The sequence below is a fragment of the Paenibacillus marchantiae genome, assembly GCF_028771845.1.
GTDB lineage: Bacteria > Bacillota > Bacilli > Paenibacillales > Paenibacillaceae > Paenibacillus > Paenibacillus marchantiae.
Genome location: NZ_CP118270.1, coordinates 5,823,812 through 5,881,482, shown reverse-complemented (window position 1 = coordinate 5,881,482; position 57,671 = coordinate 5,823,812). Strand labels below are relative to the sequence as shown.

At 47.5% G+C, this 57,671-nt stretch carries 47 protein-coding genes and 1 pseudogene (2 of these 48 running past the window's edge); 34 read left to right on the top strand and 14 right to left on the bottom strand.

The genetic code is table 11. The features are described 5' to 3' along the window. From PTQ21_RS26480 to glsA, 3 genes are all read left to right on the top strand, one after another. Positions 1-994 carry the 3' portion of an L-lactate MFS transporter gene (locus tag PTQ21_RS26480; RefSeq protein WP_179132088.1) on the top strand. Its footprint begins 296 nt before the window's first position, so only the last 994 of its 1,290 coding nucleotides appear in the window; its start codon lies beyond the left edge, outside the window; the stop codon is at positions 992-994. A 207-nt stretch (positions 995-1,201) separates the two neighbouring features. Further along, positions 1,202-1,684 (top strand): GNAT family N-acetyltransferase, encoded by a 483-nt coding sequence (locus PTQ21_RS26475; RefSeq protein WP_063565615.1) that lies wholly within the window; start codon positions 1,202-1,204, stop codon positions 1,682-1,684. A gap of 114 nt (positions 1,685-1,798) precedes the next feature. Further along, complete coding sequence (gene glsA / locus PTQ21_RS26470; RefSeq protein WP_063565616.1) at positions 1,799-2,740, top strand: glutaminase A; 942 nt, start codon at positions 1,799-1,801, stop codon at positions 2,738-2,740. 347 nt (positions 2,741-3,087) lie between these two features. Here the strand turns inward: glsA and PTQ21_RS26465 are convergent, their stop codons facing one another. Both PTQ21_RS26465 and PTQ21_RS26460 read right to left on the bottom strand, forming a co-directional pair. Next, positions 3,088-3,429 carry a YolD-like family protein gene (locus PTQ21_RS26465; protein ID WP_064636634.1) on the bottom strand — a complete coding sequence of 114 codons (342 nt, stop codon included), beginning with the start codon at positions 3,427-3,429 and terminating at the stop codon, positions 3,088-3,090. Next, positions 3,426-4,670 carry a DNA polymerase IV gene (locus PTQ21_RS26460; protein WP_063565618.1) on the bottom strand — a complete coding sequence of 415 codons (1,245 nt, stop codon included), beginning with the start codon at positions 4,668-4,670 and terminating at the stop codon, positions 3,426-3,428. The genes PTQ21_RS26465 and PTQ21_RS26460 overlap by 4 nt, the downstream gene beginning before the upstream one ends. A gap of 861 nt (positions 4,671-5,531) precedes the next feature. Between PTQ21_RS26460 and PTQ21_RS26455 the strand changes: the two genes are divergently transcribed. The 6 genes from PTQ21_RS26455 to PTQ21_RS26430 all read left to right on the top strand — a co-directional run bounded on the left by PTQ21_RS26455 (position 5,532) and on the right by PTQ21_RS26430 (position 13,721). Continuing rightward, positions 5,532-7,757 carry a hypothetical protein gene (locus PTQ21_RS26455; protein ID WP_274567708.1) on the top strand — a complete coding sequence of 742 codons (2,226 nt, stop codon included), beginning with the start codon at positions 5,532-5,534 and terminating at the stop codon, positions 7,755-7,757. A gap of 26 nt (positions 7,758-7,783) precedes the next feature. Further along, positions 7,784-8,995: a HEAT repeat domain-containing protein gene (locus tag PTQ21_RS26450; RefSeq protein ID WP_063565620.1), complete on the top strand. Its 1,212-nt coding sequence runs from the start codon at positions 7,784-7,786 to the stop codon at positions 8,993-8,995. Between the two features lie 22 nt (positions 8,996-9,017). Continuing rightward, on the top strand, positions 9,018-10,415 hold the full coding sequence (locus tag PTQ21_RS26445) for a glycosyltransferase family 2 protein (protein ID WP_170867934.1): 1,398 nt from the start codon (positions 9,018-9,020) through the stop codon (positions 10,413-10,415). A gap of 68 nt (positions 10,416-10,483) precedes the next feature. Then, positions 10,484-11,287 carry a response regulator gene (locus tag PTQ21_RS26440; protein ID WP_274567707.1) on the top strand — a complete coding sequence of 268 codons (804 nt, stop codon included), beginning with the start codon at positions 10,484-10,486 and terminating at the stop codon, positions 11,285-11,287. A gap of 137 nt (positions 11,288-11,424) precedes the next feature. Then, positions 11,425-12,792 (top strand): nucleotide sugar dehydrogenase, encoded by a 1,368-nt coding sequence (locus tag PTQ21_RS26435; protein WP_063565622.1) that lies wholly within the window; start codon positions 11,425-11,427, stop codon positions 12,790-12,792. A 29-nt stretch (positions 12,793-12,821) separates the two neighbouring features. Beyond that, positions 12,822-13,721, top strand: a complete 900-nt coding sequence (locus PTQ21_RS26430) for a hypothetical protein (protein ID WP_240321456.1) — start codon at positions 12,822-12,824, stop codon at positions 13,719-13,721. Positions 13,722-13,848: 127 nt separating this feature from the next. Here the strand turns inward: PTQ21_RS26430 and PTQ21_RS26425 are convergent, their stop codons facing one another. Continuing rightward, positions 13,849-14,721: a helix-turn-helix transcriptional regulator gene (locus PTQ21_RS26425; protein WP_063565624.1), complete on the bottom strand. Its 873-nt coding sequence runs from the start codon at positions 14,719-14,721 to the stop codon at positions 13,849-13,851. 515 nt (positions 14,722-15,236) lie between these two features. On the opposite strand from PTQ21_RS26425, the gene PTQ21_RS26420 reads away from it, so the two are divergent. The 10 genes from PTQ21_RS26420 to PTQ21_RS26375 all read left to right on the top strand — a co-directional run bounded on the left by PTQ21_RS26420 (position 15,237) and on the right by PTQ21_RS26375 (position 26,589). Then, on the top strand, positions 15,237-16,418 hold the full coding sequence (locus PTQ21_RS26420) for an LLM class flavin-dependent oxidoreductase (protein WP_274570573.1): 1,182 nt from the start codon (positions 15,237-15,239) through the stop codon (positions 16,416-16,418). 212 nt (positions 16,419-16,630) lie between these two features. After that, entirely contained in the window at positions 16,631-17,905 is a 1,275-nt protein-coding gene (locus tag PTQ21_RS26415; RefSeq protein WP_090951579.1) for an ABC transporter substrate-binding protein, read from the top strand. A 3-nt stretch (positions 17,906-17,908) separates the two neighbouring features. Continuing rightward, positions 17,909-18,781, top strand: a complete 873-nt coding sequence (locus PTQ21_RS26410) for a carbohydrate ABC transporter permease (protein ID WP_175480658.1) — start codon at positions 17,909-17,911, stop codon at positions 18,779-18,781. Positions 18,782-18,830: 49 nt separating this feature from the next. Then, on the top strand, positions 18,831-19,646 hold the full coding sequence (locus PTQ21_RS26405) for a carbohydrate ABC transporter permease (protein WP_274567704.1): 816 nt from the start codon (positions 18,831-18,833) through the stop codon (positions 19,644-19,646). A gap of 114 nt (positions 19,647-19,760) precedes the next feature. Further along, on the top strand, positions 19,761-20,978 hold the full coding sequence (locus PTQ21_RS26400; RefSeq protein ID WP_063565627.1) for an MFS transporter: 1,218 nt from the start codon (positions 19,761-19,763) through the stop codon (positions 20,976-20,978). A gap of 278 nt (positions 20,979-21,256) precedes the next feature. Then, entirely contained in the window at positions 21,257-22,318 is a 1,062-nt protein-coding gene (locus PTQ21_RS26395) for a cell wall hydrolase (RefSeq protein ID WP_256338052.1), read from the top strand. A gap of 441 nt (positions 22,319-22,759) precedes the next feature. Next, positions 22,760-23,638 (top strand): prohibitin family protein, encoded by an 879-nt coding sequence (locus tag PTQ21_RS26390; protein ID WP_083584859.1) that lies wholly within the window; start codon positions 22,760-22,762, stop codon positions 23,636-23,638. Positions 23,639-23,855: 217 nt separating this feature from the next. After that, complete coding sequence (gene yaaA / locus PTQ21_RS26385; RefSeq protein WP_274567703.1) at positions 23,856-24,608, top strand: peroxide stress protein YaaA; 753 nt, start codon at positions 23,856-23,858, stop codon at positions 24,606-24,608. Between the two features lie 251 nt (positions 24,609-24,859). Then, positions 24,860-25,945, top strand: coding sequence for a DUF1648 domain-containing protein (locus tag PTQ21_RS26380; RefSeq protein WP_274567702.1), 1,086 nt, complete (start codon positions 24,860-24,862; stop codon positions 25,943-25,945). Between the two features lie 389 nt (positions 25,946-26,334). Then, entirely contained in the window at positions 26,335-26,589 is a 255-nt protein-coding gene (locus PTQ21_RS26375; RefSeq protein ID WP_274567701.1) for a DUF6809 family protein, read from the top strand. A gap of 245 nt (positions 26,590-26,834) precedes the next feature. Here the strand turns inward: PTQ21_RS26375 and PTQ21_RS26370 are convergent, their stop codons facing one another. Both PTQ21_RS26370 and PTQ21_RS26365 read right to left on the bottom strand, forming a co-directional pair. Next, complete coding sequence (locus PTQ21_RS26370; protein ID WP_274567700.1) at positions 26,835-28,190, bottom strand: right-handed parallel beta-helix repeat-containing protein; 1,356 nt, start codon at positions 28,188-28,190, stop codon at positions 26,835-26,837. 561 nt (positions 28,191-28,751) lie between these two features. Beyond that, positions 28,752-30,251 (bottom strand): annotated as a pseudogene (locus PTQ21_RS26365) (catalase); the annotation flags it as partial. Positions 30,252-30,417: 166 nt separating this feature from the next. Between PTQ21_RS26365 and PTQ21_RS26360 the strand changes: the two are divergent. Further along, on the top strand, positions 30,418-32,400 hold the full coding sequence (locus PTQ21_RS26360) for an ATP-dependent DNA helicase (RefSeq protein ID WP_063565647.1): 1,983 nt from the start codon (positions 30,418-30,420) through the stop codon (positions 32,398-32,400). A 135-nt stretch (positions 32,401-32,535) separates the two neighbouring features. Here the strand turns inward: PTQ21_RS26360 and cysK are convergent, their stop codons facing one another. The 4 genes from cysK to PTQ21_RS26340 form a co-directional block, all read right to left on the bottom strand. Beyond that, positions 32,536-33,495, bottom strand: coding sequence for a cysteine synthase A (cysK, locus tag PTQ21_RS26355; RefSeq protein WP_274567697.1), 960 nt, complete (start codon positions 33,493-33,495; stop codon positions 32,536-32,538). A 282-nt stretch (positions 33,496-33,777) separates the two neighbouring features. Continuing rightward, positions 33,778-34,164, bottom strand: coding sequence for a YhjD family protein (locus PTQ21_RS26350; RefSeq protein WP_064636668.1), 387 nt, complete (start codon positions 34,162-34,164; stop codon positions 33,778-33,780). A 393-nt stretch (positions 34,165-34,557) separates the two neighbouring features. After that, a complete protein-coding gene (locus PTQ21_RS26345; protein ID WP_063565650.1) occupies positions 34,558-34,791 on the bottom strand; it encodes a hypothetical protein in 234 nt (77 codons plus the stop codon). After that, positions 34,788-35,825 carry a nucleotide-binding protein gene (locus PTQ21_RS26340; RefSeq protein ID WP_083584853.1) on the bottom strand — a complete coding sequence of 346 codons (1,038 nt, stop codon included), beginning with the start codon at positions 35,823-35,825 and terminating at the stop codon, positions 34,788-34,790. The genes PTQ21_RS26345 and PTQ21_RS26340 overlap by 4 nt, the downstream gene beginning before the upstream one ends. Before the next feature lie 915 nt (positions 35,826-36,740). On the opposite strand from PTQ21_RS26340, the gene PTQ21_RS26335 reads away from it, so the two are divergent. Next, complete coding sequence (locus tag PTQ21_RS26335; RefSeq protein WP_063565653.1) at positions 36,741-37,463, top strand: YitT family protein; 723 nt, start codon at positions 36,741-36,743, stop codon at positions 37,461-37,463. Positions 37,464-37,654: 191 nt separating this feature from the next. Here the strand turns inward: PTQ21_RS26335 and PTQ21_RS26330 are convergent, their stop codons facing one another. Beyond that, positions 37,655-38,128, bottom strand: a complete 474-nt coding sequence (locus PTQ21_RS26330) for a DUF2188 domain-containing protein (protein WP_063565654.1) — start codon at positions 38,126-38,128, stop codon at positions 37,655-37,657. A gap of 223 nt (positions 38,129-38,351) precedes the next feature. Between PTQ21_RS26330 and PTQ21_RS26325 the strand changes: the two genes are divergently transcribed. Next, positions 38,352-39,152 carry a lipid II flippase Amj family protein gene (locus PTQ21_RS26325; protein ID WP_274567696.1) on the top strand — a complete coding sequence of 267 codons (801 nt, stop codon included), beginning with the start codon at positions 38,352-38,354 and terminating at the stop codon, positions 39,150-39,152. 327 nt (positions 39,153-39,479) lie between these two features. Here the strand turns inward: PTQ21_RS26325 and msrA are convergent, their stop codons facing one another. Together msrA and PTQ21_RS26315 are read right to left on the bottom strand one after the other, a co-directional pair. Next, complete coding sequence (gene msrA / locus PTQ21_RS26320) at positions 39,480-40,442, bottom strand: peptide-methionine (S)-S-oxide reductase MsrA (protein WP_063565656.1); 963 nt, start codon at positions 40,440-40,442, stop codon at positions 39,480-39,482. 128 nt (positions 40,443-40,570) lie between these two features. Next, positions 40,571-41,182, bottom strand: coding sequence for a TVP38/TMEM64 family protein (locus PTQ21_RS26315; RefSeq protein ID WP_064636678.1), 612 nt, complete (start codon positions 41,180-41,182; stop codon positions 40,571-40,573). A gap of 200 nt (positions 41,183-41,382) precedes the next feature. Here PTQ21_RS26315 and PTQ21_RS26310 point away from each other — a divergent pair, with 200 nt between their 5' ends. Both PTQ21_RS26310 and PTQ21_RS26305 read left to right on the top strand, forming a co-directional pair. Beyond that, positions 41,383-42,321, top strand: a complete 939-nt coding sequence (locus PTQ21_RS26310; RefSeq protein WP_274567695.1) for a Gfo/Idh/MocA family protein — start codon at positions 41,383-41,385, stop codon at positions 42,319-42,321. 83 nt (positions 42,322-42,404) lie between these two features. Next, entirely contained in the window at positions 42,405-42,719 is a 315-nt protein-coding gene (locus PTQ21_RS26305) for a hypothetical protein (protein ID WP_079694132.1), read from the top strand. Between the two features lie 41 nt (positions 42,720-42,760). Here PTQ21_RS26305 and PTQ21_RS26300 read toward each other — a convergent pair whose 3' ends face one another. Then, on the bottom strand, positions 42,761-43,579 hold the full coding sequence (locus PTQ21_RS26300; RefSeq protein WP_063565659.1) for an AraC family transcriptional regulator: 819 nt from the start codon (positions 43,577-43,579) through the stop codon (positions 42,761-42,763). Positions 43,580-43,768: 189 nt separating this feature from the next. Between PTQ21_RS26300 and PTQ21_RS26295 the strand changes: the two genes are divergently transcribed. The 8 genes from PTQ21_RS26295 to PTQ21_RS26260 all read left to right on the top strand — a co-directional run bounded on the left by PTQ21_RS26295 (position 43,769) and on the right by PTQ21_RS26260 (position 51,079). Next, positions 43,769-44,881 (top strand): Gfo/Idh/MocA family protein, encoded by a 1,113-nt coding sequence (locus PTQ21_RS26295; RefSeq protein WP_063565660.1) that lies wholly within the window; start codon positions 43,769-43,771, stop codon positions 44,879-44,881. A gap of 27 nt (positions 44,882-44,908) precedes the next feature. Next, positions 44,909-45,673 carry a sugar phosphate isomerase/epimerase family protein gene (locus tag PTQ21_RS26290; protein ID WP_274567694.1) on the top strand — a complete coding sequence of 255 codons (765 nt, stop codon included), beginning with the start codon at positions 44,909-44,911 and terminating at the stop codon, positions 45,671-45,673. Beyond that, a complete protein-coding gene (locus PTQ21_RS26285) occupies positions 45,666-46,748 on the top strand; it encodes a Gfo/Idh/MocA family protein (RefSeq protein WP_274567693.1) in 1,083 nt (360 codons plus the stop codon). The genes PTQ21_RS26290 and PTQ21_RS26285 overlap by 8 nt, the downstream gene beginning before the upstream one ends. A 180-nt stretch (positions 46,749-46,928) precedes the next feature. Continuing rightward, the gene (locus tag PTQ21_RS26280; protein ID WP_024631039.1) at positions 46,929-47,897 is read left to right on the top strand and encodes a sugar phosphate isomerase/epimerase family protein; all 969 of its coding nucleotides are present in this window, start codon (positions 46,929-46,931) and stop codon (positions 47,895-47,897) included. A 24-nt stretch (positions 47,898-47,921) separates the two neighbouring features. Then, the gene (locus tag PTQ21_RS26275) at positions 47,922-48,650 is read left to right on the top strand and encodes a ThuA domain-containing protein (protein WP_063565663.1); all 729 of its coding nucleotides are present in this window, start codon (positions 47,922-47,924) and stop codon (positions 48,648-48,650) included. 322 nt (positions 48,651-48,972) lie between these two features. Further along, a complete protein-coding gene (locus PTQ21_RS26270; protein WP_148661829.1) occupies positions 48,973-49,269 on the top strand; it encodes a winged helix-turn-helix transcriptional regulator in 297 nt (98 codons plus the stop codon). A 167-nt stretch (positions 49,270-49,436) separates the two neighbouring features. Then, entirely contained in the window at positions 49,437-50,168 is a 732-nt protein-coding gene (locus tag PTQ21_RS26265; protein WP_063565664.1) for a hypothetical protein, read from the top strand. Positions 50,169-50,365: 197 nt separating this feature from the next. Further along, complete coding sequence (locus PTQ21_RS26260; protein ID WP_274567692.1) at positions 50,366-51,079, top strand: hypothetical protein; 714 nt, start codon at positions 50,366-50,368, stop codon at positions 51,077-51,079. 82 nt (positions 51,080-51,161) lie between these two features. On the opposite strand, the gene PTQ21_RS26255 is transcribed toward PTQ21_RS26260, so the two are convergent. Continuing rightward, the gene (locus tag PTQ21_RS26255; RefSeq protein WP_063565666.1) at positions 51,162-51,878 is read right to left on the bottom strand and encodes a Crp/Fnr family transcriptional regulator; all 717 of its coding nucleotides are present in this window, start codon (positions 51,876-51,878) and stop codon (positions 51,162-51,164) included. Positions 51,879-52,308: 430 nt separating this feature from the next. Between PTQ21_RS26255 and adhE the strand changes: the two genes are divergently transcribed. Together adhE and pflB are read left to right on the top strand one after the other, a co-directional pair. Next, positions 52,309-54,921 carry a bifunctional acetaldehyde-CoA/alcohol dehydrogenase gene (gene adhE, locus PTQ21_RS26250; protein WP_063565667.1) on the top strand — a complete coding sequence of 871 codons (2,613 nt, stop codon included), beginning with the start codon at positions 52,309-52,311 and terminating at the stop codon, positions 54,919-54,921. Positions 54,922-55,498: 577 nt separating this feature from the next. Then, positions 55,499-57,671, top strand: the 5' portion of a protein-coding gene (pflB, locus tag PTQ21_RS26245) for a formate C-acetyltransferase (RefSeq protein WP_079694129.1). Its footprint extends 86 nt past the window's final position; only the first 2,173 of its 2,259 coding nucleotides appear in the window; it begins with the start codon at positions 55,499-55,501; the stop codon falls past the right edge of the window.

Sequence of the window (57,671 nt, the reverse complement as noted above, 5' to 3'; positions counted from 1 at the left end):
ACTCGTGCTCAGTTCTCAAGTGAGTTCGTTGACACTGCTCTATATCCTGGCCGGATTTGTGGTTGGATTCGCGGATGGTACGGCGTACATTACTTCCCTGTCCAACCTGATCAAGTGGTTCCCTGAGCGAAAAGGTCTGATCTCAGGTATTTCGGTCGGGGCCTTTGGTACAGGCAGTCTGTTGTTCAAATACGTGAACTCGGCATTAATTGGTGCTGTTGGTCCTGCTCAAGCTTTTATGTACTGGGGCATTATTGTGTTGGTATTGATCGTGGGCGGCTCGTTCCTGATCCGTGAAGCGGTTGTTCGTGAACAAGCTCCAGCAAGTAGCACGGACGGTGCGAAGCAACCAGAAACACGTCATGATTATACGGTCAAAGAAATGCTGCGCACGAAAGAAGCGTATATGCTGTTCGTTATTTTCTTCACGGCCTGTATGAGTGGACTGTATCTGATCGGTATTGTGAAAGACATCGGTGTGCAGTTGGCAGGTCTTAATGTGGCTACGGCGGCCAATGCGGTGGCGATGGTTGCGATCTTTAACACCGCTGGACGTATCATTCTGGGGGCGCTGTCGGATAAAGTAGGACGAATGAAAGTTATTGCCGGAGCACTGTTGGTTACGGCTGTTGCCGTAATGACGCTGAGCCTGGTACCACTGAGCTTTGGCATCTTCTTCGCCTGTGTAGCCGCTATCGCATTCTGTTTCGGTGGCAATATCACGGTCTTCCCGGCGATTGTGGCAGATTACTTTGGACTGAAAAATCAGAGCAAAAACTACGGCGTCATCTATCAGGGATTTGGATTTGGTGCCTTGGCTGGATCGTTTATCAGCGCCATGCTGGGCGGGTTCCATCTTACCTTTATTGTGATCGCTGTACTGTGTGCCGTCTCGCTCTTGCTGGCGTTGATGATTACGCCTCCGGGTCAAGGACGTCGTACACGTCAACGTGAACAGCAGATGAATCTTAACCCTTCATCCCGGGCAAGCTGATCGTAGTGGGGACGAAGTTCTATTTTATAAAAAGCAAGCTGGGCGGTCTCCTACGGAGGCCGCTTTTTTGGTACCTGCTGGACCCGATAGGAATGAGAATTCTGTACATGAAGTGGTTGTGTGCAATGCATACTTGGCTTCTGGTATACTCTAGGTGAAATAAAAAGAGCAAGTCCTTGTTAGCCATTTGGAGGAGGTATATTCGTCATGAATTTCTTGAAATATGCACCATCTGATTTTGCTGATTATTATGCTCTTGTGTCCAATATTGAAGTCATGCAACAGATTACCGAACGTGCTCTGCCTGAGCATGAAGCTACTGCGGAATTTGAATCCATGCTGAATTATAATCTCGGCAACAATTGTGGCTATTATCGAATATCTGGTGAAGATGGGGTAGGAATGGCCTACGCCAAACTGATCCCGGATGAATCCGATCCGTCCCGGGCGGAAATGGGTTACATGATTCTGCCGGAGCATTGGGGGAGAGGACACGGGACTTCCATCGCAGCTCGGCTGATTATTCAGGCACAGGCGGCGGGAATTGGTGTACTTTATGCGGTTATCGATCCGTCCAATGCGGCATCACGTCGAATATTGCTCAGACAGAACTTTGTATCCACATGGGTTGGAGATTATCATGGGTTACCCGGCGAGATTCTGGAGCTGAATCTTCAGGTGAAGCGGTAAGGGATCAGGCTTGCGGGTAATACATACTATATCGGGCATTTTGCATCACTTCGATGGGAACTCGTCATTCGGAGGCATGCGAAATGCTCATACAGAGATTTGGAGGAGATGGAGATGAGCAATGCTGCAATGGAACGTCTGAACCAGTTGTTGCCGGAATGGCTGGAGACCAGCCGTCTGCACACCGGACAGGGGAAAGTAGCCTCTTATATTCCCGAGTTATTCAAGGCCTCACAGGACGAACTGGGTATACATATCATGAACGCCGAAGGCAATCATGTGTCAGCCGGCGATTGTGGTGTCCCGTTTACGATGCAAAGTATCTCCAAGGTATTTACACTCATTCTGGCCCTGATGGATCATGGGGAGGAAGCGGTCTTTTTTAATGTAGGAAAAGAACCTACCGGCGATGATTATGATTCCATGATCAAGCTTGAACTGGTCGAACCGGGCATTCCGTTTAATCCATTGATCAATGCGGGCGCGATCACGGTATCGTCCCTCATTGCCGGGGATTGTAAAGAGGAGAAGTCACGGCGCATTTTGGAATTTTTCCGCAAGCTCGCGAATAATGATCGGCTGGACTATAACGAGGCGGTATATCGGTCCGAATCGGAGACAGGCCATCTGAACCGCTCGCTTGGTTATTTTCTGAAGCACAATGGTGTGCTCAAGGATGACGTCGAAGATGTGCTTGCCGTCTATTTCCGCCATTGCTCCATCGAGGTGACTTGTGCAGACCTGGCCCGTATGTCACTGGTGCTTGCTTATGACGGGACAGATCCGATCACCGGGATTGAGCTTATTCCTCGTCGTTATGTGCAGATCGCCAAAACGTTCATGACTACCTGCGGTATGTATAATGCATCAGGCGAATTCGCGATTCAGGTCGGGTTGCCTGCCAAGAGTGGAGTGTCGGGTGGAATTCTGACTCTGGTTCCAGGCCAGTTTGGCATCGGTCTTGTAGGTCCGGCTCTGAATCGGAAAGGAAACAGCATTGCAGGCGTGCATCTGCTTGAGCGTCTTTCCAGAGAATTTGACTGGAGTTTGTTCTAACGAAGTCATCCCCTTACCCTCCTGAGTAGCCGATGAATCACCAATTCGTCCTTTTGCTTCTTTGGAACGAAATAGTCCGATAGGAATGTGGCTTGTTGGTTGCTTCAGTCTTGGTTCAGATCCCGTAGGAAAAGGGTCCTGCATAGCAATGGCCATGCTGCATCTATTCCGGTACACCCGCAACGCTGGGGTGAATTCGGGATGCTCCCTATATATCAAGTTCATTCGCCTCGGGAGCGAAATATGGTGAACCCAAAAAAAGCTTCACTCCTTAAGATATGGTTCATATTGACGAGTCAAACACCCAGAAAAGTAAGGCTGTCTGACGTCTGGGTCTTTGGCGCGCATCATTCATTCGCGAGTACCACATCCGTAATAAGATTCATCTGAATGTCCCGAGTCCCACTCTCCATCAGCAGCTTAAGGGTACGGGCAGGGGAGTCCAATCGGAGCACCTGTCCGGTAAAGCGGATATCATCATGTTCATGGAACAGGGTGATGGTGACTGTATCCCCGAGCAGCATGGAGTTACTAAGCAAACGTGACATTTCTTCCGCTGCCTGGGCATCCAGAGATGGACGGGTACGGGGAGCAAGTTGTTCCTGATGAATGATGTAGGCTTCCCGGTGTTCGGGAAGCATCATGCGCGACGACTCAAAAATCCCGTTTTGCTGTAATTTTTTACTCATTTATAGTGACCTCCAATTTTATGAGAACGGTCCTGTGCCTGTGCGGAGGAGCAGAGCGAGGAGGCTCGCATAATCGCGGTTTCTCCAAACTTGCGCTTGATGTCATCCGTGGCACGTTCCAGTTCTCTTTTGCGTTCACGGTCATCGAACCAGGACAGCTGTACTTCGGAATCGGGCACGAGTCCGGTCAATGACACGCTGATGCGGCGAATGGGTAATCCGTCCCAATGGCGCAGAAACAAAGCTGCTGCCGCATCGTATACTTCATCGGTGATGTTGGTAGGTTCATTGACCTTCATCTGGCGGGAGAAGCCGGTTGGACGATCGTAATCCTGCCCCCGACATCCTACAGAGACGACATTGCCCATGAGCGATTTGTCCCGGGAACGCCGGCTGACCAGCTCCGCCAGTTCGAGCAGCACCACTTTGATGTCTTCCCACGATTCATAGTCCCGAGGCAATGTCATCTGATGTCCAATGCCCTGCTGCTGGTGAGCATATGTCCCGGGTTTTACCGGAGAATCATCGATCCCGCGGGCAATACGCCACAGTACCTCACCATTTACACCCCAACGCTCTCTCAGCCGGGACAATGGAGTCTGCGCTAGATCCCCAATCGTATGAATCCCCATCTTATAGAGATGCTGCCCCATCCGGGAACCGACCATAAACATGTCTCGAACAGGCTTTTTCCACAATGTTGTCTGCACGTCCTTGCGGGGCAATGTATAGATGCCTCCGGGGACTTTTTTGGCATACAGGTCACAGGCCATCTTGCTGACAACCTTGGTGTCGCTGATGCCGACGCGGATATAGACGCCAGTCTCTTCCATTACCCTGTCCTGAATACTGCGGGCAATCGTTTCGGGACTGCCGAACAGATCTAAACTTCCGGTGACATCCAGAAACTGTTCGTCAATGCTATACGGTTCAACCAGATCGGTATAGGACTGAAGGATACGGGTAATGTGTAGGGAAACACGAATATATTCGGCCATCCGGGGACGAATGACGACAACATCGGGGCATTTGGCAAGAGCCTCACCCAGCCGTTCTGCTGTAGTAATCCCATAGGACTTAGCGAGTGGGCAGGCTGCCAGAATAATGCCTGAACGGCGTGCAGGATCTCCCGCAACAACAAGCGGACGGTCTCTGTATTCAGGATGTGCAGACTTCTCCACACTGGCATAAAATGACTGGCAATCGGCCAGCATAATGACACGTCCGTCTTTGCGGGGCATAGTACTTCTCTCCTTTTATTCATGATTCGGCTGCTTCTGTGCAGCGATAGGGTACATTCAGCCAATGCTATTTTACAGTTTATTTACAGTATGGAACAAGTGTTCCTGTTTTATAAGCATATCCGACAATGCCAGATGCGGCAACCGGAATTATTTTGCAAATTGGACACAATTATTGGATGGACCTATTAGAGTCAAAATTTAGGAAAAAAGATGTATTTTTTTACATTTCGTGTAAGAGATCCGTGACTTCCGGGTGATGACCGGGTGTTCATTGGGCTTTATGTAAAAGTAATATAAATGGGCACAGTCCTATAGGGGGGGACTGATGTCCTTTTTTCATTTTCTGCACTTTTCAGAAAACCTTGATAGGACGCGGGTTTTCAAGGATACGTTATCGGACTATAGTATCAATTTTGTAATCTTTATGGTTAATACTGTAAAAATGTCCGCAACTTTAAAATATCATTAGCGTTTAATGGGGTAAGCGTTCAAGCGGAAACAGATCTCGCAATCCGCGTTGCATATAACAATAACGGGTAGAGATGTGCAAGCCTGGAAGAACCTCAAACGGACGGTTAAAGTGGCATATATTCGTGTCCATGGGACATAAGAGCAAGAAGGGCTCATGGATGCTAGTTGATGGCGCATTTTACGAATTATGGGCAGAATGTTGCAGTTCACGTTTGCTTCCAACAGCCTAGTTACAAATGCAGAGTCTTAGAGCTATAGTGAGAACTACACCGCTGACATCTCTACCCAAAGCGGACATCCGATGCGGGATTTCCCGCAGACCTTCATGTCATTTAAGATCCGCAGATGAAGCAGGATGCATACTAGAGAGGTGAGCAATCAAGAGCCATGAGCAGACGAAGACGAAGACGTTGGTTGCTAACGATGCTGACAGGAGCGGCCGTAGTGACAGGCGGAATATTTGCCGGCTGGCACTATATGCAACCCCAGCTCGTTACGTACACAGCTGATAATGGCACGGAGATGAAATTCAAGACCGATGGAGACCGGTTCATGGAATATGGACCCGATGGCGCATGGCGGGAGATGTTCGTGAAAGGTGTGAACCTGGGTGCTACATCACCAGGACATTACCCGGGCGAATTTCCGTTGACCAAAGAGGATTACTTGAAGTGGTTCCAGCAGATTGAGGATCTGGGGGCCAATGTAATCCGGGTGTACACGGTACATGAGCCGATTTTTTATACCGCATTGGTTGAGTATAACCGTGGCCGGGAGCAACCGTTATATTTTATACAGGGCATATGGTCGCCGGAAGAAGAGTTGATCGAAAAGCAGGATGCCTATGCTGACCATATTGAGCAGACGTTCAAGCAGGAGATTGAAAAGGCGGTATCGGCTGTATATGGGGATGCGGACATTCCCGATAAACCGGGAGAGTCAAGCGGCAAATACAAGACGAATGCCGGGAAATATCTGATGGCTTGGCATGTGGGGACCGAGTGGGACCCTTCAATGGTGAACAACACGAATGAGAGCCATTCCGATGTGCCGCAGTACAAAGGCGTTCATTTTTCCGGGACGCAGGATGCATCACCGTTCGAAAATTGGCTGGCTGAGCTGCTGGACTATACCGCCGTGTTGGAGAAGAAATACGGGTGGGAGCATCCAATGACCTTCACCAACTGGGTAACAACCGATGTGTTGGATCATCCGGGCGAGCCGCTGTTCGAAGAGGATTTGGTGAGTGTGGATGCGCGACATATTCAACCGGAAGAGTGGCAGGGCGGATATTTTGCAGCATACCATGTGTACCCTTATTACCCGGACTTGTTCCATACGGACCAGACACTCCAGACGATCAAGGATGAGAAAGGCGAGTACAACACGTACAAAAGTTATCTGCGCAAGCTCAAAGCCGAGTTTTCCGATATGCCTGTAATGATTACAGAGTACGGTGTACCGTCTTCGCTTGGAATCTCCCATCTCGGTATGGGAGGTCGGGATCAGGGCGGACATAACGAGGTCGAGCAGGGCGAGATCGACGCATCGCTGACTCAGGATATTTATGATGAAGGGTATGCGGGAGCGATTTTGTTCATGTGGCAGGATGAGTGGTTCAAAAAAACCTGGAACACGATGCCGCTTGAAATTCCAGCTGATCGGCGCGCCTACTGGCTGAACGTGCTGACGAATGAGAAGATGTTCGGTCTGCTCGCCATGGACCCCGGTAAGCAGGAACAGCTGACCATCGACGGGAAACTGGATGACTGGAATACGCTGAAGAAGGAAGAGGTCACCGTCTGGCAAGGCAAGGTAGATGGCATCAAGGAAATGAAAATGACCCATGATGAAGCCTACCTGTACATTGGCATGACGCTGGATCAACCTTTTGACCCAGACCAGACCTTGCTGCGCATCGGAACGGATACGCTGGATGGCGGCAATCAGCCGGGTACGAGACTTCCGGATCGAACGCTGAGTGACGGACTCGAAACAGTGATTACATTGGGACAGAATGATGAATCACAAGTGGAGATCGCCAAGGACTATGACTTTAACCAGCGCCTCTATGGCAAGGACGGTTACGGGATGCTGCCCGAGGAGCAAGAGAAAGCGGCAGATCCATTCCATCCATGGAACCTGGCGGTCAGCCTGCGGATGACCCCACCGGATACCCGTTCCGCCCAACCGTTCATGAATGAGAAGGTCGGTACGTTGAAACGGGGAACGACAGCTCCGGATCAGTCCGATACCGATTCGTTAACCGCCTGGCAATATAACGGTAATCAGATCGAGATGCGTATACCATGGATGCTGCTTGGATTCGGTGACCCAAGTTCACTGCAAGCGATCAAGTATGGAGCGCTGAAAGGTGGACGGGAATTCGAAACTGTCGCAGTCAAGGGTGTGACCCTGGTTCCGTGGCTAATGGATCGTTCTACTGGAAGTATCTCTTGGCCTGGTGGTGACCAGAAGACACTGGATGTGAAAACATTGCCTATATACAGCTGGCAGCCCTGGGAGCAGGTACAGTACAGTGAACGACTGAAACTGAGCTACGAGGAAATGAAGAAACGGTATGAACAAATTCCAAGTTTTCAGACCGAATAAATGAGTATAAAGGAGGACCTTTTCAAATGTTTCCGAATTTGGCTTTGGCTTATCTATTTCTATACATCTGTACGGCGCTCGTCGCTGTGGGTGTAATCCTGCTGTTTGCCATGAAAATGTCCCACAACGGCAAACGGCGCAAGATTGAGTTTTATAAATTAAAGCAGCGTGACTACTTTACGTATCTGCAGACGGCGCTGACAGAGGACAGTCCCCTGAGATTGCCACCTGGGAAGTTGGCCCCGCTTGAGCGTCGGGTCATCCAGAGCAAACTTATTGAATGGATTGATCAGTTCAAGGGCGAGTATCGCAACAAATTGATTGTACTCTGCCGTGAAGCCGGATTTGTAGAGCATGATCTGAAGGAACTGAGTCGTATTCGTTACGGACGCCAGATTGATGCAGCGTATCGATTGGGCGGCATGCGTTGTCCAGAGGCCGTTCCAGGCTTGATGGAATTGCTTAAGGAAGAAAAACCTGGTCCGATGGCAATTATGATTGGTCGTTCGATCGCAAGATGTACCATCCGTCAGGGTGAACTGAAAGATATGCTCGCGTTGCTGTTAACCAAAGGAAAATCGATTCATCATCTGGCAGCAGATATTTTGCTCGAAACCAGTCTGGATACAAGCAGAATTCTGATTGAGTTGCTGGAAGATCGCAATCCTGACTTTGTCAAAGTGGGATTGGTTGCGATGTGGGGACAAGCTGTACCCGAAGTGATGCCTGCACTCGACAGACTTGTTGGCGCAGAACATCAGGATGTACGGGCAGAAGCGGTGAAGCTATATCTTAGCGCAAGTCCGGCACTTCAGGACGAGACCATTCTGAAGCTCATGCAGGATTCGGACCCGGAGGTGCGTGCCGAAGTGGTGCAGGCGCTCGGTTCGAAACATGCGGCAGGCAGCATTCCACTGCTGCGCAAAGCGCTGCGTGATGAAGATTGGGGAGTACGCTATAACAGTGCGGAGAGCCTTGGCAAGCTGGGTGAACCGGGATTTGAAGCCTTGTGTCAGGCGGCTGTGGAGGGCACAGGTGCTGAACGGGAAATTGCAATGCAGCAGATTGAGAGTACGATGCAGCACTCAGGAACAGACCACAAAGCCGTTGACCAGATGATTGCACATAACAAAAAAAGGCTGCTGTATGATCGGTACTTCGGTCCCGTACGTGGGAACCGGATAACAAGCAAGAAACGTACAGGTGTGGCTGCGGTAGGAGGGGATTACACTGCTTAGAGATCTACTATTAATCTACGGCATGGTTGCAATCTATTATGTCGTTGCCGTAAATACGCTTTACTTTTCCATTCTGGCCTTATCATTCCGTAACATTTGGACGATCTTCAGGCGATCGCATTATTCCAAATACAATACGTTGTCAGGCTCGGAGCTGGTACCATCGGTTTCCTTGCTGGTGCCCGCATATAACGAGGAACTGACGATTATTGAAAATGTGAACTGCCTGATGACGCTGAATTATCCAACGTATGAAGTCATCGTGGTGAATGATGGTTCAAGCGATACCACCCTGAAGGTGTTGCTGGAAGAATATCGTCTGAAGCCGGTACCCAACACGATGATTAGGGGCAAGATTTCCTGTCAGAAAATTCGCGGGATCTACCACAATCCGGAATTCCCCGACCTGTATGTCATTGACAAGGAAAACGGCGGGAAGGCCGATTCCCTCAATGCCGGAATCAACCTGTCTCATTATCCATTGATTTCTTCCATTGATGCTGACTCTTTACTGGAGAAGGATGCCCTGATTCGTATGGCTCGCATGTATATGGAGAATCCGGAAGAGACGGTGGCTATTGGCGGGGATGTACGGATAGCCAACGGCTGCAAAATCGAGAATGGGGCAGTGCAGGACGTTTCACTGCCTCGCAAGATTTGGCCGATGTTCCAGTCCATCGAGTATCTCAAAGCTTTTCTCGGCGGACGGATCGGTTGGAGTCATATGAATGGTCTGATCATCGTCTCGGGTGCCTTCGGCATGTTCCGCAAGGATGCGGTTATTGCGGTTGGGGGATACCGGGACGGTTATCCGGGTGAAGACATGAACATTATCATCAAACTTCACCGTTATATGTTGGAGAATAAATTGAAATACCGCGTAGCCTTCTGCCCTGAAGCCGTGTGCTGGACACAGGCGCCGGATTCCTACCGGATCTTGTCCAGTCAGCGCAAACGCTGGGGACGTGGAAATCTGAAGAACATGATCGAGAATCGCGGCATGTTGTTCAACCCGAAATATAAAGTCATGGGCATGCTGACCATGCCGTACAACATTCTTTTTGAAGCGCTGAATCCGTATTTCCGAATTACCGGACTTCTCGCTCTCACGGGATATGTACTGATGGATATGACCCAGTGGCCGATACTTGTGCTCTTTGGATCGCTCAACATTGTGAGTGGTTATCTGCTCAGTGTGGGAGCCCTTGTGCTTGAGGAAATTGCATTCAAGCGGTATAACAAGCTATCCGATCTGGTCAAAATGCTGTTCTACTCCGCTCTGAAATTCGTCGGCTATCATCAGCTCGGCGTGCTGTGGAGATTGCAGGGGCATATCCAGTTCATGCAAAACAACAACTCATGGGGTACCATGACACGCCAGAGCTGGTCCGAGGAAGAGAAGACAAGCGAGGCGGCTTAAGCACAGCGTAATCAAAGTAATACAGCAGAAACAATATAGATAACCGAGGGAGAAGGGTGGAAAAGAACATGCCAAATACGGCGACATTGCAGCGTGAGGCTGCCGTTAATGTGTACCGCAGTGTAGAACAGAGATTGAAAGAAACGGGTGCCGAAACATGCGGCTTAATGTTCATCCATTGTGCAGGGCAGTCTCAGCCGGAGCAGCAGGTCAGGACACATCTGGAGCAGACCAGTGAGTCTGCCTACCAGGTCTGGCAGGATGGAGCCACACAGGCACTTGCTGTCCTGCTGCCAGGGTTGACGCTGGATGAGGTTCATTATGAGGGGCTTCGCATCAAGCATGAATTGCAGGAGACGGTACCTGGTGCCGATCCGCAAATCACGCTGGCAAGTTTCCCGGCAGGTGAGCGTCCTTCAAAGGCAACCATTCAACATATGGCTGAGTCCGCCAAGCTGGTAGACCCGTCGGAGATTCATATCTACACGCTGGACAAGACGGTAGACGAGCCGGAACGAATTTTGATTGTGGATAACGATCCGACGGTACGCGAGTTTCTGCAATTGCGTCTGAAGATGCAGGGGTATGAAACCTATGAAGCGGTGGACGGACTGGCTGCACTGGAACTGATTGAGAAAATCACGCCTGATCTGGTGCTGACCGAATTGAACCTGTATGGCATTGATGGCCTGCCGTTCATTCAACATATCCAGAACCTGGATGTGGCTCAGCCGCCCAAAATCGTCGTATTAACGGAACAGCGTGTGGAACAAACGATCAGTCAATGCTTCCGCAGCGGAGTCGATGATTATATGACCAAACCGTTCTCACCTGTGGAGCTGGATGCCCGAATCAGGCGTTGCCTGCATTAAAAGCACCACAAGTAAAGCCAAGAGAAACAAATAGCCTTCATTAATTTTTATCAGACAAATAAGTACATCTACAGACAAACATCTATCAAATGGATTCGTCAATCAACCAAACAAATACACTGCCCGGAGGGAATATCATGGAGAATCAACAATTCCACACATTACTGAATGCGATCGAAAATAAAGAAGCGGTGCTCGGCGTGGTCGGGCTCGGTTACGTAGGATTACCACTTGCGGTGGAAATGGTCAATCAGGGTTTCACGGTAATCGGGATTGATCTGGATGCATCCAAAGTGGAGAGCATCTATCAGGGAGATTCCTATATTCACGATATTTCGTCCGAGGAATTGAAAAAAGTGATGCAAAGCGGCCGCTTCCAGCCTACAACGGATTACAGCATGCTGCGCGTGATCGATGCGTTGAGCATCTGCGTACCTACACCGCTCAGTGAAAATCAGGACCCGGATACGTCTTATATCGAGACGGTTGTGGATCAGATTAAACTGCATATGAAACCAGGCATGCTGATTACGCTGGAAAGCACGACTTATCCGGGTACTACCGAAGAACTGATCCAGGATGAGCTGGACAAAATCGGACATGAAGCAGGCAAAGACTACTTCCTGTGCTTCTCGCCTGAACGTGTGGACCCGTCCAACGGACGATTCACTACTTTTAATACACCGAAAGTAATCGGGGGCACAACTGAAGCTTGCCTCAAACTGGGAACAGCGTTGTATAGCAAATACGTTGAAACGGTTGTACCTGTATCTTCACCAAAAGTGGCTGAAATGTCCAAACTGTTGGAAAATACATTCCGCAGCGTAAACATTGCCTTTGTTAATGAAATGGCAATGATGTGTGACCGTATGGGCATCGATATCTGGGAAGTTATCGACGCAGCTGCGACGAAGCCGTTTGGATTCATGCCTTTCTATCCGGGCCCTGGCATCGGCGGTCACTGCATCCCGCTTGATCCGATGTACCTGTCCTGGAAGGCTAAAGGATTCCGTTTCTACAGCAAGTTCATTGAGCTGGCGCAATCCACCAATGACAATATGCCATATTATGTACTGAACAAAACATCAACCATTCTGAATGAGTACGCGAAATCGGTACGTAAATCCAACATTCTGTTGCTTGGTATGTCGTACAAACCGAATATTGCCGATTTGCGTGAATCTCCAGGACTGGAAATCTATGAACAGTTCAAGGAAGGTGGAGCCAATGTCAGCTATTATGATCCACATGCTGAATCGTTCCTGGACAAGCATGGCGAGACGGTATATAGCGAAGTGTTCAACTTGGAACAGTTCAAGAAGTACGACTGCATCGTGCTGATCACCAACCACAGCGATTTGCCTTACTTTGATATTGCCGAGATGGGCGTGCCGATTCTGGATACACGTAATGCGTTCAAAACGTATCCACATCCGCACATTTACAAGATTGGTCATTCGGTACAGCACCCTGTGCTTGAGCCAAGTGAAGCGTTGCTCGTCTGAATATAACGAACAAGTGGGGCAAACTGTCGGTGAAGGCAAAATGGGCCATCTTGGCCCTGCTGTTCTGCCTGCTTCTTCTGCCCTGGCTACTCAAATGGTTTTCACATGAGGAACACAAAGCGACCTGGCTGTGGGACGCTTCCATTATTGCAGAGCAGACGCCTGAAATTATCTCCTTCTCCAAGGCGCAGGGCGTGAATACCATTTTCCTGCAAATTCAGGATGAGGTACCCGATGCGACATACCGCAAATTCATCGCGGCTGCGAGGCAGGCTGAGATCGAAGTACATGCCCTTAACGGTCATGCAGACTGGGCCTATACGGAGAAGCGGGAAGAGGGACTTGCGTTTATTGAAAAAGTACGGGCATATAATGCAGCTTCGGCCAAAAATGAACGCTTTGAGGGAATTCAGCTGGATGTTGAGCCTTATCAGCTAAAACGCTGGGAGAACGAGCAGAATAGCGTTATTGCGGAGTGGAGCGACAACATGAAGGCCTGGACCAAAGCTGGTAATGATGCCGGACTCTACATGAGTGCCGCAATCCCTTTCTGGCTGGATGCTCGCGAGTCGGCAGAAGGCGGAGGTACATTCAGCCGCTGGGTGATTGATCACTTTGATGCGGTAGCCATCATGGCCTATCGGGATCGTGGTCAGCAGATGTATGATCTGTCCAAGGAAGAGCTGGATGAAGCGGATGAGCTTGGCAAGAAGGTATGGGTTGGAGCCGAACTGGCTGATACGCATGAGGGCGATCATCTAACCTTTTTCAGCAAATCTATCACCAATATGGATGAAGAAATGAAGAAAGTGTTTGATCTCGGCGCTTCTCATTCATCTTTTGCAGGTGTTGCGGTGCATCATTATGAAGCATGGTATGCAAAGGAAAACGGAATTCCGCTGGCTCGAAAGAGCGAGGAGAAGAAGTAGCGGGTGTATATAATAGGTATATGCAGTTTAAGAAAGAGCACTGTAATATGTAATGAGGAAAAGGCAAGTCTCCGATCAAGGAGGCTTGCCTTTTTTTGCTATTCGTTAGCATGCGGATGGCGACAAATCAGCTTTTATTGTTCTCGGCCGTTCGATATCGGTTGGGTGGCAGACCCACCTGCTTTTTGAACGCTTTGGAGAAAGAAAACAGATCAGGGTAACCCACCGAATGCGCTACTTCAGTTAACGTTAACGGGGTCTGAACAAGCAACCGTTTGGCCTGATTCATTTTGAGACGTTGAATATACTGGACAGGAGACAGGCCGTAGGCTTTACGGAATTGTTTGGCAAAATGGGTCCGATCCACGCCAGCGTGAGAAGATACACCTTCCACGGTAATGCCGCCGGCAAAGTGAATATCCATGTACTCCTTGCCCTTTTGCAGCCAGGGTGTGGCAGAGTCTGGTTGAAGCACTCGGGTAGCAGGGGATTTGGCAATCCGGTCAAACAATCCGAGAAAACGGGTAAGTCGTCCCAGGTCGCTTGCGCCTCCCTGAGGTTTGCGAACCTCTTCCATAAAAGCACGCATGCCACTTGCCGTCTCCGGCGTGAGTACGCCTGAACGATGCGGCGCGTCTGGAGTAAGCCCGATTCGTGCCAAAAGTTCAGCTGCATGTTTTCCATCAAAGGCAATGAAAATTTTGTGCAAAGATTCCTTTGGGTCGGACCAGTACTCATGGGTAACCTGTGGATACAGGCAGAATGCATCGCGGGCACGCAGGGAATAACGATGTCCGTTCTGTATGAAAGTTCCCTCGCCTTCCAGAACAAAAATTAAATAATGAAAAGGCGTCGTTCGAGGGCCGATATGATAGTTGCTCTTGGCTATATTACGACCGATTCGAATCGGCCATGCTCCACCGGCTTTCTCGAATTCAGACGGAGTAAAAAAAATAATATCCAAAAACTCGTGGTGGTCCTCCTTCATGCTCTCGATCATCAGGAACACCTCTTTAATATAAGTATAGTTTGTAATCTCTGAAAGTTTCTCTTATAACCTATTATACAGGTGGGTTTTGTAAATATTCAAGATCGAGAAGACCTATTCCTGTGAATTCACCACAAAATGACAAAATGAAATGGCCGCGAAATGACATTGCTCACAGACAAATCAATTGTTATGATGTCCATACCTATTAAACCAAGTTAATTAATCGGCATTTGGAAGTGTACGTACTTATAAATTGATTAGAAATTAGGCGCACTTTAAAAATAAGGTTTAACGAGTGCGAACGTAGTGGAGGGGACGAAATCGATTCTGGAAGAAACGCAGTGTTCGCCTTTATCTCCGGATTTTCCCCTTGGAAAAGTGAATCAAAAAAATCTGGAGATAACAGCGATCGAAAGAACGATTCGTACCCGGAACGGCCATGTTGCACAACACCGATCTTATTTTTAACATGAGACTTTATTTATTCATAGAAGGGATTGACTTGCGTGAGCGAACAGGAAGAGATGAAGTTTGGTTGGTTTTTGCCTACAGCAGGAGACGGAAAATATGTAGGAGTTGCCCCGGAGCGGGAACCGAGCCTGGATTATTTGGTTCAAGTAGCGCAGACAGCGGAGACGGCAGGTTTTGAATTTGTATTGATTCCGACAGGGGGAGCCTGTCTGGATGCGTGGGTTGTGGGTTCGGCTGTCATGAGTCACACGAAAACACTGCGTCCGCTTGTGGCCATTCGACCGGGTCTGGTCACCCCTGTATTGGCGGCGCGTATGGGAGCGGCACTGGATCAACTGTCTGGCGGTCGTGCCATGATCAATGTGGTGACAGGCAGTTCGGTTCGGGATTTGGAGGAACTGGGAGATCCACTGGCTCATGCCCATGATGAACGTTATGAACGGGCGAGCGAGTACATGGAAGTGATGAAGCGTTCATGGACACAATCGGCCGGGCTCAATCTGACCGAGTTTGCTGGAAGTGGTGCCATATCGAATCAGGAAGGATCCGAAGACAATTCGGAGTTTAACGGTAAGTATTATCATTTCAAAGGTCCGGTAGGCATGCCTGAAACGGTGCAAAATCCGTATCCGCCGTTCTACTTGGGTGGAAGTTCACCGATTGCAAAGCGGGTCGCTGTTGAACACGCAGATACATTCCTCATGTGGGGCGAGCCGCATGACTGGATTCAGGAGCAGATCGAAGAAATTGAAGTCATTCGCGAACAGATCAAAGAGGAAACCGGACAAGATCGTCAGCTCCGTTACGGTATGCGTGCACAGGTACTCATTCGGGATACGGAAGAAGAAGCATGGGCGGCGGCTTGGGAGACTATAAGCAAAGTCCCACCAGAGGCCATCGAAAAAGCCAAAGCAGCCTTCGCAGAGACGGATGCAACCAACCAACGCAGACAGAATGAGCTGCGGGAACTGTCCGAGAAGCAGCAGTTTGTCGTAGGTCCCAACCTGTGGACAGGTTTGTCAGTTGTACGTTCCGGCGGAGCAATCCTCATTGTGGGTACAGCAGAACAGGTCGCAGAACGATTGATGGAATATGGAGATCTGGGCGTGACAACATTTATATTATCCGGGTACCCACATTTGGAAGAAGCCGAAATTTTCGGCCGGACTGTGATGCCCATTATTCGTGAGAAGTGGAAAATAAGACAGAAGAAGCATTCAGTTACTACCAACTAAATAAGTGAAACCTTTTTTACACGGTAACGAAGAGGACAGAAAAAATCTGGAGAAGCGTAGCGTTCGCCTTTATCCCCGGATTTCCACCTTTAATTAAGTGATTTTAAAAAAATCTGGGGATAACAGCGATTGGAAGATGGTTCTGACCGCGTAGTGGTTCAGTGTAAAATCATTGTTTAACTTATATAACATCCTTCAGGAGGTCTTCTTTCATGAGAAAAAAACAAAAATATATCCTGCCCCTTGTCAGTATGCTGGTAATGTCCATCCTGCTGTCTGCCTGCGGCGGCGGGGATAACGCGGCATCAGGAGGGGGCGATTCCTCCGGTTCGGGCAAAGTAACAATCAGCTTCATGCACTGGCGTGGAGAGGATGTGGAAGCACTGAACAAGACGATTGATGCGTTTGAAAAGGAAAATCCAAACATCCATGTGGAAATGCAGACTCTTCCTTCAGACCAATATCAATCCACTGTACAATCCAAAATCAGTGACGGTTCAGTTGGGGATGTATTTGCTTCCTTCCCTGGTGCACAGTTCGAAGCCTTCACCAAAGCCGGATTGTTCACTGATCTGACTGGATCGTCGTTTCTGTCTGCATACAATCCTAAGCTAATTGAAGCAGGCCAGCACGATGGCAAGCAAAATGCAATTCCTTATCAACTCGTATATAACGATCCAATCTACAATGTGAAGTTGTTCGAAAAATATGGATTGACCCCGCCAACGGATTGGGAAGGCTTCCTGGCACTATGCCAGACGCTGAAAGACAACGGCATCATTCCGATTGCATTTGCTGGAGCGGATATTGGTCCAGGCCAATTCATGAATACGATGGTGATGAACAATGCACCGAGTGACGACATTTTTACCAAAGTGGAAGCCGGAGAGGCCAAACTGACGGATGAGTTTTGGGTGAAAACATTAACTCAAATCAAAGAACTGAACGACAAAGGATACTTCCAGCAGGACGCACTGGGAACGAAAGACCCGGCAGCGGGAGCACTCTTTATCCAGGAGAAAGCAGCCATGCTGGCAAGCGGATCTTATCAGCTGGCTCAGAACAAGCTTCAAAATCCGAATCTGGAGCAGAAGCTGCTTGCACCGATTACGGTGAGTGCCGATCAGGCGAAGTATGAAGGCGTTCATACCACGACATTTATGCTTGCGGTGAACAGTAAGTCCAAACACCCCGAAGAAGCGAAGAAGTTCATCGAATTCCTGAGCAATCCGGAAGTGGCTGGCGAATATGCGAACCAGACGGGACAGAATGTAACGGTGAATGATGTGAAGTACGATACACCTGAGCTCCAGGTTGCCGGAGATTGGGCGAGCAAAAAGACCGTGTTCCAGCCACGGTTCACTATCCTGAACGGAGATAATCAGAAAGCAGTAACCAACTCCATTCAGGCTGTACTGAGTGGCACTTCTCCTGAAGAAGCAGCGCAGCAAGCACAGGCGATCATTGATCAGCATATCGGGAAATAAACGATGAAGAACCGTATTCAGCTATCCCTGTTTTTGTTACCCGGGTTGCTGCTGTACGTTGCACTGTTCGTATTTCCTACATTGACGGGGCTGTTCTACTCCTTTACGGATTGGGACGGGGTATCCCCGTCGTATGCATTTGTAGGGCTGGATAATTACAAGGACAGTCTCAGCAGCATCGTATTTCGCAAAGCTTTTGGCAACAACGTCGAGTTCATGTTAACGGTTGTCATTGCGCAAACCTTTATTTCACTTGTTCTGGCGCTGCTTTTGGTACGTAACACAAAGACACGCATCGCGCTCCGGGCGCTCTATTTTCTGCCTGCGATTCTGTCCTCTGTATCGGTGGGTCTGATCTGGGCTTTTATGTACGATCCTTCGATCGGGTTGATTAACTATGGATTGAACGAGGCAGGTATGGGGAGCATTGCCCACAACTGGATTGGTGATCCGAAGATCGCAATCTACTCGATAGCCGCTGTACAAGTCTGGGCACATGCCGGGCAGATGATGATCGTGTTTATCGCAGGTCTGCAAGGCATTCCAGCGGAGCTGTACGAAGCAGCACGTATGGATGGCGGCAGCAAATGGCAGGTATTCCGTACCGTGACCTGGCCTTTGCTTGCACCTTCGGCAACGATTGTCGTGGCCTATACCACGATTCAATCCTTCAAGGCTTTTGATCTCATTTTCACGATGACAGACGGAGGCCCGAACTATGCTACTGAAATTTTGACAACTTATATCTATCACACCGCCTTTGGCAGCTACTCATTTGGCCTCGCTTCTGCGGGTTCGATGATCTTCCTGGTTCTGCTCGCTTTGCTGACGTTATTGCAGTTCAAGGCGCTGCGTGCCGACCGGGTAAGCTATTGATATTGTTGCTGGAGCATTTATCCTGCACAAGAGGCAGAAAGGAGTTCACATGTTTCTAAAGTGGTTCAACCGCCTGATTTTATTGGTGTACGCGCTGCTAATCATCGTGCCGTTGTACTTTGTATTTGTGTCATCGTTCAAAACGAGCAGCAACTTCTTCATCAGTCCATTTAGCTGGCCGGACCCGTTTACATGGGACAATCTCACTGGCATGTTCCCCAACCAGCCGATGTGGCAGTATTTCGGGAACAGTCTGGTCGTAACGCTGGGTACCGTTGCGATTGAGTTGTTGCTCAGCAGCATGATTGCTTATGCCATTGTTCGCTGGGGTGGCAGTGTGGGCAAAATTGTGTTTGCTTTGTTCGTTGCAGGTCTGATCGTTCCTTCCCAAGTGAGCATGCTGCCGATCTATTCCCTGACGCGTACGCTCGGATGGTCGGACAGTCTGACAGGACTAATTATAGTTTCAGCCGCGATGCTGATGCCGGTCTCCGTATTTATGCTGACGGGCTTCATGCGTATGCTGAATGCGGAAATACTGGAAGCGGGCAGTATGGATGGAGCAAGCGAGTGGAGGCTCTATACACGGATTGCCCTACCACTCGCCGCACCTTCTCTGGCAGCTACAGCCACGTTCCTGCTCGTTATGGTGTGGAATGATCTGCTCATTCCGATGCTGATGCTCAGCAGTAAGTCCAAGCTGACGTTACCACTCGCACTCATGCAGTTCCGCGGGGAATACGTGACCAACTATCCGATGATGCTCACCGGTGTACTGGTAACAGCCATTCCGATGATCGTGCTGTTCATTCTGCTCCAGCGTTATTTTGTAGCAGGTCTGACAGCGGGTTCACTCAAGGGGTAAGGTATAGGAAGAAGATCAACGGATATGCGTATTTTACATTGATTTCTGGATCATTCTGCATAATAATGGTTTAGTGTCAGAATGACTACATAGAGATCAAGGGAGCTATAAGACATGAGCAAACTGGAAGTATTGCGGAATCCCAAGCAGCGCAAGCTGCTGTTCAGTGCCGGCATGAGCTGGCTGTTTGATGCAATGGAAGTCGGCATGATTTCCTTCATCGTGGCTGCACTCGCCAAGGAATGGAGTCTCAGCCCTGGACAAGTCGGGGTGCTTACGAGTATCAACTCCATCGGTATGGCGCTCGGTGCATTGCTTGCGGGGGCACTTGCGGACCGTTTCGGCCGAAAGGCCATTTTGATGTGGACCCTACTGATCTTTACGATCGCGAGCGGTCTGTCAGCCTTGGCCACCGGATTCGCTGTATTGTGTGTACTGCGTCTGATTGCAGGTATCGGCCTCGGCGGAGAGCTGCCCGTGGCATCTACATTGGTATCGGAGTCGATGCCTACGGCAGAACGTGGACGTGCAGTTGTACTACTGGAGAGTTTCTGGGCAGGTGGCTGGATTGTATCGGCACTCATTGCCAACTTTGTTATCCCGGAATATGGCTGGAGAATTGCTTTTGCCATTGGTGCCGTTCCAGCGTTCTATGCGCTGTATCTGCGCCGTGCCATTCAGGACCCGCCTCGTTACAAGAACAATACCAAGATTAAGAAAATCACGTTCCGCGAAAAGGTAGCCACGGTTTGGTCGGCACCGCATCGCCGCACAACGTTGATGCTCTGGATCTTGTGGTTTACCGTCATTTTCTCTTATTATGGCATGTTCTTATGGTTGCCATCGGTTGTTATGGCAAAAGGCTTTACGTTGGTCAAAAGCTTCCAGTACGTGCTGATTATGACGATCGCACAGCTGCCAGGTTACTTCACGGCGGCGTACTTCATTGAGCGGTTTGGCCGCAAATTTGTACTTGTCGTTTATCTTACATTGACAGCAGTAAGTGCGATTGCTTTTGGACTGGCAACAACGGAAGCGACGATCCTGACCGCAGGTATCTGTCTTTCCTTCTTCAATCTGGGAGCTTGGGGCGGTCTGTACGCATACAGTCCGGAATTGTACCCCACTTCCGTTCGTTCAACAGGTGTGGGTCTTGCTACATCGGTAGGCCGGATTGGGGGCGTGCTTGCTCCATTGATGGTTGGTATGCTGGTTCAGCGTGAGGTCGCAATCAGCCTAATTTTCACGATTTTCTTCGTGACCATCCTCATTGGCGCTGCGGCTGTGCTGTTCCTGGGCCGGGAAACCAAGGGTCTGGAACTGGCCGAATAAATGTCAATAAATACAACGCAACTTTTGTGCGGGTCTGCCTGCCTACGACTATAACGGGGTGGATAAGCGGCAGAAGGTTGATACAAGAAGAGGCATGACTATGGCGTGACCATGGGCTCATGCCTCTTTTTGATGTGTTTGGAGTGGATTTTCGCCTGCGCCATCGGTCCGATAGACGTCACTTTTTCTATATCCTATAATGACACTCGGGATGTAGGGCCGTGAGGATTCAGGGGGAAGAAGTGGGATCTGGATTCAGAAAAGTGGAGGTTAATGGAATGATGAAGAACAAAATTGAAATGGATCAAACGTGTGAAATGATTGAAAAGAATATGATGAATGAGAAGAATAAAATGAATGAAAAGCATATGATGAGTGGACAGAATGGCGTGTGTGAAGTAGTACGTGTGACTGATAATGTCGGTATGAATGTAATGTACAGCTATAATGGCAACGATAAGATAAGTGAGATAAACGGGAGATATGATGTGATTGATCTTACTCCTGTTAAAGAGATGAAAGAAATGAAACAGATGAAGATGACGAGCTATATCTACAGCCTTGATGAAGAGTTTAGATTAGATAGCGGAGATGAGAGGCTTGATCTGCATGATTTGCACACAAGCACTGACCACATGGAACCTATTACCATCAGCCGGAAAATCACCCATCGCAGAGGGAGAAAGGCTGGCAAAAGAGCAGGACGAGTCAGTGTGCTTCTCGGTGCCTTCGCAATGGCTCTCGGTCTCACGATGGCAGCTCCGCCTGCCGGAGCACAGAAGCTGGAACAGGGCGTTCGCGGTGAACATGTGCTGCAATTGCAGGAGCAATTAAACGAACTGGGGTATTTTAAAGCTGGATTGACGGGGTATTATGGGTCTCTCACCAAAGGCGCTGTCCGTAAGTTCCAACAGGCTCAGGGGCTGAGTGCGGATGGGATTGCAGGCCCGGCAACACTGAACAGACTGAACAAGAAGGCTGCAGCCCAAGGTAACACGCTGCGCCAGCTCGCGAAGCTGATTCATGGGGAAGCACGCGGAGAGTCCTTTGAAGGACAGGTTGCTGTAGGCGCGGTCGTCTTGAACCGAGTCCATTCGAATGCATTCCCTTCATCAATTCCAAAAGTGATTTTCCAAAAAGGGCAGTTCACGGCCATAGACGATGGACAGTTTAATACAAAGCCAACCCAGACTTCCTATCAGGCAGCTCGTAAAGCTTTGAATGGCACTGATCCAACACACGGAGCGCTCTATTATTACAATCCGAAAATTGCGACTTCGTTGTGGAGTAAGAGCAGACCAACATTACTGACGATTGGGCAGCATGATTTTACAAGGTGAGTTTAAGTAGAGATAAATAATGTATTATTTGAAATGATAATGATGAACCTCGGCTGTACGCTGCTGAATGCAGACGTGCTACCGGGGTTTCTTTTATATTTTGATTGTGCAGGCGAGGGGATTGGGGAAATCTTCCACATTATTATGTCCCTCTTTTTCAATTGACAGCGGTCGAAGAATATTGGAATGGTGTCTGAATATCATTGAAACCGAATACGATTTTACAAAGTATATATAAAGGAGGATATAATTAGTTGCTATTTATAAATTTGTACTCGGTTACATCCATAGAGGGGAGGACGAATATGCCATTTATTGGGGGAATCATTTTAATCTTTATCCTAGCATTTATTCTATGGTCATTAATGTTCCCGCTATTCAATAAAATAGGTGGTAGACTGCTGAAGAAATACAATAAATTCAAACAAGAGGAGAATGGTGATGGAAAATTCAAAGACGTTTAAAGTAGGGGCTATTGCGGTTGCAGTAGTTATTATTGTGGGAGTGTTACTGGTGACCTTCTTTTTAACAAGAATTCCTAATGGATATGTTGGGGTCGTCTATTCACCAAATGGAGGCGTAAAAGATAGTACACTAAGTCAAGGGTGGAAACTCGTTGGAGCGTTTGATAAAGTGACGAAATATCCGATCCGAATTCAAACGGTTGAATACAGAGATATTCAGATTGCTACTTCTGACGGGAAAAACATCACAATTGATTTTGCATACAACTACCAAGTAGAACCAAGTAAAGTATCTTCTATATTCAATACATTTGGGCCAATTAGCATTCAAGAAATTGAGGATACATATCTCAAAACACGTTTCCGTGACGCAGCTCGTAAAGGTATTTCCAAGTTTACAGTCATTGATGTTTATGGTGAAAAGTCATCCGAAGCAGGAGTGGATGTCCAACAACGTTTTTCTGATGACGTTAAAGAGTTAGGCTTTATTGTATCAAACGTGACCGTAGGTGTTCCTCAACCTGACGCTAAGACTCAGGAAGCAATCGATAAGCGTGTGGAAGCTTCTCAAGAACTGGAACGTAAAACGACTGAACTTGAGATCGCCAAAAAAGAAGCAGATCGTAAGCGCGTGGAAGCACAAGGTAATGCAGACAAACTATTGATCGAAGCAGAAGGTCAAGCTAAAGCAAATAAAGAGCTTCAACAATCATTATCGAGTCAACTCGTTGAATATGAAACCATCAAGAAATGGGATGGAGCCCTTCCATATGTAAGTGGGTCAAATACGCCAATGATTCAATTGCCGACTACAAAAACAGAGCAAAATAGCAGCGCGGGGAGCGTATCTCCCTAATTAGCGGTTTGATATGCACCCCTTACTTTTTCAACAATTTAATGTGTTGAATTCTAATGAACAAGCCGGTCCAATCGTGGGCTGACTTGTTCATTTTTGAGTCATTTCAAAGGCACCATGAATGGATTTAGTTAAGCCTAGATATTGGATTCACCTAGCCAATCCTGTACAATGAATAACGACAAAAACAACGGTAGATTAAGGATGGATCAGCACGATGAGGATTATTATATCACCAGCTAAAAAGATGAAGATCGATACCGATCTTATGGCTATGACACAGATGCCGCATTTTATAAACGAATCAGAACAGCTACTCAGTTTGCTTCAAAAGTTAACCTATGATGAACTCAAAGCAATGTGGAAGTGTAACGATGCAATCGCCGAACAGAACGTGGAGCGGATCCGGAATATGAATATAAAAGCAAATCTTACCCCAGCCATCTATGCCTATGAGGGTATTCAGTATCAGTATATGTCGCCAGGTGTGTTGCAAAAGGAGGAACTGGCGTATCTGGAGCAGCATTTGCGCATATTATCCGGTTTTTATGGCATGTTACGGCCTTTGGATGGGGTCACCCCTTATCGGTTGGAGATGCAGGGCAAGTTGCAAGGTCCAGGTTTCAAGTCACTCTATCAATTCTGGGGGAGCAAATTGGCAGATCAGCTTCAATCGGAAAGCGACTGTATCCTGAATTTGGCTTCAAAAGAGTATAGCAAAAACATCACGCCTTTTCTGAGCGAGGAAACCCGATTTATCACTTGTGTATTTGGACAAATGGTCGACGGGAAGATTGTTGAAAAGGCAACCCGGGCCAAAATGGCCAGAGGCGAAATGGTACGTTATATGGCAGAGCGTAAAATTACAGATGTGAGGGATATTAAGGGATTTGATCGGTTAGGTTTTGTTTTCTCAGAAGATCAGTCGGATGAAGAGAATTATGTATTTATATATTCAGAGGAGAAATAGCCAGTTTTACAACGATGGATTTGATGTACATCTTGCAGTTGTCAGATGAGTAACTCTGTGTAGCGAAAAATCCGGATAAATTGTTAATTTCACCCCTATAGTCACTAAAATCGATTATAATTAAATTTATGTTCAAGTTGATTACCTATCCTAATTTAATAGGATAATCATATGCAAAAAGGCATTATGCTATAAGGGTTATAGACTTTTCTTTTCGAATACACACTTATGTATAAGAGGAGGCGAATGATATGACGATAATGCCTGTTATGGTAATGATCTTTGTATTTGTACCTACCATTCTACTCATGGTAAGCATGCCTTATTTAACAAGAGAGACGATTAGTTTTGGGGTCACCGTCAGCGCTGCACAATTCCACAGTGAGCCTCTGCGCCAGATGCGGAAATCATATGCTAGGATTAGTGCTACCTTACATACCATCCTATTCATTGTTTGCATCATCTGCCTAATATACGTTGAACATTCCAAGCAACAAAGTTGGATCATTGTCACTTATTCACTCGCCATGGTCGTAATCTCCCTAGTCATAAACATTAGCTATCATTTCAAAATGAAAAGTTTACTACCTATGCTGCCTATTGCTCCGGAACCGTCGATCATGGCAGTGGACACTGAATTTCGGGAAAGAAACATTGGCTTGTCTAGTAATTGGTTCCTCATTCATTTTTTAATTATTGGTGTTAGTATTCTAACTGTGCTACGCAACTACGATCTTATTCCTGATCAGATTCCGATCCATTTCAACAGCAGTTGGAACGTAGACCGCTATGCAGCTAAATCTTATAGTTCTGTGTTTATGCCTACGCTCATGCAAGTGTTCATAACACTTTTGTTCATATTTGAGAATTGGAGTATTCGCAGAGTGAAGCATCAAGTTCAACCCACTGATCCTAACCGTTCCATCAGACAAGACGTAACATTCCGCCGTACTTGGTCATATTTTATGATTACAGCAAGCTTCTTAATAGTTATCCTGTTTTCCGTCGTGCAACTAAACATGATATCTCTGCTTAACATCAATTTCGCTATCCCCATTATCCTAATTATAATAGCTTTTATCATCCTATACGCCTTCGCCTTATCGTTCTGGGCTGGTCAGGGCGGAAGCCGCTTGGAGCGATCTGACGATTCCTCCAATGTCAGACCTGTCCATGATGATGATAAATGGCTATTAGGTATGATTTATTTCAATCGCAAAGATCCAAACCTAATGGTCGAGAAAAGGTTCGGAGTTGGCTGGGGATTAAATTTCGGTCACCCAGTAAGCTGGCTGACTTGTCTCGGAATTATTGTACTGTTAGTTGTGGTGCGGTAACAAGGCTTGGAGGTTAATACTCAGCGGAGTATTCTAGCTTTCAACAAATAAATATTTTCGCTTCAAAATTAGACGCCATTCACATTAGACAAGAGCAGTTGAGAGGTGGGAAAACGAAAATCCACTTCCTTGATTAACAATTAAAAGGAGAATCGGCATTAGATAACATAATATTCGAGCAGCGGTTCTTAAGGAAAATGGTCTGCTGGATGGATTTCGAAGATGATATTTCGGCAGACACATCCGACTAGATAGAGGATGATCCACTTTATTAATATAGCGGTTGGGATGTCCCACTTGTCACGTTCGCAGTTATACTAGCGGAATTCCCGCTAAATTATCATCTCACCTCATCCCCTGAGTTACAATATCCCTGAGGTGACCGTACCATGAAGGATAACATGTCAAACCTGATCGAGGATTTGTTTCACGGAAACCTGCGGTTGGACGAGTTGATTCATCCTGAGCATGCCAAGTATCAGGAGATCAATCGCCGCATATCGGACCTGATGCAGAACTATAAGACACAGCATACGGAGAACGAATATGATGCATTGGAAGAATTGGTAGACTTAATCGGGCAATCGACGTCCATGTACGTGGAAGCAGCGTTTGAGCAAGGTTCCGCACAGGCGGTAGGCTGATGATCGAGGTTTTGTGCAGAGCATGAGCGCAAACGATTAACCCAACCTATACGCGAGCAGGGCAGATGTAACCTTTCAAAACCAGCCCAAAATATTCGAAAACATAAGTAACTAGCATTAACTGTTGGTTGCCCGATCATTCAAACCCAAAAATCCCCTTCTCCATTACCACCGATCAGGCTGGCATGGAAAGGGGCTTTTGTGTTTAATCCCGCACTTATTACCTACACCTGTCTAACTACAACCTACCGCGCACCAATATTCGTACCCGATGGCGTACCCGATCCAATCAGATCACTGCCAGTGGCAAGCTTCAGGAAGTCGCCCAGGACAGGCGTTCCATCCGCGCTGCGTGTCACCGAAGGTACGAGGGAGACAAAGTCGGCTGCGCTGGCGAGCAGGCCTTTGTCGTTCACGCTCTTCTTGTTTTTCCACCAGACGTTGGTGCTGCTGACGTCGGTTCCGCTGGTTTTGTCGCTGGCGCCGCCTTCGAAGGACAGGTTGTTGGTGAAGATATGTGTGCCTACATCAAAGGCAAAGTTGCTTTGGCCATTTTGCCAGGACGTATTGTTTTTCATCTGGATTGAACCGGGATTGCTGTTATAGGTGAAGCCGTGCTTTTTATTTTGAAAAGCAATGCTGTTCTCCACGATGTGATTCACCGCGATTTTCTCGCCGCCCAGCTTGAAGCCGTTACCGTCACTATTGGAGGTGGATGTACCATCCGAAGTCTGCCCATTGTGATGGGAGATGCTGTTGCGGATCGTTACGACGCCAATGGCGCCCGTATCTGTTTTGCTGTACAGATCCCAGCCATCGTCCACATTATAGGCAGCGATACAACCGTCGAACAGGTTGCCCGGGCCAACCGTCAATTTGGCGGCAAAGCCGTCCGCATCTTCTCCGTCATCCGGATCATAGTTATCATGGGAATAGGAGCGAATAATTTCATTATAGGCAGGCCATTCGCTGTTTGCCGCAGTCGAAGCATAACGTCCGAGTTGGATGCCAGTATCCCGGTTATGATGAGCTTCGATCTGTTCCAGACGGTTGTAACTGCCCCCGATAAAGATACCGTTGTCGCCCGCGCCCTTCACTTCAAGTCCTTTGACGAGCCAGTAGTCTCCGAACATTTGCAGCCCGCGATTGGTGGAGGCGAAGGTTTGGGCCGAGAAATCAAAGATAGGCTTTTCCGATCCGTACGCCACCAGATTTTTGCGCTGTCCTGATGAACCACTGTTGCCTCGCTCAATCGTAACCGTTTCCGAGAAGCTGTAGGTACCGCCGCGCAGATATATCGTTTTGCCCGGTGTGATCTGGGTCAACGCGTTAGCCAGTGACGTAGGACTCGCGAGGGTTCCGGGATTGCTAGCCGAGCCGCCAGGAGCGACATATAGATCACCTGCAGCGAGTGCGATACTGGAGGTAGCCACAGAATCAGAAGAATTTTGCAGTCCGCTATCGATCAGTTCCGCCGCACCAGCCGATCCACCGCCGAGCAATAATAGAGGGAACGTGGCACTTAGGCAGATGTGAGTCATTTTCGATTTCAGCGAACGTTGAGATGATGCATGAGCAGAAGTAATAGGGAATAATTTCATTAAGCAAACCTCCTTAGTAATTGGGAAATGAAGTCCTAGAGGACACAGATTCATGGTAAATGTTGTAAACGTTATCATCAATAATCATTTGATCAGATGGACACAACCTACTGATAAGCCTCGTATAACTGGTCGGAAATGGAAATTCATATGAGTAGCGTATAATCCTGCGCTCAGTTCATGTCCCTCATTTAACAGGGGATCATCTGAAATTAACGTAGAAAGAGCCCCTTTTCGCAGCAAACGGCATGATCCATACCTCCAATCAACCGAAATCAACCTTATAAATATTTAAAATAGAAGGGCCCCACATGATCAGCTCACAGGCTGCTCAGGTTGAAACGCCAAATACCCCCGATAGCAGCTGCTTAAGCAGTCTTTGCTACCGAGGGTTAATTAACGAACCTATACGTTTCTATATAACATGTCCTTTACCTTAAAATACGCCTTAACTAAACCAGCCAGTGCTTAATATGGATCTGCTTCATGGCTGCGCTTGGCGGCCTGTTCCACTGTGGGCTCATGCTTGGGCTGGACCGTGGCACTGTCATCCGTTGAGACGGCGGATAATCCTTCCGCTACCCGGCGTCCATAATCGGCATCCGCTTGTGTGAAATGGGAGATCATGCGCTCGCGGATATCCGGTTTGCATGTGGCTAAAGCATCTACCAGATTGCTGATCAGCTCGTCTCGCTCCCAATCTTCAAACGAACGGTAGGTATCCCCGGCTTGTCCGAAGTCATTGGTACGCTCAATTTTCTCGCGAACAAGATGACCCTCAATAAGAGGTTCATGCTCCTTGCCACGTGGGGTTGCTTCTTTTAAGCCGCCCAACGAGGAAGGTTCATAGTTGACGTGTGGATTCTGACCTGGTGCACGGTCGACCTGATATTGCATCTGCCCGCCGCTCTGATTGGTGGCAACCCGATTTTTGGGTGCATTAACTGGCAGTTGCAGATAGTTGGCACCGACCCGGTGACGCTGGGTATCCGAGTAGGAGAAGGTGCGGCCTTGCAGCAGTTTATCATCCGAGAAATCCAGTCCATCCACCAGTACACCTGTGCCAAACGCTGCTTGTTCCACTTCATTAAAGTAGTCTTCGGGATTGCGGTGTAGCGTCATTTTCCCAACCGGCAAAAACGGAAACTGCTCTGGCGGCCACAGTTTGGTCGGGTCCAGCGGATCAAAATCCAGTTCTGGATGCTCGCCGTCCTCCATAACCTGAACGCACAATTCCCATTCCGGGTAATCTCCTTGTTCAATGGCGTGATACAGGTCGAGTGTAGCGTGGTTAAAGTTCTGCCCCTGAATATCGCTAGCGTCTTTTTGGAGCAGGTTGCGTATGCCTTGATTGAGCGGTTCCCAGTGATATTTAATGAGCACGCCTGTGCCTTCCTGGTTCACCCATTTGTATGTATTGACGCCCGACCCCTGCATTTGTCGATAGTTGGCCGGAATTCCCCAAGGGGAGAAGAGAAACGTAATCATATGGGTGGCTTCAGGACTGAGCGAGACAAAATCGAAAAACCGTTCCATATCTTGTGCATTGGTCAACGGGTCTGGCTTGAAGGCATGCACCATATCCGGGAACTTGAGCGGGTCACGAATGAAAAAGATTTTCAGATTGTTGCCCACCAGATCCCAGTTGCCATCTTCCGTATAGAATTTTACAGCAAATCCGCGCGGGTCCCGCAGCGTCTCCGGTGAATGTCCACCGTGAATAACCGTAGAGAAGCGAACGAATACGGGCGTTTCTTTGCCTTTTTCCTGAAACAGACGTGCGCGTGTATACTTCGATACGGGTTCATCCCCGGCCGTTCCATACGCCTGAAATACACCATGAGCGCCAGCGCCGCGGGCATGGACAACCCTTTCCGGAATACGTTCACGGTCAAAATGAGTGATCTTTTCGAGAAAGTGATAGTTCTCCAGCGTAGTCGGTCCCCGACTGCCGACGGTTCGAACATTCTGATTGTCCGTGATGGGATGGCCTTGCCGATCCGTTAATGTCTCGGGTGCCTTGTCTGAGGAATGCTCAGGTTGTGAAGACTGATGATTCATGGAGCACCGCCTTTCCTTATGATGGATTCAAATATATATTTTCCCTGCAAAGCGGTTCTATACATCGTTTCCATTAAAAAAAGCTTGTCACCCACCTCATGGCGTGGGATAATTAACTTTTGCCCTATGGACGGTTTTTAGATAAAAATGCACCACTTATAGAAGAATGGAGGCTGACTTAGGATTGTCTACACAACGTTATCCTTTTGCATATGATCCGGCTGAACCTTTTGTATCCCGTCTCGGGGAATGGGTTGCCGATGTTTTTTACGATATTTTGCCTGAGTCTGGCTTCGAGGTACGGGATGAACAGATTTTTATGGCGTACCAGCTCGAACGGGCCTATGGAGATAAAAAGACCATTATGGCTGAGGCTGGTGTGGGGACAGGCAAGACACTAGTCTATCTGCTCTACGCGGTCTGTTATGCACGTTATACGGGTAAACCGGCGGTGATTGCCTGTGCTGATGAGTCCTTGATTGAACAGCTTGTGAAGCCCGGCGGAGATATTGCGAAGCTGGCTGCACATCTGGACTTGGAAGTGGATGCACGTCTGGGAAAATCACCTGACCAATACGTCTGTCTGAATAAATTAAGTGCGATGAGATTTGCGGACGAGGATGCGCAGGTGATCGAAGAGGTGCATGAGAGCCTTCCGGATTTTGTGAATACGCCGGGTACGCTTCAGGCCTTCCATCCGTATGGTGACCGTAAACAGTATCCACATCTGAATGATCGCCAGTGGAATAAAATTAACTGGGACCCGTTCCAGGATTGCTTCGTTTGTCCCAAACGTCAACGCTGTGGTCTGACGTTATCACGTGACCACTACCGCCGTTCCAAGGACATCATCATCTGTTCCCATGATTACTATATGGAGCATGTGTGGACCTATGAAGCGCGCAAACGCGAGGGACAATTGCCATTGCTGCCTGATCACAGCTCGGTTGTATTTGATGAAGGACATTTGCTGGAAGAAGCGGCCCTGAACGCACTGAGCTACAAATTGAAACACCGCATCTTCGAGGAACTCGTCACTCGCCTGCTTGAAGGTGAGATTCGTGAATCCCTCGCCGAGCGTGTGGATGAAGCGATAGAGAGCAGTGAGCGACTGTTCGCGTTGCTGGATACGTATACGGTAGCCATTCCCGGATCGGAACGGAAAGAAGTGCGGGTAGAACCGCCGTTGCTGCGGGAGATTGAACGACTGACCAGCGTATTGGATGCGATCGGCGAAGAATTGGTATTTGAGAGCGGATTGTTCTCGCTGGACGGCTATCAGATGCGTGTAGTGGAAGAACATCTGGACATGATTCAGTCTGCCCTTGCGTTGTTCCGTAAGGAAGATGGGTACATCTGCTGGGCTGAACAGAGCGATGACGAGACAACCTTATCGATCATGCCGCGTACCGTGAAGGAAATTCTGAACGAGCGTGTGTTCAACACAGGCATTCCGATTGTCTTCTCATCCGCAACGTTATCTGTGGATAATTCATTCCGTTATGTGGCAGACAGTCTGGGGATTGATGATTTTGTATCGTTCTCCGTGGCTTCTCCATATGACTATGCGGACAAAATGCAGATGAAGATTACAGATGAAACCGTACCTGGTCACCCGGAAAATGAAAATCGGTTGCGTGACGCCGTAACGTTGCTTCAGGAGAGTGGGGGTCGTGCCCTGATTCTGTTCCGTACGATGGAAGAGCTGCGTGCATTCAAGCAGGACATTGTTCATGTCCCTGAGGCTCAAGGGTTACGCTTTATGTATGAGGGAGATCGGGAGATTAGTGACCTGATTGCCGCTTTCCAGGAGGATGAGGAGAGTGTACTGTGCTCCGTCAATCTGTGGGAAGGTCTGGACGTTCCAGGACCGTCATTATCCAATGTCATGATCTGGTCGCTCCCGTATCCACCACAGGACCCTGTATTCAATGCAAAACGCACAGCGTCAGCGGCACCTTATGAAGAGATCGATCTTCCATACATGCTGCTGCGTGTAAAGCAAGGTCTTGGACGTCTGATTCGGACGAGCACGGATTCCGGTTCTGCGGTCATTCTCGATGAATCGCTGTATACCAAAAAGGAAGCAAAAGACCGCATTGCGGCTCTGCTTCCCGAAGGTGTAGAATGGACAACCCTGACACACTAGTTCTATATTTAGAATATTTAACTTAACTGGCTCCTTTCCAGAATAAGTACTTGTACGCTACGGATTCAACGTCCAGCTGTGATCAAGCGCTCATTTTGGAGGGGAGTCTTTAACTTGTGTAAGAGTTTTTCTTTGTTAAAAAATACCCATGCTCAAATACCGTTCCCCGGTATCGGGCGCAATGCAGAGCACTCGGTGACCCGGCCCCAGTTCCCGCGCGATGCGCAGGGAGGCCCACACCGAAGCGCCAGAGGAAGGGCCGAGTAGCAGCCCTTCCCGGGCAGCAAGCTGCCGCATCGTATCCAGTGCATCCTCATCGGACACCTGGATAATGGCATCCCACACGTCGGTATTCAGAATGTCCGGAATGAACCCCGGACTTGTACCGACGAGCTTGTGGGGTCCGGGCTCGCCGCCGGACAGCACAGGAGAACCTTTCGGCTCTACCGCATAGATACGAATGTCCGGCAGCTGCTTACGCAGTTCTTCTCCCGTTCCGGTGATCGTACCGCCTGTTCCCGCCGTGGCGATAAAGGCGTCCAGCTTGCCTTCCATCTGCTGCATAATTTCGGGAGCCGTGGTGATCCGGTGGATGTCCGGGTTCGCTTGATTCTCGAATTGCTGGGGAATGAAACTTCCCGGAATGTCGGCCTGAAGTTCTTTGGCCTTGCGAATCGCGCCAGGCATCCGTTCTGCGGCAGGGGTGAGCACGACATCTGCGCCATAGGCTTTCAGAATGTTGATGCGTTCCTTGGACATGTTGTCCGGCATGATCAGAATGGCCTTATATCCCTTGGCAGCAGCATTCATTGCAAGACCGATGCCGGTATTGCCGCTGGTTGGTTCGATAATGGTTGCGCCGGGAAGCAGTAGTTCTGCCCGTTCAGCCTGAACGATCAGGTTATAGGCGGCACGGTCTTTGACGCTGCCGCTCGGATTGAAGTATTCCAGCTTGACGTATACGTCAGCGGAATCGCTACCTGTAAGTCTGTTCAGTCTGACGGCAGGTGTCTGGCCTATCAGCTCAGTAACATTTGCGGCAATGCCTGTATGTGCGGATGTTTGATTATTAATTAAATGCGAATTCAAGTCCATGAAGTACAACTCCTTGATTGATAAGACGTTGAAAGCAACTCCTAATGAACAAGTCTGTCCGCCGTTAATGGCAGGCAGGCTTGTTTGCTTATAGGAATCCATTTTCATTACAAGTCTGAACGGAATGCACAGACATGTCTATTCCATCTTAATGAACGCAGCCTCCCGGGGTCAACCTGTTTCGATTAGGCAGAAGGGTGAGGAGTTTAAGGAGTAATTGAACTAAGTGGACTAAGAAATGTGAATTCAAACGATGATGGATACATCAAGCAGATGAATTAGCTATAACGGCTGGGTCAAGTCCATATCCAGATGCCGACTAAGCTCTTTTTTGACTTCATTCCGCGCGAACGTCCACAGCATATAGAACCGCTGCAAATATCCTCTGCACAGGTACTGGGTTTCGATTCCATCAACTTGCCGTTTCTCCTCCAGAACCTTGACGCCACGAGTTCTCATCTGTTTGCGAAGCGTAAGCATTTCCTTAAGTACATCATTCTGAATGCGGGTTAGAGACAGAATGTAGACCTCTGGCATTTTGAGCTGCAACGTATCCAGTGTGCGAATATCCCGTTCAAGCACATCCAGCAGAAGAGTGCGTACAACCATGCTTTTAATCAATCGGTGGTCTTCATCCGCAGGGGATGGGGCGGAAGGGGATGATGACATACTTTCACTTCCTTAACCTTGAATTCGGACATGTTCTTATTTACAGAACGTATGTTCTTATATTATAATCAATATATGCAATGATGATACACAATACAACCGAGAAATATTGGAAGTAGCCCATATGCGATTTATGCTGAGATTTAAGGTGTTGAAATAGGGACAAGCCTTCTCCAAAATAAGGTATAATTTTTGGGTTTTGCAGGAAACCTAAGGGCATAAAGAAAACGACTTAATGCATCAGAGTAAGAGATGAAGAGCTTTTGGTTCGTTGATCGGCGAAGGTTATGAAGAATTGCGAAAGTGATTGCAACAAAAAAGCCCCTGCCTTGGGCGGCGGGGCCAGATGATCTGCCGAACCAGACGGCAGAGTTGTATATGAGCATAAAGCGGTTAAGCCAGATACTGAGGCTTCTCGTAAAGAGCCTCTTTTTCCAGAATCACTTTGTAAGGTCTTTCTTTACCCTTCAGCGAAGGGCCAATGGTAGTCAGCGGTACGGCCGGTTTGTGGAAACGATCTTCTTCCTTGGGTTCCGGAACCGGTCGTGATGATTCGGGCGCAGAACTGAGGCGTACCTTTTTGTCGCTGCCCCAGCGCTTGCTTATTTTTTTCGTTTCCGGTTTCATTCCGGTTCGCCTCCTAACAAATCGTTGATGGCGTTGAACAGATGACGGTTCTCCAAATCCATCTGCTGAAATATCGCCTCATCCGCTTCAATATGTCCAATAATATGGACTGTGATTACATACCTCTTGGCTACAGGATAGCATAGCAGATACTCTTTCTCAAGGTAGTCGTCGTAGAGATTGATCTTGATCTTGTTCTCCCGGTAAGAATCAATAACCAGAATTCGCTTCGGATCATCAGGTTGTTTGTCGTCGTTGGCGGACAAGTTATATTTTCTCCCCGGTTCCCCAACGTTACCACATAATTGTTCAATATGACCACTGTCATCTGTACGGTATATGGCAGTCCCACGCACGGCAAATGGAGGAAGGGATACAAATGCACTTCGAAGTGCATCGCTCATTCGCTCCAACATAACCGAATCTGCTTTGCGGGTACGCAGTAACTCCCTGAAGAATCGCAGCAGCTTGAGCAACTGTAATCGGGCTTCACCCTCAGACCTTTTGTGCTTCTCGATAATTTTTTCCACTTCGGGATCGCTCCATCGCCCCTGTTCTTCGATGCTGTCGGCGATTTTGGAACAGGCCACCGAGACGGCTGGCGCCCATTTCCCGTCTGAACGAATTTCATAAACCAGTGGATTTAATCCCAGCAGGTCTGTAGGCATGCGTAAACCTTCGATCTTGGAAGCGTCTTTGATGTCAGTAATATCCTCTGGAAGAATGAAAAAAATACGCTTTCGCCCCAGACGACCCATAAACAAACCCATTTCCAGCATTGTATTATCACGGACAGATGCATAGTACTTCCCACGAATTTTCGATATATCATCCGGATGAAAAATAAAAATGGCAAAGTCTGTTGTACGCACTTCTGCTTCCAAATCGTCCATGGTATAGCTGCTTGGATTAAAAACTCCGGAGTACCAAGGGGTAACTTCGGCCGAGAAACGCAAGTTTTCGTGTACTGCGGCTGCAATCGGCTTCGCTTCCAGCGAGCAGCCAATAAAGACTCTTGGCTTTAACGTTTTCATAATCCGCCTCGCTTAAACGGTAGTGGGGATTCAATTGTTATATTATACCATAAACAGCAGAGTAAGTCTGGAAACGTTTAACTGGACCCAAGATAAGCCGATTACATTTGCTATAGTGTATGTGCAAGAGGGAAATGATTCCTTTAAAATCCGCGGAAAAATAAAAAATGGACCCAAATTGTCACAGTTGGGTGACTGGACAGTTATATTTGGAAGCTTCAGTCATAGAATGAAGGAGCAGGTAGCACCATTAGGTAGAGAAGCTTGTCCTGGTGTGGCTGTTTGGCGGCTCAAGCAGGCAAGAGTGTGCTTTTTGCTCATATTTGAAGGGTCTGCTGTTTCGACCCAATCACATCGGTGTTATATAATAAAAGAACAAGCAAGTTAGCTTAGATTTTTAAACTGAATTGAACGTTACATGTGTCTATAGAAGGCGAACTAAATTTTTACACGAGAACGTAGAGTGCAGAACCCGTCTGAAGAAACGAAGTGTTCGCCTTTATCACAGGATTTTTCCCTTAGGAAAAGGGAATCAAAAAATCCGGGGATAACAGCGATCGAAAGAGGGTACTGCAATCGAAGTGGTTAAGTGTAAAGTTTATATGGTCTTATGCATGGTGTAATATTCATCAGTTTAATTAGCACAGCTAACCACCAACAGACAGAAAGGATCAGGATACCATGAGTTCCCGAAGGATAATTTCCCCAAGGACGATCTGGAAACGTTACGATCTCTCTTATACTTAGCGCCCCTTGTAGAGTACACCACCGTAAAGAAAAAAACGGCTGACTCTGCGAAAGAGGGGATTGGAATGAATAATATTCGAAGGACAAATACGATGATTTCTTCCAGGCTTGCCTTTTGCAGGGTACGGTCGGTGCAAACCAACCTTTACAAACTGCGAGGGAACCTGAATGAAGAGAACATCGTTAACCTTACAACAAGTTAAGACAGAGGCGGTAAAGTTCGCCATTATGCTGCTCGGAACATTTATTTTGGCATTTGCCTACTATCACATTAATTTTCAGAATCATTTATCGGAGGGCGGATTTGTCGGTCTGGCCCTGCTTGGAAAGTACGCGACAGGCTTATCACCTGCTATTGGCATGCTGCTGCTGGATATTCCAGTCATGATTCTGGCCTGGTTCCTCAAGGGCTGGAAGTTCATGATTCAGGCGCTGCTGGGTGTGGCCGCATTCTCATTGTTCTATGACGGGTTTGAGCGGTACTCCACCCTGGTTATTCCGTTTCACGGTAATTTGTGGATTCCGGCAGTCTTGTCCGGTGTTATCACCGGCGTGGGTGCTGGTATGGTGCTTCGATTCGGAGGAGCAACAGGTGGAGACGACATTCTGGCGGTGCTCATTAGCCGTTGGAAGGGCTGGAAGCTGGGAACGGTTTTCTTTGTCAGCGATGCGTTTGTACTCGGATTGTCGCTTTTCTTTCTACCGGTAAAAGAAACTTTATATACCATTCTGGCCGTATGGATTGCCAGTAAAGTGATTACGTATATGGTCAGTTTCCCGGCTCGCCGGACGGTTACGACCTCAGCTGTGAAGCTGCCCGTGTCGACTGCTGCCAAAGTAGTCAGCGGTGCTTCACAACGAGCTCCTGTGGCTAGAGGGGTTTCGCATTAAACGTAACGGCCACCCTATTCGAAATGAATGTTGTTCAAGTAAGGTGGGCTTGCCTCATACCAAACACAAAGCCCTTTTGCATGCTTGATGGGAATCATTCCATTAGCGGCGAAAGGGCTTTTTTGCTTGCCTTCAGTAAAAAAAATTAAAAGTAATACATTCACGATATTTCTATTTTAGAACAGATTCACTCAAGGCTTGATGGAAGAGGCAATTTGCCCATCTTCATTATGGATAATAGCCCGAATGTTTTGTTTTTCACTCTTTTCTTTGGCAGCATCCACAGCTTCGGCTTTGGTTCGGAACGTAGCCAGAGATTTGGATTGACCTTCTTCCTTGATGGCCCAGCCAGAGTCGGTAGGAACGACATGAATATTATCATGGCTTTTGGAAGAAGAGACAGGTTCGGAATGACGGCGTGGAGATGAAGATTTTCCATGCTCCGATTTGCTGTCTGATGAAGTATGTTTTGTAGCCTGCTTCGAATGCTTCGATGTGGGATGATTCTCATCCCATTCTTCCGCTTTGGCAGTCGCGATTGCAATGGAGCGTCCTTCCTCATAACCGTCATCCAGCAATGCATTGGCAATCTCAATGGCCTTATGTCTGACACGAGGCTCCAGATTTTTCATGGAAACGGGATAATCCTGTTTGTTCCACGGCATATTGATTCCCTCCTGTACAATATAAGTTATTTGTATATTACCCTGCACCCGGATGAATAAACGATTATTGTGGAGAACTTCGAAGCGTGTGCTGTATTTTTGTGCATTCTACTGTTCAACTTCTTAGTGCTTTTCTATACTTTTATGTGGATGAGGAGTATAATGCTTCCATACTTGAAATTACAATAGAAGCACATTAGGAAAAAGATAAGGAGATTTACATATGTTTAGTTTGAGCCTGGCCATTCCTATGTTATTTACCATGCTTATTCATGCGGCTGACAGCCTGTCCTATGCACTGCGCCTTGGGGGATTACGCACTCGGCGAATAGCGCTGGCCTTGTCCCTGTCCGGAATTTTGTTGCTGGTGTCGCGTACCTCCAATATGGCCCAAGGGCCGATGGTAGGCAATCTGGTGGATACTGCGGCGAGTGGAGGGAACCCACACTTTGCAGCGCAACTGCACTGGCTGATGGGTGCGGCTACGATAGGAACGGCCTTGGCTATTCTAAGTTTTCCAACGATGGTCAAGCTCGCTTCCCGAATGGTCGTTCATTTTGAGGCGGCAGGATCGATTCCTTCCATGGTTCGAGGACTGCTGAAACGCAGCAAGCTCAAAAACGCGATGTATTATATTACCCCGCCATCATGGAAAATGGCAAAACTATTGGTACAAAACGGAATGCCCAGACGTCTAATGACGTTGAACATAGCGGTGACAGCAATCTATACGACTGGGGTCCTGTCCAGTCTGTACGCTGCGTATCTTTATCCGGGTCAGGCTGTAGCTGCTTCGCAATCCACCGGACTCATTAATGGAGTAGCGACCATTTTGTTAACCATCCTGATTGATCCTCGTATTTCGTTGCTCAGCGACAAATCTCTGCGTGGTGAAATTCGGCTGGATCGAATGAATCAGATCTATGGCTGTATGCTTGTATCCCGTTTATTTGGTACATTGTTGGCGCAGTTGTTATTGATTCCATTTGCTTACTGGATCGGCTGGATTGTGAGTATGATGTAAGCCAATTTCAATCTATATACAAAAAAAGCAAACTAAAAAGGGGGCTTCCCATATGTCATAAAGATGACGGGAAGCCCCTTTTAGTCTTAATTAATGTCTAACGAACTGAGCACAAGTTAATACTCCAATTCCCTCAAGTCTGTGGTTTAACGAATCGTAGAGGCATTATTTGATCGCTTTACATGTGCTGCCTCAGGCTTTTTCGTAGATTTCAACCGAATAACGTGACTGAAGCTCGTTAAAATTAGTATTGCACGTTAATTGTCATCTTAAGGTGCGTTCGATTCGCTAGCGCTTCATTATTTCCGTACTTCAATGAATCATAACTTAATTAAACAGTACGGCGTATTCGGCATATCCTTCTTTTTCTAGGTCTTCTTTGGGTACAAAACGAAGGGCTGCGGAATTGATGCAATAACGCATTCCACCAGCTTCGGCAGGGCCGTCATTGAACAGGTGACCCAAATGGGAATCCCCTTCACGACTTCTCACTTCGGTACGAATCATGAAATGGCTGAGATCCGTTTTTTCCTTCACATTGTAGTCCCGCAGTGGACGGGTGAAACTTGGCCAGCCGCAGCCGGAATCGTATTTGTCGGTGGAACTGAACAGTGGCTCACCGGATACGATGTCCACGTAAATTCCGTCACCATGGTGGTCCCAGAACTCGTTATGAAATGCTGGTTCAGTTGCGTTGTTCTGGGTAACTTCGAACTGCAGCGGCGTCAGACGCTCTTTCAGGCCGTCTTTATCCACTTTGCCGGACCAGTTGCTTTCGATAAAGTCTTCACGTCCAGAACCTTTACGGTACCGTTTGTAGTGCGCAGGATTTTTGTGATGGTACCCTTGGTGATGCTCCTCTGCTTCATAGAACGTTTTCGCTGGCAAAATCGGTGTGAAAATTGGTTTGTCAAAACGTCCGCTTTGTGCCAAAGCTGCTTTGGAAGCTTCTGCGATCTGGCGTTGTTCTTCACTGTGATAGAAGATGGCCGTCTGATAAGATGATCCACGGTCATGGAATTGTCCACCCGTATCTGTTGGGTCGATCTGTTGCCAGAACAATTCAACGAGCTTCTCATATGGGAAGATGGCCGGGTCGAATGTAATTTGAACGGCCTCTACGTGACCAGTCGTTTCCGAGCAGACCTCCTCATATGTGGGGTTCTCCGTATGTCCTCCTGTATAACCCGATACAATCTTATGAATGCCGGGTAGTTCCTCGAAGGGGGATACCATACACCAGAAGCACCCGCCTGCAAAAGTTGCTTTTTCACTAGTATGTTGTTCCATGCTATAGTCACTCCATTTCTGATGAAGAATGATATTTTGGCTTACTCTTCTATTATATCCCGAATTGGCAAGCCAACCAAGCAGGATCGTAAAGAGGATGAGTCTGAAATGTTTCTGACTGTTCCCACTTAGGCTTTTTTACGAGAGCGTAAGCGAAACAAGAGCAATATTATCGTCATGAACACCAGATAACCGGCAAGGATTAGCAGGCTCACCCAGATTGATGTTTCTGCTTGTGCACCTGCATAGGCAAAAACAAAAATCGCAGGCAGTTTGCCAATTGCCGTCGCAACCATGAAGACCCAGAATGGGGTATAGGTAATGCCCGCGTAGATATTAACCGCCATTTGGGGCACGATGGGCAGCAGTCGCATTGACACGATACCCATGAAGGGATGAGCCTCCATCCATGTTGTAAATCGATTCAAACCCCGAATGCGTTCGAGATAGGATCTGGCCTGATTTCGGAATATCGTCCTCGCTCCGGTGTATACCAGCATTGCAGCAAATGTGGTCCCAAGCCAGCATATCCAGGCTGCTGTTGCAGTACCGTAACTATAGCCAAAGGCAATAATGACGATTTTGTACGGAATTACGGGTACAAGAGCAAACAATGTCGCCATGGCTAGTAAAAGTGGAATGGACTGATGCAGATCGGTCCAGGTCAGCAGTTCATATCTGTAAATAAACGTGACTCCAGCAAGTAAAACATATAAGAGGAGCCATAACCATTTTCGCAAAATCCCAAACGCTCCTTTCAGACCAGGAAGGTCTTACTGTATCCCAATCCGTATTGCTTTCTCTCTAAAGTTTACCACGTTCAACCAAAGGATGGACAATTCATGGCGGTTCTAGCTGCAATCACTGGCATGTTGCTGCCTGAAGGGTTACACTATAGGACGTAGAAATATAGAACTCATCTGAAGGTGGAATGATCATAATGGAAACAACCAAGCGAACCCGTGTTGCGATCATCGGACTCGGGGACATTGCACGTAAAGTATATTTGCCGCTGTTGACAGCCCACTCGGACGTGGAAATTGCGGGGATTATGAACCGTTCTCCCGAACCTGTGAAGGAAATACAGCATACCTATAGATTGAACAATGGAACAACGGATATGAAAGAATTGTTGTCCTGGGATCTGGATGCGGTGTTTGTACATACAGCAACAGAAGCTCATTTTGACATCGTTATGCAATGTTTGGAACGGGGGCTTGCAGTATACGTGGACAAACCGCTGTCCTATACGTTACGGGAGTCGGAAGAAATGACCGCATTTGCGGAAGCACAGGGTCTTCTTTTGGCGGTAGGTTTTAACCGGAGATTTGCACCTTTGTATCAAAACGCGAAGGAATGGATGCAGGCTGGACAAGGCTTTGAATCGCTGACAGTTACTAAACATCGTACAGGCATTCAGGATCGTCCCGCTGCGGAAACTATCTATGATGATCTGATTCATATTCTTGACCTGATGTTATGGTATTCAGATCACAATGTGCAGCTGCTCCATCAGTGGATACGTAAAAATGACTTGGACCGCCTGCTGCACGCCGCAGGATCAGCCAAGTTGGGTAGAACGGCATATGGCAGATTCGATATGATACGCCAAGCAGGAGCGGATCTGGAGAAGCTTGAGCTGCATGGCGGGGGAAGATCGGTAGAAGTGCTGAACATGGAAATAGCGAAGTGTGAGGAACGCGGTGCACAGGAACGCAAGGAAACCTTTGGCAGCTGGGAAAGTATTTTGACCCGAAGAGGATTCACGGGAGCGATTGACCAATTTTTGGCAAATCTTGAAACCCCGGATGACTGTGCCATCAGTGCGAGTCACGTCATGGACAGTCATGACTTGGCTGAACAGCTTATCCGCGGTTAATCTTGCAGAAGGTTGTGCGGGAGTATAAATGAAGCCTTCCGCACTAATGATTCATTAAACGATAATGGAGGAAGAATAACACCATGGATGAATATGAAAAAGAACGCAACAAACAGATTGAGGAAGCTGTAATTGAGACGTATAAACAGGAAGAGGAAATGATGATTCTGGTATTTGCCCAGTGGTGTGTCAATCAGGGACTGGATCCGGAAGAGATGTACCGGCAAGCCTACCCGGAACAACGGAGCAACGAGCGTTTGCAGCAGGTGCTGAAGCTAGTTGTATCCAAGGAGGAAGCCGGTGACATTCCGGACGACACCGTATTGGGTGTGCTATCCATGTTTGGCAACGAAGATCTGGCTATGGTTGTATCCGAGGCGATTGCCGCGCGCAAATAAGTTTCGGTTACGGATAATACGTATACGTATTAATGAAGCGATTACATCTGTTCCCGGTGAATGACGCGGAATTCTTTGGGCGACATGCCAAACCGGGAGCGGAATACCCGGTGGAAATACGTATAATTGTTAAAGCCGGAAGATTCGGCTACATGTTCGAGTGTCATTGGACTAAAAATGATCCGTTCCCTGGCCATGTTCAGTCGTACATCCAGTGTATATTGCATAATACTTTTACCAAACGCTTCTTTGAAGAGATGAACTCCCCTTGAAACACTGATTCCAATATGGGTAGCTATATCTTCAAGCTTGAATAGAGAAGAAGCGTTCTCCTCGATGTAACTTTTAATCTCATATGCCACATAGTTGGTGTTGGTAATCGTCGGATGTTCCGAGAGCATACGATCCACTTCAAGACAAAGAATTCGCATATAGTAACTGGCGATTTCAGGGTACGGATTGGAAATACGGCGCTGCTCCAGTACGAGCTGTCGAAACAGGGTAAGCAGGCTTTCGGTCAGCTGCACCTTGATCCGGTTCGGCCGCTTGTGATGTTTCCACCACTCATCCACCCAGTCCCCATTGAAGAAAATATGGTAATCACCACTCTCCACAAGTCGTTCACCCATCGGATTTTGTTCTTTGTCTATTCTCAGTTCATACGGCTCATCTGGACTAAACAGAAGCAGATCACCCGCATCAACAAGCGACATGGTGCCGTCTACACGTGCTCGGCAACGTCCGTCCGTCTGGAGTCTCAACAAGTAATTCTTTACTCCCTCAGGATGCAAGCCTATATAAGGTTTGCGATGAAACGAGAAGCCTGCTGTAAGAACCTGGCAGGAATAATCAGTCGGCATTGGCATACTCCTTGCAATTTGAAAATTATGACCAGATAGTTCATGTTTCGATCATATTATTCATTTTAATTGAAGCCGAAACGGAATACCATAGTATTAAATTCAAGTGCAACACTTAAGCGTAAAACCTTCAATTCCAAATATGCAAATTTACAGGTTCTCACCATTCATAAGGAGATGAACATCACTGTGGAGAAAATGAAAGCGGGTATTATTGGTTGCGGTAACATTAGCGCCATTTATCTTGAGAATTTTAAAGATAATCCTCTCATTGAAGTGGTGGCTGTTGCGGATTTGATCCGTGAACGGGCACAAGAACGAGCTGATGAATTCAATATCGCAAACGTTTACAATGTAGATGAGTTGCTGCAAGATAATGAAATTGAGCTTGTACTAAACCTCACGGTTCCTGGCAGTCATGCCATGACTGATCTGGCTGTGCTTGAAGCAGGCAAACATGTGTATGCCGAGAAACCACTGGCAATCTCTCTTGAGGATGGTCGCAAGGTAATCGAACTGGCTGAGGAAAAAGGATTGTATGTTGGTTCAGCACCGGATACGTTCCTTGGCTCAGGTATTCAGACTGCCCGCAAGGCTATTGAAGAAGGACTGATCGGTAAACCGATTGCGGCAACATCATTCTTCATGGGTGGAGGGCCGGAGGCTTGGCATCCGAATCCGGAGTTCTTTTATGTCGCTGGTGGCGGACCGATGTTCGATATGGGACCTTACTATTTGACCGCTCTGATTACTCTCCTTGGACCGATTCGCAGAATCAGTTCATCGGCAGGTGTACAGATCACGGACCGCGTTATTGGTTCCGGTCCGAAGGAAGGTACATCTCTTGAGGTACAGACGCCAACACACTTGGCAGGAACGATTGATTTTGAGGAAGGTGCCATTGCAACAATGATCACCAGCTTCGATATCCGGGGTGCTTCGGATTTGCCACGGATTGAAATCTACGGTACCGAAGGTACGATGAGCATACCGGATCCTAACTTTTTTAACGGGGAAGTGAAGCTCCGCAGATTCGGTCAGGACACATGGGAGACTGTGACGCCTGCTTTTGAGAGCAGACAGAACGAGCGTGGAATCGGCGTTACCGAAATGGTTGAATCCATTCGAGCCGGACGCGAACACAAGGCCAGTGGTAAGCTTGCCTATCATGTTCTTGAAGCTATGCATGCGTTCCAACGCTCCTCGTTTGAGGGCAAACACATCCAGCTGGAGAGCACTTATCAAGCAGGAGCAGAAAACAATACAGATGAAAATCAGTCAGAGGCTGTACAGTCACACTAATTGATCTCGGATGAGGTGAACCGGTAAATGTTGAAGGTTGGATTACAGCTATATACGGTACGGGATGAACTGGAGCAAGATTTCAAAGGTACACTCGCCAAGGTTGCAGAGCTTGGATATCAAGGCGTAGAGTTTCACAACTTTTACGGGCATAGCCCGGAAGAAGTAAAGGCCATTTTGGATGAATTCGGTCTGGAGATCGTGGGTACCCATGTTCAGTACAATAGTCTGATTGAGGATCTTGATGGCGTGATCGCTTATCACAAAGCCATCGGAAACAAAAACCTGATTGTCCCTTATCTGTCGGAAGAACAACGGCAATGGGATAACGTATTTGCTTCCCTGAATGAGATTGGTGAGAAATGTGCAGCGCAGGACATGGTGTTAATGTATCACAATCATGATTTTGAATTTACAGAGCAGGTTGAGGGTCAGCCGGCGTTATACACGATGTATGATACCGTAACCGCTTCCCACCTGCAAGTGGAGCTGGATTCGTGTTGGGCTCACGCCGCAGGATACCCGCCAACGGAAGTCATCGCGAAGTATGCGGGACGTCTGCCACTTGTCCACTGGAAAGACATGCGCCGTTCAGAAGGCCAAGTCCTGACAGTGGAATTCGGCCAAGGTGAGGTAGATCTGGGAGCTGTAGCTACAGCGTCAGATCAGGCGGGAGCCGAGTGGCTTGTTGTGGAACAGGATGTATGTCAGAATCCTCCACTGCAAAGCATCGAGAGCAGTATGAACTGGATTAGAAAATATGCCGCTAATGGAGGACTTGTTCATGTCTAAAGTACTTAATATCGCCATCGTAGGTTGTGGCGGAATCGCCAAAGGTAAACATATGCCCAGCCTGTCCAAACAATCTCAGGGCCGTATGGTCGCTTTCTGTGACATTGTGAAAGAACGTGCGGAGGAGGCAGCAGCCGAATTCGGTGCTGAGGGAGCTAAAGTATATACGGATTATCACGAGATGCTGAAAGATGAGAGTATTGATGTGGTACATGTGTGTACACCAAACGACTCCCACTCCGTTATCACGGTCGCTTCCCTTGAGGCGGGCAAACATGTAATGTGTGAAAAGCCAATGGCGAAAACGTCTGCACAAGCGCAGGCTATGCTGGAAGCCGCACAACGTACAGGCAAAAAGTTGTCCATTGCGTATCAGAACCGATTCCGCAATGACAGCCAATATCTGAAACAAATGTGTGAAGAAGGCGAGCTGGGCGATATTTATTTCGGTAAGGCGATTGCACTTCGCCGCCGTGCTGTACCTACCTGGGGTGTGTTCCTTGATGAGGAAAAGCAGGGTGGAGGACCGCTAATTGATATCGGTACGCATGCATTGGACCTGACTCTTTGGCTGATGGATAATTACAAGCCGAAGAGTGTTATGGGCTCAACTTTCCACAAGCTGGGTCAACGTGAGAATGCGGCCAATGCTTTTGGTCCGTGGGACCCGGAACAATTTAAGGTAGAGGATTCTGCATTCGGCTTTGTGACGATGGAGAATGGGGCTACAATTATCATCGAGTCCAGCTGGGCGCTGAACGTAGCTGAGTTCGGCGAAGCGAAATCACTGCTTTGCGGAACAGAAGGTGGCGCGGATATGAAAGATGGTCTGCGTATCAATGGCGAGAAACGCAGCCGTCTGTTTGAAACTAAGGTAGATCTGGATGCAGGCGGGGTTGCTTTTTATTCCGGTAGTGCAGAAAATGAAGCGGATCGTGAAGCTAGAATGTGGCTTGAAGCGATCATAGAAGACAAAGATCCAGTTGTAAAACCTGAACAAGCCATCGTGGTTACTCAGATTCTTGAAGCGATCTACGAGTCTGCTCAGACAGGCAAAGCGGTTTATTTCGACTAAACCGACCGGATGTCATTTCCAATGAAATAACCAGTATTCTTACGTTTATTTTCAGGATAGAAAAGCTCTTGATTTTCCACAATAACGATACAATCATGTGATCTGAACGGTATATTTATGCAGTTCATGGTTCATAAAACCAGCAATTAATATGATATTTAATCTAGGGAGGAATCGCACTTGAAACTCGGCGTATTTTTGGTACTATTCGGAGGACGTAAATTGGAGGATGCACTCGACTATGTTGCATCCAAAGGCTTGAAAGCAGTAGAAATCGGAACTGGTGGACATCCAGGGAATGCTCATTGTAAACCGGATGAGCTTCTGAGCAACCCGACAGCATTGAAAAACTTCAAAAATGCAGTAGAATCTCGCGGTCTGACCATCAGCGCACTGAGCTGTCACGGTAACCCGCTTCATCCACAAAAGGATATTGCGAAAGGATTCCACGATGATTTCGTTAAGACGGTAGAACTGGCTGAGAAACTGGAAGTGCCTGTTGTAAACACATTCTCCGGTTGTCCGGGAGACCATGAGGATGCCAAATATCCGAACTGGCCTGTTGCACCATGGCCGAATGACTTCCAAGAAGTTCTTAAATGGCAATGGGACAACAAAGTTATCCCTTACTGGACAGAGTGGGGCAAATTCGCTGCAGATCACAATGTGAAAGTGGGACTGGAACTGCACGGTGGATTCTCTGTGCATACACCAGCTACCTTGCTGAGATTGCGTGAAGCAGCAGGCGAAGTGATTGGCGCTAACTTGGACCCGAGCCACATGTGGTGGCAAGGTATTGATCCGGTGCAAGCGATCCACATTCTGGGACGTGAAGGCGCGATTCATCACTTCCATGCGAAAGATACAACTATTGATCCAATTAACGTGAACAAATATGGTGTAACGGATATGCAGGATTATACAAACATGCTTGATCGTGCTTGGCAATTCCGCTCGGTCGGTTATGGTCACGATAACAAGACTTGGGCTGATATTATTAGTGCTCTGCGTCTGGTTGGATATGATTATGTCGTAAGCATTGAACACGAAGATGGTCTGATGTCGGTAGAAGAAGGATTCTCTAAAGCTGTGCAAAATCTCCAACAAGTATTGATTGAAGAGCCGCTGGGAGATATGTGGTGGGTTTAGAGTTACACTAGGGGGAAATTGAATATGATTAACGTCACCATTTGGAATGAATTTGTCCATGAGAAAATTCATGATGAAGTAAAAGAAGTCTACCCTGACGGTTTGCACATGGCGTTGGCAAACGGGCTGGGAGGCGAAGGCTTTGCCATTCGCACTGCAACACTGGATCAGCCTGAGCATGGATTAAGTGATGAGGTGCTGAATTCGACAGATGTGCTTATATGGTGGGGACATATGGCGCATGAGCGTGTGAGCGACGAGATTACACAGAAGGTTGCACAGCGAGTCCTGGATGGTATGGGGTTGATTGTGCTGCACTCTGGTCACTTCTCCAAGCCATTCAAAGCGCTGATGGGCACAAGTTGTGATCTGAAATGGCGTGAAGCTAATGAGCAGGAGATTATCTGGTGTGTGAATCCGTCCCATCCGATTGCCGAGGGAATCAATAGCAAGATCATTCTGGAAAAAGAAGAAATGTACGGAGAATTCTTCGATATTCCAGTACCGGATGAACTGGTGTTTGTAAGTAATTTCCAAGGCGGAGAGGTATTCCGAAGCGGATGCACGTTCCTCCGCGGTTCAGGAAAAATCTTCTATTTCCGTCCAGGTCATGAAACATACCCGACCTTCTACAATCCGGAAATTTTAAAAGTGATCAGCAATGGAGTGAAGTGGGCATATCCTACGCGCAACGTTAAGCCGGAATTTGGCTTCAGCGAGCCTGTAAGATCACTTGGTAACGTGCTGGTTTAAGCTGCAAATTGGCTGTATGAACGGATAAAATAAACGATATACCAAAGAACCCTTCTCCAAGTCAAGTATGACTGTGGCAGCTGGGTTCTTTTTGGGTAAGATAGCTACATGGGAGTTAGACGATATTTTCCCATGGTTCCGTTGTCCCATGTGATGTATACTGAGTTGTATCATCGAAGTTGAGTTATGCCCCTAAAATTTTAACTTTTTAGCGGCAGACGTTTTCTTTGAGACTTAAATATGTTATTATGAAATATACTAACTAAACGTAAGTTGAGTGATCTCTAAAGAGGTGATTAATGTGGAAGGCCAAGATCTGCGGATGTGTCCGCGCTTTGAGACGGCGTTTTCTTTCTTGGGTAAGCGCTGGAACGGTTTGATTATTCAAACGTTGATGAGTGGTTCGAAGCGGTTCAAGGATATCTCCAACCTGATTCCATCGATGAGTGATAAGATGTTGTCAGAACGGATGAAAGATCTGGAAAGCGAAGGAATTCTGATCCGTCATGTCTATCCGGAGACGCCAGTTCGTATTGAATATGAACTGACAGAGAAAGGCAAGGCGCTACAGCCCGTTATGAATCAAATTCAAGACTGGGCAGAGCAGTGGGTTGAGTAGTAACAGCTTCCCCGGCTCAAACTAAGTGAACTGATGGGATAAAGGCTCTTGATTTCCAGTGGAAATCAGGAGTTTTTGTCTTAAGGGTCCTGCACATGTTGTCGCGAGTTGTAGTATAATTGTAAATAAAATGGCCGCAGGCGGCCGGAGCGAGGAGGCCACTTGTCATGAGAGAAGAAAGCTTATCCCGTGAAGTACGCTACGGCAAGCAAGATATTGCAGAACTTGAGAGCGCATCCATCCAGGTACATTTAATCTACAAAAAAGCTGCGGAGCTATTTAAACGAACCTCATATTCCCCGTCGGTTAAGGATGATGTTGCAGGAGAGAAGACTCATTCCACGAATAGCAATGGTCAGGTAATGGCTCCGGCGGTACTGCAAAAATGGATTCAGACAGCAAGAGGCTGGAAATGTATTGGATGTGAACTGAGACAACCCGATTCCATCGGGGTTCAGGCCGAAGCCAACGTTCATGAAGAACGTGTGTATCTGGATGTGGGCGAAGGGCGTTTTGTTAAAGCGGAGATGCTGATTCAGGCGATTGTATGGTCACAATATGAGAAGATCCGCATGCTTGCGCCTTGGCTGGGTGATGACACCTTCTACACTGTACAAGAGCTGGATGTGATTGCCCGTTATATTGTACCTACCTATTTCTCTGAACGGCCGCTGCACGAGCAAGGCAAGGTATCCAAGGTACACCAATCATCGGGTCAGATTCCGCTCTACCAGGAATATGTGGATGCACCTTCGTTCTGTGTACAGGTGGATGGTGGATTACTTGAAGGGCGTTTGCTGACAGGCGTCTATGTGTCGGAGGAACAGTTCTTTGGGCTCAACCCGTATCTGAAGGATGGAGACGGAGGCCGTACCTACATGCAGGCTTGTGTTCAGTAAACATGCTACTTAATAGACCTTAATAATAATTAGGAGCCAAAGGGCCTGCTTGCAGGCTCTTTGTGTTGTACAAACCAGTTATGGACGCTGCTGGATGAAAAGTAACGGCATTGACACTTTTTTTGCATGAATTTTGTGCCATAATAGAGGTTATGGACAACAGGGTGAATGATTTTACGCAGGGTGGTGTTACCTACATGAAGAAGAGAATCCCCGGTTACATAGGTATATGTCTGCTTATTCTGGTTATATTAGCCGGGTGTAGCGAGACACAGCCTTCCGAACAGCCAATCGTCAAAGAGACCGAATCGCAGAATACTATTACTGTGGCAGTGGATGGCAGTACTTTTTTGCCTGACGCAACGAAGTCCATTAAGAGAGATTTTAGTGAAGGTCTGACGCTCAAGAAAGCACTATTGAACAGTGGACTTGTCGATTTTACATCAGATGGCAAGCGGATCCAATCCGTGGGGGAAGTTTCTCTGGACTCCTCACTTAGCTGGGCGGTCAAACTGAATGGCAAGGATATTGACCCGGAAAATTGGGACATGGAGCTTCATGTCAAAGATGAAGTGATCATATATGTAAAAGCCGCTGACAGTGGGGGAGACGATGTTGTTTACCAAACAACATTACTCAAGGTGAGCGGTGGAAATATTATGCCAAATCTCAATCGTCAATATGCCGGGGTGTATGTTCAGGAATGTACTGTGCGTGATGTATTGAAGTCCAGTGGGATTGTAAGAATGTCGGAGAACAACAAATTCGTTGTTTCCGTTGAAAATGTAATTCCCCGGATGAACCAACGCTGGATGATCATGGTGAATGATAAGGAACTGATGGAAAACGGTTTGGACATGAAATTGAATCCACGTGATGCAGTAAAGCTCGAGTTGACTACTGTATCTTAAGCATAACAAAAGCCCAATCTTCGTTATAGAAGATGGGCTTTTTTCATTTGCGTATCAAATGTTTTACAAGATGGGAAAAGCGTCAGATTCGGCAAATCTCGTTAGGACATAATTCACAGTGACAGATGCCCTGGAGCATGTGCAGATCCTTGATGACAATCATGCCGTTATCGTATTCAATGGCGTCTTTTTTACGCAAATCGCTTAACATGCGGTTGACACTTTCACGGGTCGCTCCAATCATATTGGACAGATCCGTGTGTGTTATTTTTTTATGAATCATGACATGCTCTCCATGAGGCTCGCCGTAGGAATTGGACAATCGAATCAGCGTAGAGCAGAGTGCGCCCGGTTTGCCATATAACATCAGATCACGGAATTTGGTTTGGGTTAACCGATGATGGATACCCATCCATTTCATAAAGTCGATCGCAAAGTCACAATGTTGGCAGATCAGCATTTCCAGGTCTTTATGCTCCAGTACGCCGATCTCACTATCCTCCAGCACTTCCGCCGAAAAGCTGTGTTTCGATCCAAAGAACGGATCAGCCTGCCCAATCATATCACCGGCTTGATACATGTACATAATCAATTCCTTGCCTTCATCCGTGGATTTGGTGATCTGAGCACGGCCTCGTTTCATATAATAAAGTTTGTCAGAGACATCTCCCTCCCAATACAGATGGGTTCCTTCCGGATAGGTTCTGTCCTTCATCGTTACGAGCAGATGGTTGAAATTCGCTTCCGAGAAACAGTTGGTATTTCCGCGTTTTTCCAGTACACTCAGTTGTTCTCTCATAAGTCTATCTCCCCTTTGTGTCCATCGGACGGCCTTCTGCAGCTTGGACTGGCCCCCGTGGTTCGCCGCAAACCGTTGCCGTCCTGATCAGGGTCATCTCTCGGCCGGGAAGGACGGTACAAATTGCGGTGGTTCAATTTTTAAGTTCAGTATATACCTTATCTTGCCGTTTGAGGGGCGTGGAAAGGGGGCAAAAATGGCGATATTTCAAACATTGTGATTAAATTCACTTTCGAAAGGAGAGGATGAATCTGACAGCCCTATAGTTTAAATAGGAAGTGTAAATGGCTAAGTGAGAGACACTAAAAAACTTAAATTAAATTTGTTATACTTTGTGAAAAAAATCACATAATTAACTCTTTCCCCATGGTACGATGTGAATGTAAAGAAGAGAGACAAACCAATACGAACCTTTAGGAGGATGAGGGAGATGGCTGTAAAGAACGAAGTCGCCCCAGTAAAAGAACCGACAGCAGGTCAGTATATTCAAACGTTAATTGACAAAGCGAATAAAGCACATGCAGCATTCATGTCCATGGATCAGAAACAGATTGACCGCATCGTGCAAGCGATGGCGCTGGCAGGTCTGGACAAACATATGATGCTCGCCAAAATGGCCGTGGAAGAAACAGGTCGGGGTGTGTATGAGGATAAAATCACCAAAAATATATTTGCAACAGAATATGTGTATCATAGCATAAAATATGACAAAACAGTAGGGGTTATCGAAGATAACGAGTACGAAAGCTTCCAGAAAATTGCGGAGCCTGTCGGCATCATCATGGGAATTACCCCGGTAACGAATCCGACATCCACCACGATGTTCAAAGCACTGATTTCCATCAAAACGCGTAACCCAATCATCTTCGGTTTCCACCCATCTGCACAGAACTGTAGCCGGGAAGCCGCCAAAATCCTGCTTGATGCTGCAGTGAAGCATGGTGCTCCAGCGGATTGTATCCAGTGGATTGATGATCCTTCCATGGATCGCACAAACGCACTGATGAATCATAACGATGTGGCGCTCATTCTGGCAACAGGCGGATCAGGTATGGTACGGGCTGCATACAGCTGTGGTAAACCAGCACTGGGCGTAGGGCCAGGGAACGTACCTTGCTTTATTGAGAAAAGCGCAGATATCAATCAAGCAGTAACGGATCTGATTTTGTCCAAATCGTTCGATAACGGCATGATTTGTGCTTCCGAGCAAGCAGTCATCATCGAAGAACCGATCTTCGATCAGGTGAAAAAGAAAATGATCGCGAACGGCTGTTACTTCGTCAACAAGGATGAGGCAGCGAAACTGACCGCAGGTGCGATTAATGCTGAGAAATGTGCGGTGAACCCGGCGATTGTTGGTCAATCTGCAGTCAGCATTGCGCAAATGTGCGGTATCGAGGTCCCTGCTAACACCAAAATTCTCGTAGCCGAGATTGAAGGGGTAGGTACAAAATTCCCGTTGTCGGCTGAAAAACTAAGCCCGGTACTGGCTTGTTACAAAGTGAAAACGGCAGCTGAAGGGATTGAGCGCGCAGCAGAAGTGGTTGCTTTTGGCGGCATGGGTCACTCCTCTGTTATTCATTCGACGAACGAAGAAGTCATTAGCAAATTCGCAGATCGCCTGCAAACCGGACGGATTATCGTGAATTCGCCATCCACACACGGCGCCATCGGTGACATCTATAACACCAACATGCCGTCACTGACATTGGGCTGCGGATCGTATGGACGTAACTCGACTTCTTCCAACGTAACCGCTGTAAACTTAATCAACGTGAAAAGGGTGGCTCGCCGTACCGTGAATATGCAGTGGTTCAAAGTGCCGAACAAAGTTTACTTCGAAAAAGGTGCAACACAGTATCTTGCCAAAATGCCTGACATCACACGCGTAGCCATTATTACGGATGCCATGATGGTCAAACTTGGTTATGTGGAAAAAGTAGAGCACTATCTGCGTCAACGTCAAATGCCGGTAGCTATTGAAGTGTTCTCTGATGTTGAACCCGATCCATCCACAACAACGGTAGACCGCGGTACGGAAATGATGCGCCGCTTCCAGCCAGACTGCATTATCGCACTCGGCGGGGGATCACCGATGGATGCTGCCAAAGCGATGTGGCTGTTCTATGAATATCCTGACACGGATTTCAACGATTTGAAGCAAAAATTCATGGATATCCGCAAACGGATCTACAAATATCCACGTCTTGGCGTGAAAGCGAAATTCGTAGCGATCCCGACAACTTCGGGCACAGGTTCGGAAGTAACATCGTTCGCAGTTATTACAGATAAAAATCAAGGCAATACGAAATATCCGCTGGCAGACTACGAGTTAACACCAGACGTAGCCATTGTAGACCCGGAATTCGTATACTCTCTGCCTAAAACCGCTGTTGCGGATACAGGTATGGACGTATTGACTCACGCCATTGAAGCATATGTATCCGTCATGGCGAATGATTACACGGATGGACTCGCGATCAAAGCGATTCAACTGGTATTCCAATACCTCGAGCAATCTGCGCTGCAAGGTGACAAATTGGCTCGTGAGAAAATGCATAACGCTTCGACGATTGCCGGTATGGCTTTTGCCAACGCGTTCCTGGGCATTAACCACAGCTTGGCACACAAATGGGGCGGTCAGTACCACACCGCACATGGACGTACCAATGCGATCCTGATGCCGCACGTCATTCGCTACAATGCGAAAAAACCGACGAAGTTTGCATCGTTCCCGAAATATTCGCACTTTGTTGCTGATGAGCGTTATGCCGAAATTGCCCGCATTCTGGGATTGCCTGCGCGTACAACAGAAGAAGGGGTTACCAGCCTCATCAATGCAATTCGCAAACTGAACAAAACATTGGGTATTGAAGAGTCGTTCCAGGAAATCGGATTTGACGCCAAAGACTTTGAGGCACATGTCGATTATTTAGCAGACCGCGCATTCGAGGACCAATGTACAACAGCCAATCCAAAACTGCCGCTAGTGACTGAACTGGCTGATGTATATCGCAACGCATTCTACGGCAAGTTTGAATAACAACTAAAGCACAACAGCAGGATTAAGGCAGATAGTCAGGGTTCCCCGAAAGGGGAGCCCCGATTGCCGTCTTTCCAGTAAAAAAAGGTAAAACGTAATCTTTGCAGTTGTCTTTTTTAAAAGAGGTTACACGGAATCCGTGATGTTACTTTTTGAACCAGGTATTCATACCATAACGGAGAGGGCAGAAAAAACTGAAGAAGCGAAGCGCTCGCCTTTATCCCCGTATTTTACCCTTTGAAAAATATAATCGAAAAAATCCGGGGGTAACAGCGATCGGAAGTTGTTCTGCCCGCGCAGTGGCTAAGTATGAATTTGCAGGGTTCACCATGACACAGCACAGGTGAAGTGAGGATGGTCACAAACTTTGTGATAAAAATCACAGATGGTGAAAGAACAAAGACGTATACTGAAAATGTAAGAAAAACATTCATCCGCGGTTCCGGTTCCCAAGTAGAGAAAACATGTTCCGGCTCACATGTGAAATTTATCACATTAATCGCGGCTCTGGGCACAGATGAGACGAGTGAAGCATCCTGTCATGTGTCCGGAAATCCAAATTTGTGGAGGGATTACTATGTCGGTGATCGAAAAAGATGTCAAACAACAAACAGGCTGGAGAAACTTTACCAAAGGAACATGGACGAAATCCGTAGATGTGAATGATTTTCTGGCACGCAACTTATCACCTTACTATGGCGACGAAGCATTCCTTGCAGGCGCAACTCAGAATACGAAAGAGTTATGGGATATCGTATCTGATCTTACCAAAAAAGAGCGCGATAACGGCGGGGTACTTGATGTTGACGTAAACACGCCAGCAACGATTGTTTCTCACCAACCAGGTTATCTGGATAAATCCAAAGAACAGATTGTTGGTGTTCAAACGGATGCTCCATTCAAACGTTCCATTCAGCCATTCGGTGGAATTCGCATGATGATTGATGCTTGTGAAGCTTATGGTTTTGAAATGCCTCAAGGCGTCATAGATATATTTACGAACATCCGTAAAACACATAACCAGGGCGTATTTGATGCTTATACATCTGAAATGCGTGCAGCACGTAAAGCAGGGATTATTACCGGTCTGCCTGATGCTTACGGCCGTGGCCGGATCATCGGTGACTATCGCCGGGTAGCTCTGTACGGCGTGGACTTCCTGATTCGAAATAAAAAAGGTGAGCTGAATGCACTTGAAGTCGATGTGATTGATGAAGATGTCATTCGCCTCCGCGAAGAACTGTCCGAACAGATTCGTGCATTGCAAGAGTTGAAACAACTGGGTGAAATGCATGGTTTCGATATTTCTTTGCCAGCCACAACCGCAAAAGAAGCGTTCCAATGGCTCTACTTCGGTTACCTGGCTGCGATTAAAGAGCAAAATGGTGCGGCGATGTCGCTCGGACGTGTTTCTTCGTTCCTTGATATTTACATTGAACGTGACTTGCAAGAAGGCTTGCTAACTGAAGAACAGGCTCAAGAACTGGTTGACCATTTTGTTATGAAACTGCGGATCGTCAAATTCCTGCGTACGCCGGATTATAATGAATTGTTCAGTGGAGACCCAACATGGGTAACTGAATCCATCGGTGGCATGTCCGTAAATGGAGAAACCCGTGTTACGAAAAGCAGCTTCCGTTTCCTGCACACTTTGAACAACCTTGGTCCTGCACCTGAGCCGAATCTTACTGTACTTTGGTCCACCAAGCTTCCGGAAGCGTTCAAACAATACTGTACGAAAGTATCCATCGAAACGAGCTCCATCCAGTATGAAAATGATGATCTGATGCGTCCGATCTATGGAGACGATTATGGTATTGCTTGCTGTGTATCTGCGATGAAGATCGGGAAACAAATGCAGTTCTTCGGCGCTCGTGCCAACCTGGCAAAAGCATTGCTGTATGCAATCAACGGCGGTCGTGATGAGAAATCGGGAGCACAAGTTGGACCTGAATATCCGGCGATCACAAGCGAAGTGCTGGAGTACAATGAAGTTATGAAACGTTTCAAACCGATGATGGAATGGCTTGCCAAACTGTATATGAACTCACTCAACGTCATTCACTACATGCATGACAAATACAGCTATGAGCGTATTGAAATGGCCCTGCATGACCGCGACATCGTACGTACGATGGCTTGTGGTATTGCTGGCCTCTCGGTTGCAGCAGACTCTCTGAGTGCCATCAAGTATGCGAAAGTCAAACCGATCCGCAACGAACAAGGCATCGCAATTGATTTTGAAATTGAAGGCGACTTCCCTTGTTACGGTAACAATGAAGACAGTGTGGATAGCATCGCAGTTGAACTGGTGGAAAGCTTCATGGGCATGATTCGCAAACACAAAGCGTATCGTAATGCGATCCCAACACAGTCTGTACTGACGATCACATCGAACGTAGTGTACGGCAAGAAAACAGGTACAACACCGGATGGCCGTAAAGCAGGCGAACCGTTTGCTCCAGGGGCGAACCCAATGCATGGTCGGGACAAAAAAGGTGCACTGGCATCCCTTGGCTCAGTAGCCAAATTGCCGTACGAACACAGCCTTGACGGGATCTCTAACACATTCTCCATCGTGCCTAAAGCACTCGGAAAAGAGTCAGACACACGTAAATCCAATCTGGTTGCCATGATGGACGGTTATTTTGGTCAAGGGGCACACCATCTGAACGTGAACGTATTTGATCGCCAGCAGTTGATTGACGCGATGGATCACCCGGAAAACTATCCGCAGCTGACAGTACGGG

Excerpts from the sequence above, each read along its gene's own strand:
- PTQ21_RS26340 (WP_083584853.1), bottom strand. The coding sequence starts at position 35,825 with ATGAAAACGTTAAAGCCAAGAGTCTTTATTGGCTGCTCGCTGGAAGCG.
- PTQ21_RS26265 (WP_063565664.1), top strand. The coding sequence starts at position 49,437 with ATGAGAGAAGAAAGCTTATCCCGTGAAGTACGCTACGGCAAGCAAGAT.
- yaaA (WP_274567703.1), top strand. The coding sequence starts at position 23,856 with ATGAGGATTATTATATCACCAGCTAAAAAGATGAAGATCGATACCGAT.
- PTQ21_RS26425 (WP_063565624.1), bottom strand. The coding sequence starts at position 14,721 with ATGATCGAGAGCATGAAGGAGGACCACCACGAGTTTTTGGATATTATT.
- PTQ21_RS26440 (WP_274567707.1), top strand. The coding sequence starts at position 10,484 with ATGCCAAATACGGCGACATTGCAGCGTGAGGCTGCCGTTAATGTGTAC.
- PTQ21_RS26310 (WP_274567695.1), top strand. The coding sequence starts at position 41,383 with ATGGAAACAACCAAGCGAACCCGTGTTGCGATCATCGGACTCGGGGAC.
- PTQ21_RS26445 (WP_170867934.1), top strand. The coding sequence starts at position 9,018 with ATGGTTGCAATCTATTATGTCGTTGCCGTAAATACGCTTTACTTTTCC.
- cysK (WP_274567697.1), bottom strand. The coding sequence starts at position 33,495 with ATGGACTTGAATTCGCATTTAATTAATAATCAAACATCCGCACATACA.
- PTQ21_RS26370 (WP_274567700.1), bottom strand. The coding sequence starts at position 28,190 with ATGAAATTATTCCCTATTACTTCTGCTCATGCATCATCTCAACGTTCG.
- PTQ21_RS26360 (WP_063565647.1), top strand. The coding sequence starts at position 30,418 with ATGGAGGCTGACTTAGGATTGTCTACACAACGTTATCCTTTTGCATAT.
- PTQ21_RS26460 (WP_063565618.1), bottom strand. The coding sequence starts at position 4,670 with ATGCCCCGCAAAGACGGACGTGTCATTATGCTGGCCGATTGCCAGTCA.
- PTQ21_RS26475 (WP_063565615.1), top strand. The coding sequence starts at position 1,202 with ATGAATTTCTTGAAATATGCACCATCTGATTTTGCTGATTATTATGCT.
- PTQ21_RS26405 (WP_274567704.1), top strand. The coding sequence starts at position 18,831 with ATGTTTCTAAAGTGGTTCAACCGCCTGATTTTATTGGTGTACGCGCTG.
- PTQ21_RS26400 (WP_063565627.1), top strand. The coding sequence starts at position 19,761 with ATGAGCAAACTGGAAGTATTGCGGAATCCCAAGCAGCGCAAGCTGCTG.
- PTQ21_RS26380 (WP_274567702.1), top strand. The coding sequence starts at position 24,860 with ATGACGATAATGCCTGTTATGGTAATGATCTTTGTATTTGTACCTACC.
- PTQ21_RS26290 (WP_274567694.1), top strand. The coding sequence starts at position 44,909 with ATGTTGAAGGTTGGATTACAGCTATATACGGTACGGGATGAACTGGAG.
- PTQ21_RS26420 (WP_274570573.1), top strand. The coding sequence starts at position 15,237 with ATGAAGTTTGGTTGGTTTTTGCCTACAGCAGGAGACGGAAAATATGTA.
- msrA (WP_063565656.1), bottom strand. The coding sequence starts at position 40,442 with ATGGAACAACATACTAGTGAAAAAGCAACTTTTGCAGGCGGGTGCTTC.
- PTQ21_RS26270 (WP_148661829.1), top strand. The coding sequence starts at position 48,973 with ATGTGTCCGCGCTTTGAGACGGCGTTTTCTTTCTTGGGTAAGCGCTGG.
- glsA (WP_063565616.1), top strand. The coding sequence starts at position 1,799 with ATGAGCAATGCTGCAATGGAACGTCTGAACCAGTTGTTGCCGGAATGG.
- adhE (WP_063565667.1), top strand. The coding sequence starts at position 52,309 with ATGGCTGTAAAGAACGAAGTCGCCCCAGTAAAAGAACCGACAGCAGGT.
- PTQ21_RS26260 (WP_274567692.1), top strand. The coding sequence starts at position 50,366 with ATGAAGAAGAGAATCCCCGGTTACATAGGTATATGTCTGCTTATTCTG.
- PTQ21_RS26350 (WP_064636668.1), bottom strand. The coding sequence starts at position 34,164 with ATGTCATCATCCCCTTCCGCCCCATCCCCTGCGGATGAAGACCACCGA.
- PTQ21_RS26410 (WP_175480658.1), top strand. The coding sequence starts at position 17,909 with ATGAAGAACCGTATTCAGCTATCCCTGTTTTTGTTACCCGGGTTGCTG.
- PTQ21_RS26450 (WP_063565620.1), top strand. The coding sequence starts at position 7,784 with ATGTTTCCGAATTTGGCTTTGGCTTATCTATTTCTATACATCTGTACG.
- PTQ21_RS26395 (WP_256338052.1), top strand. The coding sequence starts at position 21,257 with ATGATGAAGAACAAAATTGAAATGGATCAAACGTGTGAAATGATTGAA.
- PTQ21_RS26465 (WP_064636634.1), bottom strand. The coding sequence starts at position 3,429 with ATGAGTAAAAAATTACAGCAAAACGGGATTTTTGAGTCGTCGCGCATG.
- PTQ21_RS26415 (WP_090951579.1), top strand. The coding sequence starts at position 16,631 with ATGAGAAAAAAACAAAAATATATCCTGCCCCTTGTCAGTATGCTGGTA.
- PTQ21_RS26375 (WP_274567701.1), top strand. The coding sequence starts at position 26,335 with ATGAAGGATAACATGTCAAACCTGATCGAGGATTTGTTTCACGGAAAC.
- PTQ21_RS26335 (WP_063565653.1), top strand. The coding sequence starts at position 36,741 with ATGAAGAGAACATCGTTAACCTTACAACAAGTTAAGACAGAGGCGGTA.
- PTQ21_RS26390 (WP_083584859.1), top strand. The coding sequence starts at position 22,760 with ATGGAAAATTCAAAGACGTTTAAAGTAGGGGCTATTGCGGTTGCAGTA.
- PTQ21_RS26330 (WP_063565654.1), bottom strand. The coding sequence starts at position 38,128 with ATGCCGTGGAACAAACAGGATTATCCCGTTTCCATGAAAAATCTGGAG.
- PTQ21_RS26435 (WP_063565622.1), top strand. The coding sequence starts at position 11,425 with ATGGAGAATCAACAATTCCACACATTACTGAATGCGATCGAAAATAAA.
- PTQ21_RS26300 (WP_063565659.1), bottom strand. The coding sequence starts at position 43,579 with ATGCCGACTGATTATTCCTGCCAGGTTCTTACAGCAGGCTTCTCGTTT.
- PTQ21_RS26325 (WP_274567696.1), top strand. The coding sequence starts at position 38,352 with ATGTTTAGTTTGAGCCTGGCCATTCCTATGTTATTTACCATGCTTATT.
- PTQ21_RS26255 (WP_063565666.1), bottom strand. The coding sequence starts at position 51,878 with ATGAGAGAACAACTGAGTGTACTGGAAAAACGCGGAAATACCAACTGT.
- PTQ21_RS26345 (WP_063565650.1), bottom strand. The coding sequence starts at position 34,791 with ATGAAACCGGAAACGAAAAAAATAAGCAAGCGCTGGGGCAGCGACAAA.
- PTQ21_RS26305 (WP_079694132.1), top strand. The coding sequence starts at position 42,405 with ATGGATGAATATGAAAAAGAACGCAACAAACAGATTGAGGAAGCTGTA.
- PTQ21_RS26285 (WP_274567693.1), top strand. The coding sequence starts at position 45,666 with ATGTCTAAAGTACTTAATATCGCCATCGTAGGTTGTGGCGGAATCGCC.
- PTQ21_RS26455 (WP_274567708.1), top strand. The coding sequence starts at position 5,532 with ATGAGCAGACGAAGACGAAGACGTTGGTTGCTAACGATGCTGACAGGA.
- PTQ21_RS26275 (WP_063565663.1), top strand. The coding sequence starts at position 47,922 with ATGATTAACGTCACCATTTGGAATGAATTTGTCCATGAGAAAATTCAT.